Here is a 57,237-nt window from a genome sequence, read left to right on the forward strand (position 1 = left end):
CCCCGCCCGGGAGCACCGCGCCCGGATCGTCGCCGTCGACGGCATGGGCGGCAGCGGCAAGACCTGCCTCGCCGTCCACGCCGCGCACCGGCTCGCCGGCGACTACCCGGACGGCCAGCTCCACCTCGACCTGCGCGGCTTCACGCCGGGCGAGGAGGGGATGCGGCCCGAGACCGCGCTGGACGTCCTGCTGCGCATGCTCGGTACCCCGGGCGAGCGCATCCCGACGGACCTCCAGAGCCGCGCGGCACTGTGGCGGTCCTCCCTCGTCGGCCGGCGTGTGCTGCTCCTGCTGGACAACGCCGTCGACGCCGCCCAGCTGCGCCCGCTGCTGACCGCCGCCCCCGGCTGCCTGGTCCTGATCACCAGCCGGGCCCGGCTGGTCGACCTGGACGGCGCGTCCTGGCTCTCCCTCGGCCTGCTGCCGCCCGAGGACAGCGCCGCGCTGGTCGCCGAGACGCTGGGCGCCGACCGGGTCGCCGCCGAGCCGGACGCGGCCGCCGAACTCATCGAACGCTGCGGCCACCTCCCGCTGGCGCTGCGGATCGCCACGGCCCGGCTGCGCAACCGGCCCCGCTGGACGCTGGCCTACCTGGTCGACCGGCTGCGCGACGAGACCCGCAGGATGGTCGAACTCACCTCCGGCGAACGGGGGGTCGCGGCCACCCTGCGCCTGTCCTACCTGGCGATGACCGAGCGGCACCGCACCGCGTTCCGGGTGCTGGCGATGCACCCCGGCGCGCGCATCGACGCCCACGCGGCAGCCGCCCTGCTCGGCCTGGACCTGTTCGACGCGGAGGACCTGCTGGAGCACCTGCTGGACGTCCACCTGCTCCAGCAGCCCGACATCGGCCAGTACACCTTCCACGACCTGGTGCGCAGCTTCGCCCGCGAACTGCCCACCTCCGAGGAGGAGGCGGCGGCCGCCACGGAACGCCTCTTCGGCTACTACGTCTCGGCGACCGAGGCCGCTTGCCAGGTCCTCTTCCCGGGCCGCATGCGGCACCCGACGGAACTCCCCCTGTACGAGGGCGAACTGCCCCCGCTGGGCGACGCCGACGCCGCCCGGCGCTGGTTCGCCCTGGAGCACAAGGGCCTGATCGCGGCGACCGCGCTGGCCTCCGGCCGAGGCCTCGACCGGCACACCGCCGTCCTCGCCCGCAACCTGGTCTTCCACCTCAACGCCCGCGGCCACTTCACCGAGTACGCGGAGGTCGCCCGCACCGCCGCGGCCGCCGCGCGCCGCACCGGCGACCTGTGGCTGCTCAGCTGCAGCCTGTCGAACCTGGGCGTGGCCTGCTGGAAGCTCGGCCTGCTGAAGGAAGGCATCGAGACGGTCACGGAGGCCCGCGAGGCGGCCGTACAGGCCGGCAACCGCCTCACCGAGGCGCATGCCGACAGCGTCCTCGGAATCCTGCACGCCACCGGCGCCGGTTACGAACCCGCCCTCTTCCACCTGCGCCGCTCGCTGGCGCTGGCGCTGGAGCTGGGCGCCGAACGCAACCAGGCGGACGTCCTGTGCACGCTCAGCACGGTCTACGAGGAGCTCGGCCGTTATGCCGAGGCCGCGGAGGCCGCCCGGAAGGCCGCCGGGATCTCCCTGCGCCTCGGCTATCTCAACAACCAGGTGACCTCCCTGACCGACCTCGCCTTCGCCGAGGTCGGCCTGGGGGACGCGAGCGCCGCCGGGGAGAGCCTCGCCCGGGCCCGCGCGCTGTGCGACGAGCGGGTCCCGGTCGGCGACGCGGCCCTGATGCTCGCCCTGTCCGCCCGGGTCGCCCAGCTCCTCGGCGACACCGGGGCCGGCCACGGATTCGCCGCCCGCGCCCTGGCCCTGGCCGCCGAGACCGACGCCCCGCTGCGCCGGGCCAAGACCCAGAACGTCGTCGCACGCTTCCACTTCCACGCCGGCGCCCACGAGACGGCCCGAGCCCTGCACGAACAGGCCCACCGCAGTGCCACCCGGGCCCGGCTGTGCGCCGAGGAGTGGCACGCGCTGTCGGGTATGGCGAGCGCGGCACGCGAACTGGGCGACCCGGAGGCGAGCACCCACCAGGCAGCAGCCCACGCCCTGTTGACCCGCCTGGGCCTGGACCGTCCTCCCGCGGAACGCTGAACACCCGCCCGTGGACGGCTCCGCACCCCCGGCACGAAGGCGCCCCGCCCGATGAATCCGGGCGGGGCGCCTTCGTGAAGCCGTCCTCGGAGGGCTGCGCCACGGCCGCACACCAGCCGGTGGCCGACCGTTCCCGCCGGGCGGGCGACGCCCGGCACCGCACCTCGCCACCCCGCCGGCCGCCCTCCGGTCAGCCGCGTGGACAACGCCGCGGGTCGAGAGACCTAGTGCGGGCCGACGTCGCTGGCCACCACCCGGTGCTCGGCGGTCCCGGCCGGAAGATCCGTGGCCACCGCGGTGCCCAGTCCGAGCGCCAGGGCCAACGCCGCGTGCATCCCGATCAGTGCCGCTGCCTTCGTACGCATATGTCCCGTCCCCCAGGGGTAGTTGGCGGTGGCCGGCAGTGCTGCCCGCTCTCGACGTCGGCGATGTTTCCGGCGGCGGTTCCCGATCCGGTCCCTTGTCGTTCCCACCCGCGCGGGACCGTCACGGCTGCTCACAGCCCCCCGTCGGCGCAGCACGCGACCCGCGGCCCGTCCGCGGTCAGCACGGTGTCGGTGCGCAGCGCGCCCTCGGAGAACCCGGCGAGGTCGAGGAGTTCCCGCACACAGGACCGCACCCAGGACACCTCGTCCGGCGCACCGGGCGGGCCCGTGCCCTGCCGCGCCACGCTCACCACGTGATGCATTCCGCCCAGCGAGAGCGTCTCCACCCGGTAGCGGGGTCCGAGGAGCAGTTCCTCGACGAGTTGCGCGCCGTCGGCCGCGGTCTCGGCCCACAGGGCGAGCGCCGTCCCGTCCCGCACGAAGGCGGGACCTCTCCACCGGCCCCCGGCGTCGCGGGACTTGATGACGAGCGGCAGCCCGATCCGCTCCGCGGCGGCCCGGGCCCGGGCGACTCCGCCGGCCTCCTCCGCGCGCACCGGGGGCCAGGACGCCTCGAGCAGCAGCCGCCGCAGCGCCACGGGGTCCTTCAGCCGCTCGGCGGCCGGGTCCCGCCACAGCATCCCGTCCCGCTCCCGCCGCACCCGCCGTACGACGGCCCGGACGTCGTCCCCGGCTCCCGGCCCGCACATCAGCTGTCCTATGCCGTACCGCCGCAGGAGCCAGGTCAGCAGGCCGTGCAGGGTCCCGTCGGCGACCCCGCCCGGACCGGTGACGAGCAGCCGCTCCAGGGGGAGCGTGCCCGGCAGCGCCTCCCGGGGCCCCACCACCGCCCACAGGTCGAACCCGGCGGCCGCGGCCGACCGCACGAGCCCCTCCCCGGGCATCACCAACAGCATCCGTTCCGCAATGCTCGCCACGGCTTCTCTCCCGCCGATCCGCTCGAACGCCGCCAGGCTCCACCGCTGTCTTCCCGTTCGCCTCCCGCCCCGTTCCCCACGCCGCCGCCGCTTCCGTCCGACCGGCGCCTCACTTCCGGCGAGGTCCCCGCCTTCCCCGGGGCGGGCCGCCGAAGGGGCGGTGTGGTGCCGGTCGATCCCGGCGCCGCTGCGCCCCGCCGGTGAGGCCCTCACGGACGGACGCAGCTCACGGACGGACGCAGCCCTCACGGACGGACGCAGCCGTTGCGGGGGCCGATGCGTACCGGCGTCGCCGAGGCGAAGGTGCCGCACGGAAAGTGTGCGTACGCAGGCGTCGAGGAAAGGATCGGTTCCACGGGGGTGGGGAACACGGCTGGTCCGGCATGGCCGCGGGTGCTGGTCGCGGCGAGGGGCGACGGCCGGGTCTGCGCCTGGGAGAACAACGGCCACGGGCTGCTCGGCGCGGAGCCGCGCGGCGGCCGGACCGGGCGTCCGGTGCCGATGCCGGACCCGGGGAACACCGTGCAGGTGGAGGGCGGGGGCGGCGTCGCCTTCGCGCTCGACGAGGACGGTGCCGTCCGGACGTGGGGCCGCGGGGCGGGCGGTGTGCCGGGCGACGGCGACACCTTCGGCCACGTGGCGGTGAAGCCGGTCCGGGTGCGCAGGCTTCCCCCGATTCGCCGTATCGCGTCCTTCGATTTCAGCGGCCCGGCCATCGGTACCGACGGCGGACTCCGGGGCCGGGGGTCCGCGCTGGTGCCGGCCGGCCACGGGAAGGGCGGAGCGGTGCGGCGCCCGTGCGGATTCCGGTGCCGGGGCCGGTCCTCGACGTCTCCGGCCGGCAGGTGAGCGCCGAGGGCGGCCGGGGGTGATCTCCGGCCGGTTCCGGGCAGGTCCCAGGCAGGTCATGGTTCGGTCCCCTGCGGTGAGGGGAATCGCATGGCCGCGTAGCGTGTTGTGCAGCACAACGAGGGAAAGATCCTTCTCAAGCATTGGGGTCATTCCTTTGCCTACCTATTACTCTTGAGCCCAAGGCCGCGCTGTGTGGCCATGGAGGAGTGAAATGAGGAGCAGAAACCCGGTCTTCTCGCGACGGGGGTTCAGCCGCGACAACGGCTACGCGGGCTTCAACACCGCGCCGCAGGCCGGGGGTCCCGCTGTCGCCACGCAGGGCAACCCGTACGCGCAGCCCACCGGCAACCCGTACGCGCAGAACCCCTACGCGCAGAACCCGTACGGCCAGCAGGACGTGGAGCACGGTGCGCCGCCGCAGGCGCCCGCCGCCACCGGCCGGATGACCATCGACGACGTCGTCATGCGCACGGGCACCACGCTCGGCGTGCTCATCGTCTTCGCCGCGCTCGCCTGGGCCCTGCTGCCCGTGGACGACGCCAACCTCGGCCGGTCCATCGGCATCGGCATCGGCGCCGCGCTGATCGCCATGGTCCTCGGGCTCGTGCAGTCCTTCAAGCGCAAGGCCGTGCCCGCGCTGATCCTGACGTACGCCGCGTTCGAGGGTGTGTTCCTCGGCGTCATCTCCAGCGTCGTCGACAACCGCATCGCCGACGGTGCGGCCATGCAGGCCGTGCTCGGCACCATGGCGGTCTTCGTCGGTGTGCTGGTGGCGTACAAGGCGGGCTGGATCCGCGTCAACCGCCGTTTCTACGGCTTCGTGATGGCGGCCGCGCTCGGCTTCATCCTGCTGATGGGCGTGAACCTGCTGTTCGCGGTGTTCGGCGGCGGTGACGGCCTCGGCTTCCGCAGCGGCCCGCTCGGCATCATCTTCGGTGTCGTCGGCATCATCCTCGGTGCCTGCTTCCTCGCCCTGGACTTCAAGCAGGTCGAGGACGGCCTCGCCTACGGTGCCCCGCGCGAGGAGGCCTGGCTCGCCGCCTTCGGCCTCACGCTGACGCTGGTCTGGCTCTACCTGGAGTTCCTGAGGCTCATCGCGATCCTCAACAGCAGCGATTAGCGACCGGTCGGCGCGTCGGTGACCGACGCGTCCGCACCACGCGGACATACGCGAAGGGCCCCGGGTTCACCCGGGGCCCTTCGCCGTGGTGCGGGCAGGGTGGGTGGTGGGCGGTGGGCGGTGGGTGGTGGGCCGACGTGGGCAGGGCGTGGGCTCAGCGCAGATTGCGCGCGGCCCTTCTCATGTCGTACTCGTGGACGATCGCCTTGGCATGGCCGTACGCCAGGTCGTACTCGTGGCGGAGCCAGCTGACCTTCTCCTCGAAGCGGAAGAGGGAGGGGCCTTCTTCCTCGACGGTGCGCAGCCAGTCGGAGACCTCACGACCGGTGCAGTGCGGGATGCGGGCGAGCATGTTGCGGTGGGTCTCCTCGGAGAGGACTTGGGACATCGGCGCCTCCAGCGCAGGGTGTGAGCCGGTCCTTCAGGTCACCGTGCCTGAGCGTTCGTCCGTTGGCAACAGCCCCGTCGTGCCGCGTACGCTCACCGCGTGGTTGATACGACGCCCCTCACCCGTGCCGTGGATCATTTCGCCGACCGCCTGCGGGCCGCGCCGCAGAGCCGGCTGCAACGGGGGGCCGCCGCCGAGGCACTCGCCCTGGCCAGGGAACTGGCGTGGTGGACCCAGCGCCTGGAGGAGCCGGGCGCCGAGCCCCGCGAGATGCCCGACGCGGGCATGTTCGCCGCCGCCGACCAGGTCACCGTCGCCGGCCACGACCTGGCGCTCGTACTGGAGAGCGAGGAAGAGGTCGCGGAGGCGCTACGGCTCGTGGAGGAGGCGCAGAAACGCGCCGGGGTGTAGGGACACGCCCGGCGCGCGGAAAGAGTGAGCGGAAAGATCGCGCGGAAGGATTCAGGCGGAAGGGTCAGAGGGACGCGATGACGCGGTCCGCCAGGATGTAGACGTTCTCCTCGCCGCAGGCGAAGGTCAGCGTGTACGCGCCCGAGATGCCGGAACCGCCCAGCAGGAACGGGGTCTGGCCCGCACGCAGGGCCGCGGCCAGCCGCTCCGCGGTCTCCCGGTGCCCCGGCGTCATGCACAGCGTCGTGCCGTCGGCGAAGACGTAGACGTCCAGGGTGCCCAGCGGGCCGGGACGGACGTCGGTCAGTTCCACCTCGGAGGAGGCCAGCTCCTCCAGTGTGGAGACGGTGCGCTCGTGGTCGTTCGCGACCGGTGACGGGTTCGGGACGAAGTCCGGGTGCGAGGGGTGCCGGCGACGGGCCGCGGCCAGCTCCGGGGACTCCGTGGGCGTACCGCCCTGGACGAAGTCCTTCGGGGCGTACTCGTCGGGGTCGGCGCCCGGGTCGGCCACCGGCTCCAGACCCACGAAATCGGTCTGCCGCGGCATGAACAGCTCACTGTCGGCCAGGCCCAGCAGGGACGGCGCGTCGGAGATGTCACGCGTCTCCTGAGCGGCCCAGAACGCCCGCGCCTCGGCGAGCTCCCGTTCCCGTTCCTCCGCCAGAGCCTCGGCCACGGCCGCGCGTATCTCGTCGGTGTGGGCGGAGCGGGCGGCGGGCAGGAGCGCACGCAGGGTGGCGGCGCGCTCCTCGACCAGCTCGGTGTGCAGGGCCGCGACCTGTCGGCGCAGCACCAGAATGCTGCGCAGGACGGCGACGCCCACGGCGCCGGTTGCGGCCGTGGTGACCAACAGGGCGATCGGCATGGCGCTCACTGACGTACTCCCGGTTCAAAGTCGACCCCCGACTTCCTACATCAGCTTGAAGGGTGGACTAACCATCTGTCAGTGCGTAACGTCACGAAACGGACAGAGTGTGGTTTCCGGGCTGGGTGGAGGCAGGGTTCTGACCTGCGCGGATCTCCGTGGCGAGGGAGATAGGTCACATCCTGGGGGAGATTGGATCACGGAACGGCCCGGAACCCCGACGAGGCAGGGGTCCCGGGCCGCGGGCTCACCAGTCGTGCCGCTCCGGCTACTTTGAGCCATCGCGCAGTGCGCATCGCGCGCCGCGACAGCGGTCGGCCCGGAGGGTCAGCTGAGGCGCTCGATGACCATGGCCATGCCCTGGCCGCCGCCGACGCACATCGTCTCCAGGCCGAACTGCTTGTCGTGGAACTGGAGGGAGTTGATGAGCGTGGCGGTGATGCGGGCGCCGGTCATGCCGAACGGGTGGCCGACGGCGATCGCGCCGCCGTTGACGTTCAGCTTCTCCAGGGGGATGCCGAGCTCGCGGTAGGAGGGGATGACCTGCGCGGCGAACGCCTCGTTGATCTCGGCCAGGTCGATGTCGTCGATGGTGAGACCGGCGCGGCGCAGCGCCTGCCGGGACGCCTCGACCGGGCCGAGGCCCATGATCTCCGGGGAGAGGCCGGAGACGCCGGTGGAGACGATCCGGGCGAGCGGGGTCAGACCCAGCTCGCGGGCCTTGGTGTCACTCATGACGACGAGTGCGGCGGCGCCGTCGTTGAGCGGGCAGCAGTTGCCGGCGGTGACCAGGCCGTCGGGGCGGAAGACGGGCTTGAGGCCGGAGACGCCCTCCAGGGTGACGCCGGCGCGCGGACCGTCGTCCTTGCTGACGACGGTGCCGTCGGGCAGCGTCACCGGAGTGATCTCGCGCTCCCAGAAGCCGTTCTTGATGGCTTCCTCGGCCAGGTTCTGCGAGCGGACGCCGAACTCGTCCATGTCCTGGCGGGTGACGCCCTTCAGCCGTGCCAGGTTCTCGGCGGTCTGGCCCATCGCGATGTAGGCGTCCGGCGCGAGGCCGTCCTCGCGCGGGTCGTGCCAGGTGGTGCCCTCCTGCTCCGCGACGGCGGCGGTACGGGCCTCGGCCTCGGCGAAGAACGGGTTGCGGGTGTCGGGCAGGCTGTCGGAGTTGCCCTTCGTGAACCGCGAGACCGTCTCGACGCCGGCCGAGATGAAGACGTCGCCCTCGCCGGCCTTGATGGCGTGCAGTGCCATGCGGGAGGTCTGCAGGGACGAGGAGCAGTAGCGCGTGATGGTGCAGCCGGGGAGGTGGTCCATCCCCATCTGCACGGCGACGACGCGGCCGAGGTTGTTGCCCTGCTCGCCGCCGGGGAGGCCGCAGCCGAGCATCAGGTCGTCGATGTCCTTGGGGTCCAGCTCGGGGACCTTGGCGAGGGCGGCCTGGATGATCGAGGCGGTCAGGTCGTCCGGGCGCACATCCTTCAGGGAGCCCTTGAAGGCGCGGCCGATGGGGGAACGGGCGGCAGAGACGATCACGGCTTCGGGCATTACGGCTCCTGAGGGAAGGGGCGGCGCGCAGCGCCTCGTCGAGGGGTGAAGGTCGGGCGGCGGGAGGGCGCGCCGGGTGGTCGGGCAGGGCTGCTTGGGAAGTTACCCGGACGTAGTGGCGGGGTCACGGGGCGCGCAGTGTGACACTGGCCGCATCTTACTAAGCGCTTGCTTGGGTCTGGGACTTCCCGGACTCCACGGCCTGCGGCTCCGGCTCCCGCACCCGGCGGCGCTTCCGGCGCTTGAGGAGGGCCCAGGGGCCCCTCGGGCCCGTGGGCATGGCCGCGGTGACCTCGGTGCCCGCCTCCGAGGCGGCCTCGGCCGCGGCCCGGGCGACGGGGAGGAAGCCCTCGCGGCGCGCGGCGTCGGGCCGCTCGTCCTGGGCCGGCCACAGGCCGAGGGCGGCGCAGACCGTCGGCAGGATGGCCATGGCCGCCGTGGCGTACCCCTCGACGGAGGGGTGGTAGCTGTCGGGGCCGAAGAGCTCACGGGGATTCGCGGCGAACTCGGGGCCGAGCAGGTCGCCCAGCGACACCGTGCGCCCGCCCTGCTCGACCGCGCCGATCGTCTGGGCCGCCGCCAGTTGCCGGGAGGCCCGCCGGGCCAGCCAGCGCAGGGGCTGTTGGACCGGTTCGAGCGTGCCCAGGTCGGGGCAGGTGCCCACGACGACCTCCGCACCCGCCGTACGCAGCCGGCGCACCGCCGCGGACAGGTGGCGCACGGAGAGCGCGGGCGACATGCGGTGCGTGACGTCGTTCGCGCCGACCATGATCACGCAGATGTCGGGCACCCGGGACGGGTCCGCGAGCGCCCGCGTCACCTGCCGGTCCAGATCGTCGGAGCAGGCCCCGGGCACCGCCACCGTGCTCAGCCCCACCGGCCGCTCCGCGATCGCCGCGACCCCCGAGGCCAGCAGCGCGCCCGGGGTCTGGCCGGCCCGGTGCACGCCCTGGCCGACGGCCGTGGAGTCACCCAGCATCGTCAGCCGCAGCGCCGGTTCACCGGGCACCGTGTAGGCGGCGCCGTACAGGCCGTCCGCGGCCGGTACGTGCGAACTCCTGCCGTTGCCCACGCGGCGTCGCGCCAGCCGGGCCTCGGCCAGCAGCAGCCCGACGCCGGCCGCACCGGCCAGTCCGATGCCGCCCCCGCCGTACGCGGCGCCGGCCGCGATCCGCCGGGCCACCCTCGCCCTCGACATCCTCGTCATGCCTCGCCGCCACCTCCTCCGAGCCGTACAGCGGTACCGCCTCACAGCCGCACAGCAGTACAACCTCACAGCCGTACGCACGGCCGCACAGCCGCACACCAAGTGCTTGCCCCGTACGGACCGTGATCCAATCTTCGCGGTGAGTGAACGGCCCGGGGCGGGCGGGGCCGGGAGCCGGGGTCAGGGACAGTGGCTGGAACAGGCTCTACGCTGGCATCACTACGTCAACCACACCTTTTGCAGCATCCGGAGACAACGGTGCAATTCCACGACTCGATGATCAGCCTCGTCGGCAACACCCCGCTCGTGAGGCTCAACAACGTCACCCACGGCATCGGGGCGACCGTCCTGGCCAAGGTGGAGTACTTCAACCCCGGTGGCTCGGTGAAGGACCGCATCGCCCTGCGCATGATCGAGGCGGCGGAGAAGAGCGGAGAGCTGCAGCCGGGCGGCACCATCGTCGAGCCGACCAGCGGCAACACCGGCGTCGGCCTGGCCATCGTGGCCCAGCAGAAGGGGTACAAGTGCATCTTCGTGTGCCCCGACAAGGTCTCCCTGGACAAGATCAACGTACTGCGGGCGTACGGGGCCGAAGTGGTCGTCTGCCCGACCGCGGTGGACCCCGAGCACCCCGACTCGTACTACAACGTCTCCGACCGGCTGGTCCGTGAGACGCCGGGAGCCTGGAAGCCGGACCAGTACTCCAACCCCAACAACCCGCTCAGCCACTACGAGTCCACCGGACCGGAGCTGTGGGAGCAGACCGAGGGGAAGATCACCCACTTCGTGACCGGGGTCGGGACCGGCGGCACCATTTCCGGGACCGGGCGCTACCTCAAGGACGTCAGCGACGGCCGCGTCCAGGTCGTCGGCGCCGACCCCGAGGGCTCCGTCTACTCCGGCGGCTCCGGGCGGCCCTACCTGGTGGAGGGCGTCGGCGAGGACTTCTGGCCGACCGCTTACGACCGGACCGTCGCGGACGAGATCGTCCCCGTGTCCGACAAGGACTCCTTCCAGATGACCCGGCGCCTCGCCAAGGAGGAGGGCCTGCTCGTCGGCGGATCGTGCGGCATGGCCGTGGTCGCGGCGCTGCGGGTGGCCGAGCGGCTCAGTGAGGACGACGTCGTCGTGGTGCTGCTCCCGGACAGCGGACGCGGCTACCTCAGCAAGATCTTCAACGACGAGTGGATGGCCGACTACGGCTTCCTCGAGGACGCCGGCCCCAGCGCGCGCGTCAGCGCCGTCCTCGACCACAAGGAGGGCGGTCACATGCCGTCCCTCGTGCACATGCACCCCGACGAGACGGTCGGGGAGGCCATCGAGGTGCTGCGCGAGTACGGCGTGTCGCAGATGCCGGTCGTCAAGCCGGGCGCCGGCCACCCGGACGTGATGGCCGCCGAGGTCGTCGGCTCGGTGGTGGAACGGGAACTGCTGGACGCGCTGTTCAGCAAGAAGGCCTCGCTCGACGACCCGCTGGAGAAGCACATGTCCGCCCCGCTGCCGCAGGTCGGCTCCGGCGAGCCGGTCGCGGACCTGATGGCCGTGCTCGGCAAGGCCGACGCGGCGATCGTCCTGGTCGAGGGCAAGCCGACCGGCGTCGTCAGCCGCCAGGACCTGCTCTCCTTCCTCGCCAAGGACGGGAAGTGACCGGAGGCAACTGACCGGCGGGAGGCGGCGGGCGGGAAGGGACGGCCGGCGTCTGCCGACGGCGGGTGAACCGGCCGTGAGGGCCGGGAGCCGGGCCGTGACGTGATCCTCGTGGACTTCGCGGAAGTGGTACGCGGGCGTCACGTGCGCGCAGCACTCGCTTAACACCGGTCCGGCAGATTGGTCGTTGTCGGCGGGCAGGGAGCGGCTCCCCTTCCCGGCCGGCAGGGAACGGCGTCACAGGACCTCCGGAGCGGCTCCCGGACCCCCATGGACGCCAGGCGCGCAGCCCGGCCCGGCCGGCCCGCGTCGCTACGCGGGGACCACCGTCGTCCCGCCCCCCGGTAACGGGGGTGCGGTGGTCCCCGCGTCGATCCCGTCCGGTCTCCCGCGTCCGGTCTCCCGCGTCCGGCCTCCCGCCCCCGGTCCTCCGCGTGCGGCCCCCGCGCTCAGTCCTCCCAGGCGTCGTCCTGCCGCTGCTGCCCGCGGCGGCCGAACAGGCCCGGGTTGATGCGGGCCGCCTGGACGACGTTCACGCCGACGATGCCCAGCCAGGCGACCAGCAGGCCGGGCAGATGGGCCACGCCGCCGCCGATGGCGGACAGCGGCACCGCCAGGACCAGGGAGACGATCCCGAAGCCGAAACGCTCGCCCCAGGTGTCCGTGGCCTTCGGCGACCGGGAGTCCCGGGCCACCGTCATCTGCTGCTCGGCGAGCTGCCGGCGCACCCGGCGCTCCACCGCCCCGTCGATACGCTGGTCGACCTTCTCCAGGAACGAGTCGACCAGCGCGGACTCGTACTCGTCGCCCAGTTCCCCGCGGGCCTGCAGGGTGGCGTTGAGTTCCTTCTTCAGATCGGCGTCCCGTGCGTCCATTCCGCTCATACGGACCACGGTAGGCAGCCCGGCCGCCCACGGCACTGGGGATAGCCCCCCTTGTCGGCCGGGGGTCTGCCCGGTCCCGGTCGTGCGCGCCCGGGGTTCGCCTGTATAACGGCATGCAGGAAGCACGGCGGGTGAATGGGCCGGGTCGGCAGCCGTGTGGTCAGGTCGAGGGGGAGCCGTGTCATGAGTGTCACCGAGGGGCCTGCCGCGCGCCTGCAGGCGCTGTTCGAGGGGCACCGGCTGACGCCGACGCAGCGCCGCATCGCACACAGCATGGTGCGGCGCGCGGCCGACGTGCCGTTCCTGTCCAGCGTGGAACTGGCCGAGCTGGCCGGGGTCAGCCAGCCCTCCGTGACCCGGTTCGCGGTCGCCCTCGGTTTCGACGGCTATCCCGCCCTGCGTCGGCACCTGCGCGAGGTCGTGCCCTCCGGGCCGCCGGCGCCGGACGCCGGGTCGTACAACGAGTACCAGCAGGCCGTCGAGGCCGAGATCGAGAACCTGCGGCACCTGGCCGAGGTGCTCGCCGATCCGGAGCCCGTGCGGCGGGCGGGGCGGATCCTCGCGGGCAGCCGGCCGCTGCCCGTGCTCGGCCTGCGCGCGGCGGCGGCGCAGGCCCACGGCTTCGCCTACTTCGCTGCCAAGGTCCACCCCGACGTACGGCTGCTCAACGAGGGCGGCACCATGCTCCACGACCGCGTCGACGCCGCCGCGGCGGCCGGCGCCCGGGCCCTGCTCTGCTTCGCGCTGCCCCGGCACCCCCGGGAGGTCGTCGACGCCCTCACCCATGCCAGGGAGACGGGGCTGACCGTGGTCACCGTCGCCGACTCCGCCTTCGCGCCGGTCGCCAAGGTCTCCGACCTGCTGCTGCCCGCCGCCGTCGGCACCGGGCTGGCCTTCGACACGGCGTGCGCGCCGATGCTGCTGGGCCGGGTACTGCTGGAGGCGATGTGCGACGACCTGCCGGACGCCCAGGCCCGTCTGGAGGAGTTCGACACGAAGGCGGCGACGCGCGGCCTGTTCGTGGAGTGAGGTCAGGGCCCGGGGCGGCGGGGGAGGTCACGCTCCTCGCGGGTATCTCAGATTTCTCTCACCTCGAGTCACTAATCTGCGCCCCGGACCCTACGGACGCTCCACTGAAGTGGACGGGAGGCTGGACGTGATGCGCGCAGGACGCGGAGGACAGGGGCTGGCTCGGGTGGCCGTGGTCGTACGGGCCGGGGCCGCGCCGCTGTGGTGGCTGGGGGTGTTCGCGGCGGGCATCGGCGTGCTGGTGCCGGGACTGACCGGCCGCCGGATCGGTGTGACGGCCGGTGCCGCGCTGTTCCTCGTGGCCCTCGCCCTGGTGGCGTACGTACGGCGTGGGCGGTACCGCGAGCTGGCCCGGCCGGCGGTGCGGGCGGGCAAGCAGGACGTGCTCCAGGACCGGGCGGTCAGCGTGCGCAACTGGCGCCGCCGGCACCGCTGGTGGCTGCTGCTCGCCTTCCTGGCCGCCCTGGGCAGCGCGTTCGCGGTCCCCGCGGCGGGCGGTCTGCTGCTCGCCGGGTGCGGTGTGGGCCTGTGGCTGAAGGCGTCCTGGATCGGCCGCCTGGAGGAGGCCGGCGAGGCCCTGCTGTGGGTCCGCGTCGACTGGCTGAGCGGCGGTGCGGGCAGCCCGGCCGGCAAGGCGGTCAAGGGCTACCGCACCACCGGCATCGCGGCAGGCGACGCGGCCCCGGGCGGCGCCCGCCGGGCCTCGGCCCTGACCTGACCTGACCTGACCGGGCCTCGGCCCTGACCTGACCGGGCCCGGCCCTGACCGGGCCTTGACCCGACTCGACCCTGACCCGACTCGACCCTGACCCGGCTCGACCCGGCCGCCTCGGCCCCACCCGCAGGGGGCCGAGGCGGGACCGGTCAGGGCCGGGCGGTCACGGAACCAGGGCGTCGAGGTGGGCGCCGCCCGATTCGGCCACGAGCTCCTCGGCCGTCTGAGCCGGACGCACCAGCGCGAAGGCGACCCCGTCGCCCGGGCCGTCCGGGCCGCCCGTGCGGTCCGGGCCGCTCATGGGGTCCGTGCCGTCCGCCCGGTCCACCTGGTGCGCGGTGAAGCCGTGGACGGCCGGGCGGGGGAGCGAGTTGTACCCGTAGTGGTGGGCGAAGGCGTACGCACCGGTGTCCAGCGCCGCCACGTGGTCGTCCTGCTCCAGCAGCGGCAGCGGGATCTCGCGGGCGAGCAGGTCGCCCGCGAAACAGGCCGGCCCCGCCACGTCCTGCATCACCGCCGGCCCCGTCTTGGGCCGCCCCGCGGCGTCGTACGCGGCGATCCTCAGCGGCCACGCGGCCGGCGTGTACACCGTGCGCGTCGCCACCTGCACGCCCGCGTGCGTCACCGCGACCGCCCGCCCGCCGGCGCTCTTGGCGTACTCCACCCGGGCGACGACCGTGCCGTGCTTCGCCAGCAGCGACCGTCCGAACTCGGTGACCAGCCCGTACCGCCCGTCGAACAGTCCGGGCACCGTCTCCTTCAGCAGCCGCGCGTACCGCGTGTACGTCGGGCCGGCCGTGTCGGAGGTGAAGTCGACCGGCAGCCCGCCGCCGATGTCGACGGTGTCGACCTGCTGCCGCCCCGCGCGCCGGTTGATCTCCTCGGCCAGCGCGTACGTCTCCGCCACACCCTTGGCCATCAGGGGCAGGGCGATGCCCTGGGAGCCGGTGTGCGTGTGCAGCCGGGTCAGCCACGGCCGGTCGAGGTACGCCCGCACGACCCACTCCCGCGCCCCCTCGTCGCGCAGTGCCACACCGAACTTCGAGGTCGCCGTGGCGGTGGACAGGGCCTCGATGGTGCCCCCGCCGACCTGCGGGTTCACCCGAATACCGAGGGGTGAGCGGGGGGAGCGGAGACCTGCCGGCCGTGCCGGGGAGCCGGCCATCAGGGCGTCGATGCGCGCCAGCTCCTGCGGGTTGTCCGCGTTGACGGCGATGCCCAGCGCCAGCGCCTCCCGCAGCTCGGCCGGTGTCTTGGCGGGCGAGTCCAGCACCGTCCGTTCCGGCGGCACCCCCGCCGCCCGCGCCAGCGCCAGCTCGCCGGGGCTGGCGACCTCGGCCCCGATGCCCTCCGTGTGCAGCAGCCGCAGCACCGGTACCAGCGGGGTCGCCTTCACCGCGAAGGCGTGCAGCACGGGGGTGCCGGACGGTGTCACCGCCGCGAAGGCCTCCCGCAGCTCGGCCGCCGACTCCCGGATGCCCGTGACGTCGAGCAGCGCCACCAGGGGATGACCGGGACCGAGCAGTCCCTGCGCCACGGCGGCCCGCACCGCCGCGTCCCGCCGGGCCGCCCGCCGTGCTCCCGCTGCCTGCCCGTCGTCCTCGCCGTGACCCGTCTCCCGCGTCCCGCCGTCGTCTCCCGTTTCGATTCCCATGCTCATGCTCATGCCCGTGCCTGTACCCATGTCGGCGCCCATGCCTTCAGCCAAGCACCGTCCGGCTCTGCGCGCCGCCACGGCCGCGTGCATTGACTGGCCCTATTCAGACTGCGAAGGTGTGAATATCTGTAGTAAGTGCGGGAGCTCGCCACCAGGAGGCAGACCATGTCAGGACCCCGCCCGCCCGTCTCCCCCCACCGCGCCCCCGCCGGGCACGCCGCGTCGTCCCGCGGCCTCGTCCGCGCCCCGCGCGGCACGGACCTGAGCACCCTGGGCTGGCCCCAGGAGGCCGCCCTGCGCATGCTGCAGAACAACCTCGACCCGGAGGTCGCCGAGCACCCCGACCAGCTCGTCGTCTACGGAGGCACCGGCAAGGCGGCCCGCGACTGGCGCTCCTTCGACGCCATGGTCCGCACCCTGAGGACCCTCAAGCAGGACGAGACGATGCTCGTCCAGTCCGGCCGCCCCGTCGGCGTCATGCAGACCCACGAATGGGCCCCGCGGGTCCTCATCGCCAACTCCAACCTCGTCGGCGACTGGGCCAACTGGGAGGAGTTCCGCCGCCTGGAGGCCCTCGGCCTGACCATGTACGGGCAGATGACCGCCGGCTCCTGGATCTACATCGGCACCCAGGGCATCCTCCAGGGCACCTACGAGACGTTCGCCGCCGTCGCCGCGAAGAAGTTCGGCGGCACCCTCGCCGGGACCGTCACCCTGACCGCCGGCCTCGGCGGCATGGGCGGCGCCCAGCCGCTCGCCGTCACCATGAACGACGGCGTCGCGCTCTGCGTCGACTGCGACCCGCGCGCCATCGACCGCCGCATCGAGCACCGCTACCTGGACGTCCGGGCCGACTCCCTCGACCACGCCCTCCGCCTGGCCACCGAGGCCCGTGACGCCCGCCGCCCGCTGTCCATCGGCGTCCTCGGCAACGCCGCCGACGTGGTCCCGCGGCTGCTGGCCATGGGCGCCCCCGTCGACATCGTCACCGACCAGACCTCCGCCCACGACCCGCTGGCCTACCTGCCCACCGGAATCGCCTTCGAGGACATGGCCGACGCCGCCGGCAAGGACCCGGCCGGTTTCACCGCCCGCGCCCGCCAGTCCATGGCCCGGCACGTCGAGGCGATGGTCGGCTTCATGGACGCCGGGGCCGAGGTCTTCGACTACGGCAACTCCATCCGGGGCGAGGCCCGACTCGCCGGATACGACCGGGCCTTCGCCTTCCCCGGCTTCGTCCCCGCCTACATCCGCCCGCTGTTCTGCGAGGGCAGGGGCCCCTTCCGCTGGGCCGCCCTGTCCGGCGACCCCGCCGACATCGCGAAGACCGACCGGGCCGTCCTCGACCTCTTCCCCGAGGCCGAGTCCCCGCAGAACGCGTCCCTCGCCCGCTGGATGCGCCTGGCCGGGGAACGGGTCCGCTTCCAGGGCCTGCCCGCGCGCATCTGCTGGCTCGGATACGGCGAGCGGGACAGGGCCGGCGAGCGGTTCAACGACATGGTCGCCTCCGGGGAACTCTCGGCCCCCGTCGTCATCGGCCGCGACCACCTCGACTGCGGCTCCGTGGCCTCCCCGTACCGGGAGACCGAGGGCATGCTCGACGGGTCCGACGCGATCGCCGACTGGCCGCTGCTCAACGCCATGGTGAACGTGGCGTCCGGGGCCTCCTGGGTGTCCGTCCACCACGGTGGAGGCGTCGGCATGGGCCGCTCCCTGCACGCGGGCCAGGTGACGGTCGCCGACGGCACCGGGCTCGCCGGCGAGAAGATCCGGCGGGTCCTGACCAACGACCCCGGGATGGGCGTCATCCGCCATGTGGACGCCGGCTACGACCTCGCGGACTCGGTCGCGTCGGAGCGGGGCGTACGGGTACCGATGCACGAGGGGACCGAGGAGCACGAGGGGGCCGAGAGGCACGAAGGACGCGGAGGACGCGAGGGTGAGGGCGCGTGACCGGGCCCTCCACGCCCCCCACTTTCCAGGCGATGTGGCGTGACCTGCTCCCTCTCGGCCGCCACCCCGACTCCGGCGGCTACCGGCGTTACGCCTGGACCGGCGCCGACGCCGAATGCCGGGCCTGGTTCGCCGCGCAGGCCGGACTGCGGGGACTGCGGCTCGACGTGGACCGGAACGGGAACCAGTGGGCCTGGCTCGGGGACCCCGCCGCCGGGGACGCCGTCGTCACCGGGTCCCATCTGGACTCCGTGCCGGACGGCGGAGCGTTCGACGGCCCCCTCGGAGTGGTCTCCGCCTTCGCCGCCCTCGACGAACTGCGCCGTAGGGGAACACCGCTCGGCCGCCCCCTCGGCATCGTCAACTTCGGCGACGAGGAGGGCGCCCGCTTCGGGCTCGCCTGCGTCGGATCGCGGCTCACCGCCGGACAGCTCACCCGTGACCGGGCGCACCGCCTCACCGACGGCGACGGGATCACCCTGCCCCGGGCGATGGAGGCCGCCGGACACGACCCCGACGCCATCGGCGCCGACCCCGAACGGCTCGCCCGCATCGGCGCCTTCGTCGAACTGCACGTCGAACAGGGCCGTGCCCTCGACCTGTCCGGCGACCGGGTCGGCCTCGCCAGTGCCATCTGGCCGCACGGCCGCTGGCGGTTCGACTTCCGCGGCGAGGCCAACCACGCCGGCACCACCCGTCTCGCCGACCGCCGCGACCCCATGCTGCCGTACGCCGAGACGGTCCTCGCCGCCCGCCGCGAGGCCGAACTCGCCGGTGCCCTCGCCACCTTCGGCAAGATCACCGTCGAGCCGAACGGCGTCAACGCCGTCCCCTCCCTGGTGCGCGGCTGGCTCGACTCCCGCGCCGCCGACCAGACGAGCCTGGACACCGTGGTCGCCGGGGTGGAGAAGGCGGCCCGCGCGCACGCCGCCGCCCACGGCGTGGACCTGGACGTGGTCCGCGAGTCCCGCACACCCGTCGTCGACTTCGACCACGCCCTGCGCGACGAACTCGCCCGCATCCTGCGCCGGGACAGGGGCCACGGCCCGGCCCCGGACCGGATCCCCGTCCTCGGCACGGGGGCGGGACACGACGCCGGGATCCTCTCCGCGAGCATTCCGACCGCCATGCTGTTCGTGCGCAACCCCACGGGCGTCTCGCACTCCCCGGCCGAGTACGCGGCCGAGGACGACTGCCTGGCCGGGGTGGCCGCACTCGCCGACGTACTGGAGGGACTGGTGGACAGGTGACACAGGACAGCGGCACCACGGCGAGCGCAACGGCCCCCCGGGCCGGCGACGCCACCACGGCCACCACGGCTCCCGAGCCCCCGGCGGCCCCCGGACGGACGTTCTGGCTGGAGCACGCCTGGCTCGGCGACCGGGTCGAACCGGGCGTGACCGTGGCCGTCGGTGCCCGTGGTGACGGCGGTGGTGACGGCCGCATCACCGCCGTCACCACGGACGTCCCCGTCCCGCCCCCCGGGGCGGAGATCCTGCGCGGGCTGACCCTCCCCGGGCTGGCCAACGCCCACTCGCACGCTTTTCACCGCGCCCTGCGCGGCACCGTCCAGGTCGGTGCCGGCACCTTCTGGACCTGGCGCGAGGTGATGTACTCGGTCGCCGACCGGCTGACCCCCGAGACCTACCACCGGCTCGCCCGCGCCGTGTACGCGGAGATGGCCCTCGCCGGCATCACCGCCGTCGGCGAGTTCCACTACCTGCACCATGCCCCCGGCGGCACCCCGTACGCCGACCCCAACGCCATGGGGGAGGCCCTCATCGCGGCCGCCGCCGAGGCCGGTGTCCGCATCACCCTCCTCGACACCGCCTACCTGTCCGCCGGCTTCGGCGAGCCGCCCACCGCCCACCAGCGCCGCTTCTCCGACGGCACCGCCGAGGCCTGGGCCGAACGCTGTTCGGTTCTCAGGGAACGGGAGCACGTGCGGATCGGTGCCGCCATCCACTCCGTACGGGCCGTGCCCGCCCGGGAGCTGGAGACCGTGGCACGCTGGGCGGAGGAGCGGCGGGCCCCGCTGCACGTGCACCTGTCGGAGCAGACCGCCGAGAACGAGGCCTGCCAGGAGGCGCACGGCCGCACCCCGACCCGGCTCCTCGCCGACCACGGCGTGCTCGGACCGCGCACCACCGGCATCCACAACACGCACCTCACCGGCCAGGACATCGCGCTCATCGGCGCCAGCGGCACCGGCACCTGCATGTGCCCCACCACGGAACGCGACCTGGCCGACGGCATCGGCCCCGCGGCCGCCCTCCAGCGCCGGGGCTCCCGGCTCTCCCTCGGCTCGGACAGCCACGCCGTCGTCGACCTGCTGGAGGAGGCGCGCGCCCTGGAGCTGAACGAGCGCCTGCGCACCCGCACCCGCGGCCACTGGACGGCGAACGCACTGCTGCGGGCGGCCACCGCCGACGGCCACGCCGCCCTCGGCTGGGACCGGGCGGGCACCATCGAACCCGGCGCCCTCGCCGACCTGACCACCCTCACCCTGGAGTCGGTCAGAACAGCGGGGCCACCGCCCCGGCTCGGCGCCGAGACCGCCGTATTCGCCGCGACGGCGGCCGACGTACGGCACACGGTCGTGGCGGGGCGGCACGTCGTACGCGACGGGGCGCACACCCTCGTGCCCGATGTGCCGCACGCCCTGGCGCGCGCCGTCGAGGCACTGAGGACCTGAACGCCGGCCGCCGGAACATCGCCCGCCGGAACGCCGGCCGCAGGAATCCCGCGCCCGCCCCGCCACCCACGAGGACGCCATGAGCAGCACCGCCATCGTCAACATCGCCACGCTGGTCACCAACGATCCCTCCCTCGGAGGGGGAGGTTCACCCCTCGGTCCGATCCGGGACGCGGCCGTCGTCATCGACGGCGACCGCGTCGTGTGGACCGGTGCATCGAGCAGAGCACCCGCCACCGACGACCGGGTCGACGCCGCAGGCCGGACGGTGATCCCGGGCTTCGTCGACTCGCACTCCCACCTGGTCTTCGCGGGCGACCGCACCGACGAGTTCAACGCCCGGATGTCCGGCCGCCCCTACAGTGCGGGCGGCATCCGCACCACCGTCGCCGCCACCCGGGCCGCGAGCGACGCGGAACTCGAGGCGAACCTGACCCGTTTCCTCACCGAGGCGCTGCGCCAGGGCACCACGACCGTCGAAACCAAGTCCGGCTACGGCCTGACCCCCGAGGACGAGGCCCGCGCCCTGCGGCTGGCCGCCCGCCACACCGACGAGGTCACCTACCTCGGCGCCCACATCGTCGCCCCCGAGTACGCCGACGACCCGGCCGGCTACGTCGCCCTGGTCACCGGCGCGATGCTGGACGCGTGCGCGCCGCACGCCCGCTGGATCGACGTTTTCTGCGAGAAGGGCGCCTTCGACGGCGACCAGGCGCGCGCCGTCCTCACCGCGGGCCGGGCGAAGGGCCTGCACCCGCGCGTCCACGCCAACCAGCTCACCCACGGCCCCGGCGTGCAGCTCGCCGTCGAACTCGACGCGGCCAGCGCGGACCACTGCACCCACCTCACCGACACGGACGTCGACGCCCTGGCCGGCAGCCGTACGGTCGCGACCCTGCTGCCGGGCGCCGAGTTCTCCACCCGGGCCGCCTGGCCGGACGCCCGCAGGCTGCTCGACGCGGGCGTCACCGTCGCGCTGTCCACGGACTGCAACCCGGGGTCGTCCTTCACGTCCTCGGTGCCGTTCTGCGTCGCGCTCGCCGTGCGGGACATGGGCATGACGCCCGACGAGGCCCTCTGGTCGGCCACCGCGGGCGGTGCGGCGGCCCTGCGCCGCACCGACGTCGGCCGGCTCGTCCCCGGGGCCCGCGCCGACCTCGTCCTCCTCGATGCCCCGAGCCACGTCCACCTGGCCTACCGCCCCGGCGTCCCCCTGGTCACGGGCGTGTGGCGGCGCGGCGTCCGCGTGCTCTGACCAGCGGGATCAGGCCCCGGCACGCCATCGCTGATCCGCCCGCCCCGCCTCCCCGCCCAGGGACACCGAGCCGCTCCCGGCCGCCGTCACCGCGTGGTCCGGCGCGACGGCCGGGCGGATCACCCCCCGGGCGTCGACGGCGAAGCGCAGGTTCTGTCCGTTGCGCCCGTCCACCGAGTCGCACTCCCAGATGCCGACGCCCCGGCCCACCGCGCCACGGCTGTCCAGGCAGTAGTCGGAGTCGGCGTAGGACTGCAGCACACCGCGCTCCGCGTCGACCCGCCACCGCTGGGAACGGGAGGAGTCGCAGGCCGCCGTGACCACGTCCGTGCGGTTCTCCAGGTCGCCGTCGATGTCCAGGCACAGGCCCGACGCCAGATTCACCACCTGCGCGTACGCGCCGCCCGGCGGCGGATACGTGGGCGTGGGGGGCGGCGTGGGGGACGGTGTGGGGTGCGGAGGGGTGGAGGGGCCGGGCCTCCCGGTGCTCGAAGTCTTCGAAGGGGACGGTGCGGGGGACCGCGTCGCGGACGCGGTGGGGGGCGGTGAGGGCGTGGCCGTCACGGTCACCGGCGGCGGGACCGCCACGGTGGGGACCGGGCCCGAGGCGTGCTCGGCCGGCGTGTCGTCCGGTGACCACAGCAGGAGCAGCAGCGGCACCACGGCCACGCCGAGTGCCGTCGAGGCCAGCACCAGGCGCCGGGAGGCCGGCCACGTCCCGACTGCGGTACCGGCGCCGGCGGACGGCCCGCCCGGTGCCGGTGCGGGGGCGGTGTACGCCGTGCCCGCCCACGGCAGCAGTCCCTCGGCCAGGGTGGCGCGCGGTTCGTCCCGCAGGGCGCACAGTTCCTCGTACGCGGCGGTGCAGTGCCCGCAGTGGGCCATGTGGGTGTGCAGGTCGGCGCTGTCGCGGGTGCCGCCGGGCCGTACCGACTCCTCGATGAGCCGGCGGAAGTCGGCGCACCGGGGGTCGTCCGAGGCGGCCAGCCGGGCCCGCAGACAGGCCTGGCCCAGCGACTGCAGTGCGGGCCGGGTGTCGTAGGCCACGTCCTGGCGGGTGAGACCGAGAAGCGTCGCCGTACGGTCCGCGGGCTCCTGTTCCACGATCCCGTACCAGAGGAGGCCCTGCGCCCGGTACGGCAGTGTCCGGAACGCGGCGAGCATGGACGGGGCCGGGCCGTCGGGGCCGGACGAACTCAGGACGAGGTGCAGTCCTGCGTCCAGCCCGCCGGCCCGTCCGTCGGCGGCCCAGGTCGCCGCCACCCGGATGGTCAGCAGCAGGAGTTGGTGGCGCAGGGGGCCGCCGGGATCGGTGCCGCGGGCGGTCTCGCGGGCGGCGTGGGTGAAGGCCTGCGCGGCGAGTTGACGCGCGCCGGGATCGCCCGTGGTGCACCGGCGGGCGTAGGCGAGCACGGACGGGCCGTGCCGGGCGCGGAGTTCCTGAAGTGCCGCGTACGCGGCCGAGGTGTCGGCGCGCAGCATCTCGGTCAGCCGGATGTCGGACGCATCCGTGTGCGCACCTGGGTGTCCGCCGCCGATCCCGTCGTCGTCGACGGTTCCGTCGCCCCGAGCCATGCACCGCCTCCTAGCTCCTGGCCGCCGGACCCGTGGTCCTGACATACCAGTCGGTCTGGGCGTGCCCATAGTGGAGGAAGAAGGCCCGCGGGGAAAGGGGTGACCGTGGGTAACGCGGTGCGCCCCGCGTCCGGCCGGCACCCGGGGCCCGGGAAGGGCGTCCGGCGTCGGCGGAGTGCGGGGCGCGGAGCGTGAAGCGCTGAGTGCGGGTCGTCGGGGGGAGCGAAGTGAAGGGCGCGGAACGCGGCGTCCCCTCATTCCTCGATGGTCAGCCCCTTGCGCAGCCGTACCAGCGTGCGTGACAGCAGCCGTGACACGTGCATCTGGGAAATACCCAGTTCCTCACCGATCTCGGACTGGGTCATGCAGGCCACGAAGCGCAGCGAGAGGATCTTCCGGTCGCGCGGCGGCAGTTCGGCGATCAGCGGCTTCAATGACTCGACGTACTCGATGCCTTCGAGGCCGTGGTCCTCGTAACCGATCCGGTCCGACAGCGCGCCCTCGGAGTCGTCCTCCTCCGGCTGGGCGTCGAGCGAGGAGGCGGTGTAGGCGTTCGACGCCGCCATGCCCTCGACGACCTCGTCCCTGGAGATGCCCAGGCGCTCGGCCAGTTCGCCCACCGTCGGGGAGCGGTCGAGCTGCTGCGCCAGCTCGTCACCGGCCTTGGCCAGGTCGAGCCGCAACTCCTGCAGCCGGCGCGGTACGCGCACGGACCACGAGGTGTCCCGGAAGAAGCGCTTGACCTCACCGATGATGGTCGGCATCGCGAAAGTGGGGAACTCCACACCGCGCGAAAGCTCGAAGCGGTCGATCGCCTTGATCAGACCGATGGTGCCGACCTGGATGATGTCCTCCATCGGCTCGCTGCGCGAGCGGAAGCGGGAGGCGGCGAACTTGACCAGGGCCAGGTTCAGTTCGACGAGCGTGTTGCGTACGTACGCGTGTTCGTGGGTGCCTTCCTCCAGCGACTCCAGCCGCTCGAAGAGGGTCCTGGACAGCGCCCGGGCGTCGACCGGGCCCACCTCGTCAAAAGGGGGGATCTCCGGGAGCCCGACGAGTAGATCGTCGTCCGCGACGACACCCGCATCGTCCTGCTCGATGGGAGCCAGATGTTCCGGAGGGAGTGTCGACGTCGCTTTCTGGGTACGCGATGCGTCGAGCCGGGGTGACATGATGTCCTCCATCGTTCTCGGCGTATGGCTGCCGATGCCGTTTCGTGCACTGCGGTGTGCGGCGCCTCCAAAGCCGGCCGTGTCGAGTACGTGTCCCTACTAGCCCTACCCGTTTTCGCAAGCCCACCGCAAGTGAGGTCTGTAGCCATATGTCCGTTTGCGGCTGATTGTTCGGCTGTCGGAGTGCGCTCGGAAGGCGTAATGTTCGACAACGTCAGCAGTAGCCACGACTGGTGGGAGAGAGAGACGGCATGGACCGCGGGACGGTCGGCAGCGCACAGTCGGGCCGGCTTCTGGTCGAGGTGCGAGAAGAGGGCCCCAGTGCCGTCGTGACTCCGGCGGGTGAGTTGGATCACCACACCGCCGATCTGTTGCGCGAGCCACTGGAAAGCTGCCTTGCCAAGGGATTCAAGCGGCTTGTCATCGACTGCTCCGGCCTGGAGTTCTGCGACTCCACCGGACTCAATGTGCTGCTCGGCGCCAGGCTGAAGGCCGACGCCGCCGGGGGCGGGGTGCATCTCGCGGGAATGCAGCCCGTGGTCGCGCGCGTCTTCGAGATCACCGGGGCGGAAGCGGTATTCACCCTCCATGACAGCCTCGAGGCGGCTCTGGCCGACGATTCCGGATGACCGTGTGGGCAGGCCGGCGCCACCCCGCGGCGGGTCCGGGGGCGGGCGGTCTTCTTCCGGTGCGCCGGGCGAGGTGTCGCCCCGCGGTTCTTTCCGCGGGCCCCTTTCCGAGCCGCTCCCGAATCGTTGCGCCTTTCTTGTGCGAACGCGGGGGTGTTGCCTCGGCCACCTCGGGCAGGAGACAAGCGGAACGTGTCCGCTGCCATGGCCGGGGGGATACCGAGAACCGGATGGTCCCCCACGGCGTGACTGAATGAGTACGGATTTTTTTGAAATGGTGAACTGGTGAATCGGTGAGGTGAAGCGCTGATGAGCACCACCCGGCCTTGTCCGCCGGGCGACCGCGGTCCGGAGCCCAGCGGCGTTTCCGGGGTGCCCGGGGGCGGCGCGTCGACGGCGAGCGCGACCCAGAGGGACGTGGCCGTGCCGCCGTCCGGGGCGCAGTCCGCGGCGGCGTCCACGCCGCCGGGACCGCCGGAGGCGTCGGGGTCCTCGGGGCCGCCGGGAGGGCGTCAGGTCCGCCGGCTGAGCTTCGAGGACCAGAGCGGCGTCGTCCCCCTCGCCCGTGACTTCACTCGCCAGGCGCTGCAGGCGTGGGGCTGGCTGCCCGCCGCCACCGCCGACCGGAGAGCCGCCGCCGAGGACGTCCTGCTCGTCGTGTCCGAGCTGGTCACCAACGCCTGCCTGCATGCCGAGGGGCCGGACCAGCTGGGCATCGTCTGCGACAACAAGGTGATCCGGCTCGAGGTCACCGACCGGGGCGCCGGCCAGCCGACACCGCGTACCCCGCACCAGGCGGGCCGGCCCGGCGGGCACGGCATGTTCATCGTCCAGCGGCTCTGCCTGGACTGGGGCGTCGTACGTGCCCCGGGCGTCCCGGGCAAGACCGTGTGGGCGGAACTCGGGGCGCCCGCCTGACCGGCGGAGCCCCGCCTTCCACGACTCCACCCGGCGCGCCCCCACCGGGCGCCTCCACCGCGCACCTGTCGCGCACTCACCGCACGTGCACCGGATCGTCATGGATCCGGTGCACATCGTGTGTCTTCCTTCCTCATTCCCCCGGAGCGGCTTGACGGGCCGTCGGATCCGGTCCGACGCCGGGGAACGTACCTCCGGCAGCACCGGTACGTCCTTCGTGGGGAATCCCGTCCCCGGGGAATGACCCTCTTCCGGGCCATGGTCCTCTCCTGGTCGTACCGGTTGCCGTCCTCCGCGCGGGGCCGGCCGTGGGGGACCTCGTACGCCCCCAGGGGGCGGCGCCGAGGGCCTCGGCCCCGCGAGTCGGACCCGGCGCCGACGCAGGCTCCGTACCCCGCCCCGTGAACACGGCGAGGGAGCCCGCCCGTGTCCGCCGTGAAAACGCCCGGAGGGCCCCGCATCCGCGTACGTGCTGCTTGTACGTACGGATGCGGGGCCCTCCGGCTCGTGAGCGCGACCGCGGCGGCGAGGAGCCGACCGGGTCACGGCCTCACGGCGTCATGTCGCACGGCTCACGCGCACGAGGTCAGCGGACGTCGCCCATCAGCGCCTTGACCTTGCTGCGGTACATCCACACCGCGACACCGGCGACCACCGCGAGGGTGGCCTCCAGGGTGACGACGCCCGACCCGTTCAGGTCGACGCCGGCGATGGAGAGCAGGCCGGTCGTGGCGTCACCGGCGGTGACGGCCAGGAACCAGACGCCCATCATCTGCGAGGCGTACTTCGCGGGCGCCATCTTCGTGGTGACCGACAGGCCGACCGGGGAGAGCAGCAGCTCACCGACGGTCTGCGTGAAGTAGATCGCCACCAGCCACGCCGCCGCCGCCTTGTGACCGCCCTCGGCGATGGACAGCGGGGCGAGGAACAGGAAGAAGGACGCGCCGACCAGCACCAGACCGGAGCCGAACTTCACGATCGTGCTGGGCTCCTTGCCGCGCCGGTTCAGCGCCAGCCAGAACCAGGCGAAGACCGGGGCCAGCGCCATGATCAGGACCGGGTTGACCGACTGGTACCAGGAGACCGGGAACTCCCAGCCGAAGACGCTGTTGTCGGCCGACGCTGCGGCGAAGATCGACAGGGTCGAGCCGCCCTGGTCGTAGATCATCCAGAACACGGCCGCGGCCACGAAGAACCAGATGTACGCGGACATCTTCGACTGCTCGTCCCGGTCCAGGTCCCGGTCGCGCTTGATCCGCACCAGCACCAGCACCGGAATGATCACGCCGAGCAGCGTCAGCGGGACCAGGATCCAGTTCAGCGTGTAGTGGCCGGAGAAGCCGACGACGGCGTACGCGACGACGGCGATGCCGGCCCAGAAGGCGGACTTGCGCAGCGTGGCGGACTTCTCGGCGGCGGACAGCGGCTTGGGCACGACGCTGGACTGCGGGGCGAGGTGACGGCTGCCCAGCAGGAACTGGATCAGACCGAGCCCCATGCCGACCGCGGCGAGCGCGAAGCCGAAGTGCCAGCCGACGTTCTCACCGATGGTGCCGATGATCAGCGGCGCGGCGAAGGCACCGAGGTTGATGCCCATGTAGAAGACGGTGAAGCCGCCGTCACGACGCGGGTCGTCCGGGCCGTCGTACAACTGGCCGACCATCGTGGAGATGTTGGCCTTGAGGAGACCGGAGCCGATCGCGACCAGGCCGAGACCGGCGTAGAAGGTGCCGGCGGACGGCAGGGCCAGCGTCAGATGGCCGAGCATGATGACCACGCCGGCGACGGCGACGGTCTTGCGCGGTCCCAGGACCCGGTCGGCGAACCAGCCGCCCGGCATCGTGAGCAGGTACACCAGCGACAGGTACACCGAGTAGATGGCCGTCGCGGTACCGGCGCTCATCGCCATGCCGCCCGGGGCGACGAGGTACAGCGGGAGCAGGGCCCTCATGCCGTAGTAGGAGAACCGCTCCCACATCTCGGTCATGAAGAGAGTGGCCAGTCCGCGGGGGTGGCCGAAGAAGGTCTTCTCGGAACCGGGGATGCCCGGTGAGGCCGAGTCCTTCGTCAGGCTGGACGCCATGGTTGTTCCTTGTGGGTCGGGACGCGTCGCACGAGTGCGTACGCGCCCGGTGGGGGGCTGGCCGGCACCGGCAGGCCCTGCCGTCCACCCCCACGCCCCTGGGGAGTCCGCTCCGGATCACGGAGCGGCGGACGGTGACCACCGGGATCCACGCCTCTACGCGCGTCCATGCGCTTCGAGGCCCGGCCACAGGTCATTCCTTCCGGAGCCGGCGGGGGCTAGCCGGGACAGGCTGGCGGAAAGCCGGCCCGCACACGAAAGAGACCTTCGGCATCAACTGCGCCAAAGGTCCCCGTGGTGCAACAGGCGTTGGTTCACCATACGGCAGGACAGTGCCCGATATGGAAGGACTTGAGACAGGGATCACAGGCTCGGGGGGAACCGCGATCACCCAATCGAAGGTTCTTTCCAGGGTCGCACCCCCCACCTCCAGGCGCGGTCCCCGGGCCCCGGACGTGAGAATCCGGTGTGCGCCGGGTAAGAACCGGCGCCGGTGATCACACCCCGGACCGTGTCCGCGCGGGACTACCATCAGTCCATGACCCGTGTACTGCTCGCCGAGGACGACGCGTCCATCTCGGAGCCGCTGGCCCGCGCCCTGCGCCGGGAGGGCTACGAGGTGGAGGTGCGTGAGGACGGACCCAGCGCGCTCGACGCAGGCCTGCAGGGCGGCGTCGACCTGGTGGTGCTGGACCTCGGACTGCCGGGCATGGACGGCCTGGAGGTCGCCCGCCGGCTGCGTTCCGACGGCCACACGGTCCCGATCCTGATTCTTACCGCGCGTGCCGACGAGGTCGACACCGTGGTCGGTCTGGACGCCGGCGCCGACGACTACGTCACCAAGCCGTTCCGCCTCGCCGAACTGCTCGCCCGGGTACGGGCCCTGCTGCGGCGCGGTGCCACCGAACCGCAGCAGCCGCCCGCGACGCACGGGGTGCGCATCGACGTCGAGTCGCACCGGGCGTGGATGGGCGAGGAGGAACTCCAGCTCACCGCCAAGGAGTTCGACCTGCTGAGGGTCCTGGTGCGGGACGCGGGCCGGGTCGTCACCCGCGACCAGCTGATGCGCGAGGTCTGGGACACCACCTGGTGGTCGTCCACCAAGACCCTCGACATGCACATTTCCTGGCTGCGCAAGAAGCTCGGCGACGACGCGGCCAACCCCCGCTACATCGCGACCGTACGAGGCGTGGGGTTCCGCTTCGAGAAGAGCTGACCCCCCGTACGTCGTGATTCCGGTTCGGATATGAGGACATGCGCCGCCGACTGATCCAGTCCACGCTCGCCGTGGTGCTCGTCGTGATCGCCGTATTCGGCGTGTCCCTGGTGATCGTGGAGACCCGCACGATCACCGAAAGCGCCAGGGAGCGGGTCGAGTCCGAGGCGGTACGGCTCGCCAGCATCGTCGACAGCAGACTGCTCGTCGAGGAGAAGGTCACCGCGGAGGTCCTCAGGGACCAGGTCACCGAGGACCGCTACGTCGTCGTACGCCTGCCCGGCAGGGCGCCCATCGAGATCGGCGACAAGCCGGAGGGCGACGTCATCAGCGCCTCGGCGCCGGGCGAGGAGGGCGAGACGGTCACCGTCCAGGAGCCGCGCTCCTCGGTGACCCGTGAGGTCGGCCGCACCCTGCTGATCATCGGACTGGTGGCGCTGCTGGCGGTGATCGCGGCGGTACTGCTGGCGGTCCGCCAGGCCAACCGGCTCGCCTCGCCGCTGACCGACCTCGCGGAGACCGCCGAGCGCCTCGGCTCGGGCGACCCGCGCCCCCGCCACCGGCGGTACGGCGTTCCCGAGCTGGACCGGGTCGCGGACGTGCTGGACTCCTCCGCCGAGCGCATCGGCCGCATGCTGACCGCCGAACGGCGGCTGGCCGCCGACGCCTCCCACCAGCTGCGCACCCCCCTCACCGCGCTGTCCATGCGGCTGGAGGAGATCACCCTCACCGACGACCCCGAGACGGTGAAGGAGGAGGCGACGATCGCGCTGGCGCAGGTGGAGCGCCTGACGGACGTGGTGCAACGGCTGCTGACCAACTCCCGAGACCCCCGGACCGGCTCGGCCGTCACCTTCGAGCTCGACGAGGTGATCCAGCAGCAGCTCGCGGAGTGGCGTCCCGCCTACCGCAGCGCCGGCCGTGCGATCGTCACCTCCGGCAAGAGACATCTGCGCGCCGTCGGCACGCCGGGCGCGGTCGCCCAGGTACTGGCCGCGCTGATCGAGAACTCGCTCATGCACGGAGACGGCACGGTCGCCCTGCGCACCCGGGTCACCGGGAACCAGGCCGTCATCGAGGTCACGGACGAGGGCCCGGGAGTCCCCGCCGACCTGGGCGCCCGCATCTTCGAGCGCGCGATCAGCGGCCACAACTCCACCGGCATCGGCCTCGCGGTCGCCCGCGACCTCGCCGAGGCGGACGGCGGCCGCCTGGAGATGCTCCAGGCCAAGCCCGCGGTCTTCGGCCTGTTCCTGTCCCGCACCCCGCCGCAGAAACCCCGGGACGACAACCGCCAAACGGTGCGGTGAACGGGACCGTGGAGGGCGTGGTGAACAGGGAGTACGAGGGGGTACGCACCGGTGCCGGACCGGGTCCGGGGCCCGGTGCCTACGGCACGTGCTGCCGGGAGGGCGGCGGCCCCGCGGGCCCGTGCCCGCCCTGTGCGACGGGACCCGCCGCCGGTGCCGCGACCCCCGGCAGCGCGCGGAACACCCACGTGCGGTAGGACCAGAACCGGAACAGGGTGGCGACCCCGATGCCGAGGAACTTGAAGACGTTGCTCTGCAGCGGGCTGTCCCAGCCGAAGCCGTAGGTCGCCGTGTACAGCAGGCCGTTCTCGATCACCAGGCCGACCGCGCTGAACAGCAGGAACAGCGACATCTCCTTGGTGCGTCCGGACTTGTCGCGGTCCCGGTACGTGAAGTAGCGGAAGCCCACGTAGTTGAAGACGATCGCGACGACGGTCGCGATGACGCTCGCCCGCACCACCTGGAGATCGGTCACCTGCCGGACCAGGTTGAACACGAGAAGATTGACCAGCAGCCCCGCCCCGCCGACCGCGCCGAACTTCACGGCTTCACGGACGAGCCGGTCGAGGCGCTGCCGCATGGAGCCGCGCGGGGCCGGGGCGCCCGTCGAAGGCCCCGAGGAACCGCGTCCCATGGTCGTGCCGGCCCCCGTCCGTGGAGTGGCGTCGATGCAACGCCGAGGTGGCGTCAATCAGACCATGCTAACCACCCGTCCGCGCGATCTTCCTGCGGATGGCCCCAGGGGCCGCACACCCGTCCGGGAACGGTCGCAGACAGGCCGGGAACAGCCGTGGAACCGGCCACCGTGGCTCGACCGATACCCTGGGGGAGTGACGTTCCCGGTAGTCGGCATGGTCGGCGGGGGCCAGCTCGCTCGTATGACACACGAGGCGGGCATCCCGCTCGGCATCAGGTTCAAGCTCCTCAGTGACACTCCGCAGGATTCCGCGGCGCAGGTCGTCGGTGATGTCGTCGTCGGCGACTACCGCGACCTGGACACGCTGCGCGCGTTCGCCCGCGGCTGCGACGTGATCACCTTCGATCACGAGCACGTGCCCACCGAGCACCTCAGGGCCCTGGAGGCGGACGGCATCCCCGTCCGCCCCGGCCCCGAGGCGCTGGTGCACGCCCAGGACAAGGGCGTGATGCGTGCCCGGCTCGACGCGATCGGCGTGCCCTGCCCGCGGCACCGCATCGTCGCGGATCCCGCGGACGTGGCCGCCTTCGCGGCCGAGCTCGAGAGGGGCGGGCACGACGTGCCCTCCGGCAAGGATGGTGGTGGTCGACGGGCGGGCGGTTTCCCGGTCGTTCTCAAGACCGTCCGCGGCGGCTACGACGGCAAGGGCGTGTGGGTCGTCGACTCCGCCGAGGAGGCCGCCGAGCCGTTCCGGGCCGGGGTCCCGGTGCTGGCCGAGGAGAAGGTCGACTTCGTGCGCGAGCTGGCCGCCAACGTGGTCCGCTCCCCGCACGGCCAGGCCGTCGCCTACCCGGTCGTCGAGTCGCGGCAGGTGAACGGCGTCTGCGACACGGTCATCGCACCCGCGCCCGGCCTCGACGAGGACCTCGCCCTGCGCGCGGAGGAGATGGCGCTCAACATCGCCAAGGAACTCGGCGTCGTCGGCCATCTCGCCGTGGAGCTGTTCCAGACCCGCGACGGCCGCATCCTCGTCAACGAGCTGGCCATGCGCCCGCACAACTCCGGCCACTGGACGATGGACGGCGCGATCACGTCGCAGTTCGCCAACCACGTCCGCGCCGTCCTCGACCTCCCGCTCGGCGACCCCCGCCCGCGCGCCAAGTGGACGGTGATGGTCAACGTCCTGGGCGGCGACTACCCCGACATGTACTCCGCGTACCTGCACTGCATGGCCCGCGACCCCCAGCTGAAGATCCACATGTACGGCAAGGACGTGAAGCCCGGCCGCAAGGTCGGCCACGTCAACACCTACGGCGACGACCTGGACGACGTGCTGGAACGCGCCCGTCACGCAGCCGGCTACCTGAGAGGCACGATCACCGAATGAGCCCCAGCCCCGTAGTCGGCATCGTCATGGGATCGGACTCCGACTGGCCCGTCATGGAGGCCGCGGCCCAGGCCCTCCACGAGTTCGAGATCGACCACGAGGTCGACGTCGTCTCCGCGCACCGCATGCCCCGCGAGATGATCGCGTACGGCGAGCAGGCCGCGGGCCGCGGGCTGAAGGTGATCATCGCGGGTGCGGGCGGCGCCGCCCATCTGCCCGGCATGCTCGCCTCGGTCACCCCGCTGCCCGTCATCGGCGTCCCCGTGCCGCTGAAGCACCTCGACGGCATGGACAGCCTGCTCTCCATCGTGCAGATGCCGGCCGGCGTCCCGGTCGCCACCGTCTCGGTGGCCGGCGCCCGCAACGCGGGCCTGCTCGCGGTCCGCATGCTCGCCGCCCACGACGAAGAACTCCTGGGCCGGATGCGGGAGTTCCAGCAGGAACTGAACGACCAGGCCACGGAGAAGGGCAAACGCCTGCGCGCCAAGGTCGAAGGCGCCGGCAACGGATTCGGCTTCGGGAAGTGAGCCCCATGACGTCTTCCGACTCCGAGTCCCGCGACTCCGCGTCACTCGAGGCCGCCCGCGCGCTGCTGGCCGAGTTCCCCGTCGTCGACGGGCACAACGACCTGCCCTGGGCGCTGCGCGAGAAGGTCCGCTACGACCTCGACGCCCTGGACGTCGCCGGTGACCAGAGCGCCCACCTGCACACCGACATCCCGCGCCTGCGCGCGGGCGGCGTCGGCGCGCAGTTCTGGTCGGTGTACGTCCGCGCGGACCTGCCCGACGCGGTGCCGGCCACCCTCGAACAGATCGACTGCGTACGGCAGTTGCTGGCCCGTCATCCTCAGGACCTGGCACCCGCGCTGACCGCCGCCGACATGGAGGCGGCGCGCGGACAGGGCCGTATCGCCTCCCTGATGGGGGCGGAGGGCGGCCACTCCATCGCCAACTCCCTCGGGACCCTGCGCGGGTTGTACGACCTCGGGGTGCGCTACCTGACCCTCACCCACAACTACAACGTGGCCTGGGCGGACTCGGCGACGGACGAGCCCGGCGTGGGCGGCCTGTCGGCGTTCGGCCGTGAGGTGGTCCGGGAGATGAACCGGCTCGGCATGCTGGTCGACCTCTCGCACGTCGCCGCCACGACGATGCGGGACGCGCTGGACACCACGTCCGCGCCGGTGGTCTTCTCCCACTCCTCGGCCCGCGCGGTCTGCGACCACCCGCGCAACATCCCGGACGACGTGCTGGAACGGCTGCCCGCCAACGGCGGCGTCGCGATGGTGACGTTCGTGCCGAAGTTCGTGCTCCAGGCGGCCGTCGACTGGACGAACGAGGCCGACGAGAACATGCGCGCCCACGGTTTCCACCACCTGGACACCACCGCGGAGGCGATGAAGGTGCACGCCGCCTTCGAGGAGGCCAACCCGCGCCCCGTCGCCACCGTGTCCACGGTGGCCGACCACCTGGACCACATGCGCGAGGTCGCCGGCATCGACCACCTCGGCATCGGCGGCGACTACGACGGCACCGCCTTCACCCCCGACGGCCTGCGCGACGTCTCCGGCTACCCGAACCTCATCGCCGAGCTGCACGACCGCGGCTGGTCCAGGACCGATCTGGCCAAGCTGACCTGGCAGAACGCGGTACGGGTGCTGGGCGCCGCCGAGGACACCGCCCGCGAGCTCCGGGCGACCACCGCCCCGTCGAACGCGACCCTGGAGTCCCTCGACGGCTGAGGCCGCCCGGCGTCACCGGCGCGAGAGCCGCGGCGGCCCGGCCAGGGCCTGTCCGGCATGATCCGCCGGACAGACCCCGCGGCTGGGACGGATCCCTACGGCTGCTCGATCCGGCAGAGGCAGAACGGATGCCCTGCCGGATCGGCGTACACCCGGAAGTCCTTCTTCTCGTAGTCCTCCCGGTCCAGCACCCGCGCCCCCAGCGCCAGCACCTTCTGCTCGGCCTCGTCGACCTCCTCCCAGGTGCCGCCCGCGTCGAAGTCGAAGTGGAACTGCTGCGAGTCGTGGTCGGCCCGCGGCCAGTCCGGCGGGCTGTAGCCGGGCGCCCGCTGGAAGGCCAGCCGGGGCCCGGCGGGAATCTGGAGCACCACCCAGTCCGGGTCCTCCTCCTCGGGCATGCCGCCCCCGACGGCCGCGTAGAAGCGGGCCAGTTCGCGCGGCTCGGGGCAGTCGACGACGACGGAACGCAGACGGGCCACGGCGGCCATGGGTCCTCCCGGTGTCAGCATGCGCACAGACAGAAGGGGTGCCCCGCCGGGTCCGCGTAAACCCGGAAGGTCCGCGAGCGGTCCTCCGCGTCCAGCGGCTTCGCGCCGAGTGCCAGTACCTCCTTCTCGGCGGCGTCCAGGTCCTCGACGGTCAGGTCCAGGTGGAACTGCTGCGAGTGGTCCGGCGCCGGCCAGCGCGGCGGTACGTGTCCGGGGGCCCCCTGGAACGCGAGCACCGGCCCGCCGGGCACCTGGAGGTCCACCCAGTCGCCCTCGTCCTTGATCGTGCCGCCCACCAGCCCGGCGTAGAAACCGGCCAGCGCGTGCGGATCGACGCAGTCCAGGACGACGGCGCCCACCTTGGCAACAGGCATGACTTCCTCCTCGAATCCCTGATCCCTCATTCTTCTGGTTACCGTAAGAAGCGGGTAACCAGTAACCGTTACTGCATGCTGCCGCATGGGGGGTAACGTCGCAAGGGAAAACGCAGGGGACGCGGGAGGTACCGTCCGGACATGAGTGAGAGATCAGCCGCGCCCGGTGGACTGGTCCTGGTCCAGGACCTGGTCAACACGCTCGACCTCGAGTCGGGCGCCGACACGCTGGACACGGCGGACGGCCGCGCCCGCTTCGGGCTCTTGGAGGGCGACGCGGCCGGCGTCGAGTCGGCACGCACCCTGCGCGAGGCGCTGCGCGCGGCCCTGCTCGCCCACGCCGGCCATCCGCCGCACCGCGCGGTCGTCCCGCTCGGCACGCTGCTCGCGAAGGCTCCCCTGGTGGTCACCGTCGATCCGGCGGACGGCTCCGCCGCCCTCGCACCCGTCGACCGGGAACCCCTGCTCTCCCGGGTCGCGGCGGCCGTGGCGGAAGCGGCCGCCGCGGGTACGTGGACCAGGCTGAAGGCCTGCGAGGCCGCCGACTGCCACTGGGCGTACTACGACCGCAGCCCCGCGGGACGCGGCCGCTGGTGCTCCATGCAGGTGTGCGGAGCCCGCGCCAAGATGCGCCGCTACCGCTCGAAGCAGCCGCAGCCGCAGTCGCGGCCGCAGCAGGCCGGGACGCGGCAGGAACCGAAGCGGGCGCCGCAGCCGGAGCCGAAGCCGGAGCGGAGAGGGGCGTAGGCGTCACAGCGGCCCCACCAGGCTCGCCCCGTGGTGCAGAATGCAAGCAGACGCCGGTTCGGCCGACTGAGCCTCGGCCGAACCGGCGTCACCCGTTCCGGGCAGGCGCGTCACCCGTTCCGTCAGGCGGTGGGGCGTCCCATCGCGCGGTAGCGCCAGCCGGCCCGGCGCCACACCTCGGCGTCGAGCGCGTTGCGCCCGTCCAGGACCAGCCGCTGGGCCACGACTTCGCCCAGCGCCGCCGGGTCCAGCTCGCGGAACTCCCGCCACTCCGTCAGGTGCAGCACCACGTCCGCGCCCCGCACCGCGTCGAGTGCCGAGTCCGCGTACCCGAGGGTCGGGAAGAGGCGCCGGGCGTTGTCCATGCCCTTCGGGTCGTACACGGTGACCTGGCCGCCCTGGAGGTGTATCTGGCCCGCGACGTTCAGCGCCGGCGAGTCCCGTACGTCGTCCGAGTCCGGCTTGAAGGTGGCGCCGAGGACCGCGACCCGCTTGCCCAGGAAGGCCCCATCGCCGAGCGCCTGCCGGGTCAGCTCCACCATCCGGCCGCGCTGGCGCATGTTGATCGAGTCGATCTCCCGCAGGAACGTCAGCGCCTGGTCCGCGCCCAGCTCGCCGGCGCGCGCCATGAACGCCCGGATGTCCTTCGGCAGGCACCCGCCGCCGAAGCCGATCCCGGCGCGCAGGAACTTCGGGCCGATCCGGTCGTCGTACCCGATGGCCTCGGCCAGCCTGGCCACGTCACCGCCCGTGGCCTCGCACAGCTCGGCCATGGCGTTGATGAAGGAGATCTTGGTGGCGAGGAAGGAGTTCGCGGAGGTCTTCACCAGCTCCGCGGTCGGGAAGTCGGTCACCACGAACGGGGTGCCCTCGGCGACCGGCGTCGCGTACACCTCCCGCAGCAGCTTCTCCGCCCGCTCGCTCCGGACCCCCACCACGACCCGGTCCGGGTGCAGCGTGTCCTGGACGGCGAAGCCCTCGCGCAGGAACTCCGGGTTCCAGGCCAGTTCGGCGTCCTCGCCGGCCGGCGCGTGCTCGGCCAGGTAGGCGGCCAGCCGGTCGGCCGAGCCCACGGGCACGGTCGACTTGCCGACGACCAGCGCGGGGCCGGCGAGGTGCGGGGCGAGCGAGGCGATCGCGGAGTCGACGTACGACATGTCGCAGGCGTACTCGCCGTGCCGCTGCGGAGTGTTCACGCAGACGAAGTGGATGTCGCCGAACTCGCCGACCTCGGCCCAGTCCATGGTGAACCGGAGCCGTCCGGTGGACCCCTCGATGCCCGCCACGTGCCGGCGCAGCAGCTCCTCGAGCCCCGGTTCGTACATCGGTACCTCGCCCCGCCGGAGCAGGTCGATCTTCTCCGGTACGACGTCGAGGCCCAGCACCTCGAACCCGAGCTCCGCCATGGCCGCCGCGTGGGTCGCACCGAGATAACCGGTGCCGATCACGGTGATCTTGAGGGCCATGCGTGCTCCAGGGGTATACGGAAGCCAGTGCGGGCTGAGCATATCCGGGGCTCCCGGGCACGCCGCACGGGGCGATCCCGCTCGTTCCCGCTCATTGCGGCCCGTGGCCGTCCCGTTGTCACCAAACTCACGTACTGCCGGAGGGGGCGGGAGTTCTAAAATGGGAGTTACTTAACAGTAGTTAGCATCATCAGAGCGTTGCCTCTCGTCGCACCTCGTCGTCTTTGGAGTGAGAGACCGTGGCCGGATCGGCTGATTTCGACCTGTACCGCCCGTCCGAGGAGCACGACATGCTCCGTGACGCCGTCCGCTCGCTGGCCGAGGCGAAGATCGCGCCGCATGCCGCAGCGGTGGACGAGGACGCCCGCTTCCCGCAGGAGGCGCTCGACGCGCTCCTCGCGAACGACCTGCACGCCGTCCACGTGCCCGAGGAGTACGGCGGCGCGGGCGCCGACGCGCTCGCCACCGTCATCGTGATCGAGGAAGTGGCCCGCGTCTGCGCGTCCTCCTCCCTCATCCCCGCCGTGAACAAGCTCGGCTCCCTCCCGGTGATCCTCTCCGGCTCCGAGGCGCTGAAGAAGAAGTACATGACCCCGCTCGCCCAGGGCGACGGGATGTTCTCGTACTGCCTCTCCGAGCCGGACGCCGGCTCCGACGCGGCCGGCATGAGGACCAGGGCGGTCCGCGACGGCGACCACTACGTCCTCAACGGCGTGAAGCGCTGGATCACCAACGCCGGCGTCTCCGAGTACTACACGGTCATGGCGGTCACCGACCCCACCAAGCGCTCCAAGGGCATCTCGGCCTTCGTCGTCGAGAAGTCCGACGAGGGCGTCTCCTTCGGCGCCCCGGAGAAGAAGCTCGGCATCAAGGGCTCCCCGACCCGCGAGGTCTACCTGGACAACGTCCGCATCCCGGCGGACCGCATGATCGGCGAGGAGGGCACCGGCTTCGCCACCGCGATGCAGACCCTCGACCACACCCGCATCACCATCGCCGCCCAGGCCCTCGGCATCGCCCAGGGCGCCCTCGACTACGCCAAGGGCTACGTCAAGGAGCGCAAGCAGTTCGGCAAGCCGATCGCCGACTTCCAGGGCATCCAGTTCATGCTCGCCGACATGGCCATGAAGATCGAGGCCGCCCGCCAGCTCACCTATGCCGCCGCCGCCAAGTCCGAGCGCGGCGATGCCGACCTCACCTTCCAGGGCGCCGCCGCCAAGTGCTTCGCCTCCGACGTCGCCATGGAGGTCACCACCGACGCCGTCCAGCTCCTCGGCGGCTACGGCTACACCCGCGACTACCCGGTGGAGCGCATGATGCGCGACGCGAAGATCACCCAGATCTACGAGGGCACGAACCAGGTCCAGCGCATTGTGATGGCCAGGAACCTGCCGTAACCCTGGCCACTACCGGCCGCTGGACCACGGACAGCCGAAGGGCGCCCGAGTCTCGTACTCGGGCGCCCTTCGGTCTTTCCGCGTCCGGGAGGGCCCTGCCGTCCTGCTGAGCGAGAGTCAGGAAGCCGGGGTGCCGGCGTCCGTGTCCGCGTGGACCGCGGGCCGGCGGGAGGCGATGACCTTCTTCGCGAGCGAGCGCGGGCTGGTCAGGAAGCCCCAGCCCCAGGACATGTGCATGGTGGCCAGCGCCACCGGGATCTGCAGCCGCGCCTTCAGCGGCAGACCCTTGCCGGCGGGTATCGAGCCGAGCACGATCGCCGCGAGGTAGCCGCCGGGCACGACGAGACCCCACGGGGTGAGCAGAGCGCCGACCAGGGTCCCGGCCGCGATCGCGCACACCGCGGCCGGCGGGGCCAGGTAGCGCAGGTTGATGGAACCCGCGTGGTAGCGGGCGACGACGTGCCGCCAACGGCCGTAGTCCTTGTACTGCTTGGCCAGCGCCCGCAGGCTCGGCCGGGGCCGGTAGGACACCCTCAGCTCCGGCGAGAACCAGATCAGCCCGCCGGCCTCGCGGATGCGGAAGTTCAGCTCCCAGTCCTGGGCGCGGATGAACTCCACGTTGTAGCCGCCCTGCCGCTCCAGCGCCTCGCGCCGGAACACCCCGAGGTAGACGGTCTCGGCGGGGGCCGCCGCGCCGCCGGTGTGGAAGGCGGCGTTGCCGACGCCTATCCGGGAGGTCATCGCGGCGGCGACCGCGTGCTCCCAGTCGTTCTCGCCCTCGGCGTGCATGATGCCGCCGACGTTCTGCGCGCCGGTCTCCTCCAGGAGCCGTACCGCGGTGGCGATGTAGCCCGGAGAGAGGATCCCGTGCCCGTCGACGCGGACCACGACCGGATGGCGCGAGGCCCCGATCGCCGCGTTGAGGGCGGCCGGGGTGCGGCCGGTCGGGTTGGGCACGGTGTGCACCCGCGGGTCCTCGGCCACGAGTTCGGCGGCGATCTCGTCCGTGCGGTCCGTGGACGGACCGAGGGCGATCACGACCTCCATCTCGCCGGCGTACTCCTGGGCGAGGATCGCTTGGACGGCGCCACGCAGATGCCGCTCCTCGTTGAGCACGGGCATGATCACGGAAACGGCGGGGAGCCGCACGTCGGGATTGGCGTTCATAGGAGCCTCACGTTACCGCGAACGGGGGACAGCGGTGCGCGTGCCGGGTGCGGCTGCGCCGGGCCGCAGATCGTATCGGCCTACGGTGCTCAGGATTCCGCGTACGACCCCGTACGCCCCTGTACGACCCCATTTGTCCCCGCACTCCTCCCGCCCGCTTCCCTCTTGCGCCCCCCTCGTACGGCCCTCGCCCGGAGGTGTCCCTCTTGCCCGCGTCGTCACGGCCCCCCCGGCCCCGCACCACGCCGCAACGCCGACCGCAGCCACCACGCGAGGGCGGCCCGCGACCACCGGGACGCCGGAGACCACGCTGGGGCCCGCGGGCGGTGACCACGCTGTCGGTCCTGGTGCTCGCCGCGGCCGGGATCGGGCACGCGGTGGTCAGCAGCCTCGACGCGGGAATCGACCGGGTCGACCCGTTCCGGGACATGAAGAACCGTCCCGAGGCGGGGCACGGCATGAACGTCCTGCTCGTCGGCACGGACGGCCGCGAGAAGCTCGGCGCGGAGACGCGGCGGAAGTACCGGCTCGGCGGGGCGCCCTGCAACTGCACCGACACGATCATGATCGTGCACATCTCCGAGGACCGGGAGCGCGCCAGCGTCGTCAGCCTGCCGCGCGACTCGTACGCCATGACGCCCCCGCACACCGACCAGGTGAGCGGCGAGGAGCACGAGGGGCATCCCGTCAAGCTCAACGCGGCGTACGCGGAGGGCGGCCCGCAACTGACCGTGCGCACGGTGGAGAAGATGACCCGGGTGAAGATCGACCACTACCTGGAGCTCGATTTCACCAGCTTCATGAAGACCGTGGACGTGGTCGGCGGCGTCGAACTGTGCACCACCGAACCCCTGAAGGACAGTCACACCGGCCTCGACCTGCCGGCCGGCCGGCACACCCTGAAGGGCGGCGAGGCCCTGCAGTACGTGCGCGCCCGGTACGTCGACGGCGCCGCCGACCTCGGCAGGATGAAACGACAGCAGCACTTCACGGCCGCCCTGCTGGACCGGGCCACGTCCTCGGGGATCCTGCTGAACCCGATGAAGTTCCGGGACGTGACCCGTGCCGTGCTCGGCTCGGTCCGCGCCGACAAGGGCTTCGGCACCGGCGAACTGCTGGACCTGGGGCGGGCGCTGCGGAACTTCTCGCCCGCCTCGTCCGAGTTCACCACCGTGCCGCTCAGCAAGGAGGGGCACACGGTCAAGGGCATCGGGTCGATGCTGAAGTGGGACCCCGAGAAGTCCGAGAACATCTTCGCGGCGCTGCGCGAGGACAAACCGCTCTCCACCCACCCGGCGCCCGACGCGGCCCGGCGCGTGCCGGTGGACCCCCGGCAGATCCGCGTCCAGGTCGAGAACGGCACGGGGACGGAGGGCCTCGGCCGCCGCGTGGACGCGGCCCTCGCGGCCACCGGGTTCAACACCACCCGCGTTCCGGTCAACGCGGCGGACCGCTCCGTGCGGCGGACCGTCGTCGCCTACGACCCCCGCTGGGACCGCTCCGCGAAGTCCCTCGCCGCCGCCCTGCCGGGCAGCGAGCTGCGTGCGGTCAAGGGCCAGGGCGCCACGCTGAGGGTGATCGCCGGCACCGACTTCGAGAAGGTCCGCAAGGTGCGGGCCGAGGACCCCGGGAAGGACGAGTTCGGGGTGGTGCGGGGCGACGAGGTGAGCTGCTCGTAAGGCCCGGGGCCCGAACCCCGTGAACCCGGGGCCTGGGGCCCGGGGCCTTGCGTTCGGATCGTGCCGGGCTCACGGGGTCCGGCCCGGTCCGGGGGAGAGAGCCCGGCCCGCGGGGCCGCGGACCGCGAGGGGTGCCGGGGCCGCGGGGGGTGCCGGGTGGTCAGTCCTCGATTCCGTCCGCCGCCCGCTTCTCGCGCAGCTCCACGATCGCCCGGCGGCGGGCCAGGCGGTGGGTGCGGCGGATCTGGGCCTCCTGGTTGCGGCGCCGGTCCCGCTCGGTCTCCGATATCACCGGCGGCACGCGGCGTGGCTTGCCGTCCGCGTCGACGGCCGCGAAGACGAGGTACGCCGAGCCGACCTGGGTGGCCGGGGCGGACTCGTTCCACCGCTCGGCCAGGACCCGCACACCGACCTCCATGGACGTCCGGCCGGTCCAGTTGACCTGCGCCTTGACGTGGACCAGGTCGCCGACACGGACCGGTTCGAGGAAGGCCATCTCGTCCATCGACGCGGTGACGGCGGGGCCCCCGGAATGCCGGCCGGCGACCGCGCCCGCCGCGTCGTCGACGAGTTTCATGATCACGCCGCCGTGCACCGTACCCAGGAGGTTGGTGTCGTTGTGGGTCATGATGTGGCTGAGGGTCGTCCGCGATGCCGAGACGGGCTTGCCCGGAATGTCGGGACTCTCCGTAAGTGGGGCCGGAGCCTGATCTGTCATGGCCTCCACCTTATGCCGAGGCGGCGGCCGGGGATTTTGTGTCAGCTTCGCAACAGCGCTGCTCCTATTTCCCGAGGACTGGTACGGCGCACGCCCCGGACCTGCACACTATGGCGCATGACTGAATGGCCCGAGGCACGGCCCCACGACAACCGCGGCCCCCGCTACGGACGCGGGAGCGCGAGCGCACAGCCCGAGAGCGCCCGCGTCATGCGTCAGGTCCGCCGCGGCCCGGCGGTCCCTCCCGGCCAGGGAGCCTACGACGGCTCGGTGCCGCAGCAGCCGTCGTACGTGGACGGCAGCGGGCACGGCGGCGGCTACAGCGACTACAACACGGGCCAGGTCTACGGCTCCCCGGGCGGCGGGGGCCCCGGCGGTCCGGGTGGCGACGGCCGTTACGCGCAGCGTCCCGCGCCGGACTGGCGCCGCCGGATCAAGGTGACGTCGATCACCGTCGCGGCCGTGCTGATCGTGACGACCGTGGGCACCTACTTCTGGGCCGACTCGAAGCTCAACCGCGAGGTCGACCTGTCCATCGTGCTCGACCGGCCGGAGGCGGGCGAGGGGACGAACTACCTGATCGTCGGCTCCGACAGCCGGGCCGGGCTGACCGACGAGCAGAAGAAGAAGCTGCGCACCGGGTCGGCCGAGGGCAAGCGCACGGACTCCATGATGATCCTGCACACCGGCAGCAACGGCCCCACCCTGATCTCGCTGCCCCGCGACTCGAACGTGGAGATACCCACCTTCAAGGGCTCCGAGTCCGGCAAGACGTTCCAGGGCACGGGCCGGCAGGTGAAGCTGAACGCCGCCTACGCCGAGGACGGGCCCGAACTCCTGGTCCGCACGGTCGAGTTCAACACCGGCCTGCACATCGACCACTACGTGGAGATCGGCTTCGCCGGCTTCGCGAACATCGTGGACGCGGTCGGCGGCGTGGAGATGGACATCCCGCAGGACATCAAGGACACCAAGTCCGGCGCCGACTTCGAGAAGGGCAAGCAGACGCTGAACGGCGAGGAGGCCCTCGCCTTCGTCCGCACCCGGTACGCGCTGGCCAATTCCGACCTGGACCGTACGAAGAACCAGCAGAAGTTCCTCTCCGCCCTGGCGAACCAGGTGGCGACGCCGAGCACGGTCCTGAACCCGTTCAAGCTGTACCCGACGATGGGCGCGGGGCTGGACTCGCTGATCGTCGACAAGGACATGGGACTGTTCGGCCTGGCCGACATGTTCTGGTCGATGAAGGGCGTCAGCGGCGGCGACGGCACCTCCCTGAACATGCCCCTCGCGGGATCCTCGGGCGGCAACCTGCTCTGGGACAAGGCGAAGGTCAAGCAGCTGGTGAACCAGCTGAACAACGACGAGAAGGTCACCGTCAAGGGCAACTGAGCCCCACGGCGCCGACCCCACGGGCGGGCGGGCGGAGCGGGACGGGAGAGCGACCGAGGGCACCCCGCGGGGTGCCCTCGACCGTGTCCGGCGTCCGGTGCCGGCGTCCGGAGTCGGCCGTCCGGCGTCGGCGTCCGGCGCGTCACATCGTGGCGCCCGCCATGGCACGGCAGGACTCGGCACAGCGGCGACAGGTCTCCGCGCAGCGCATCATCTGTGCGTCGTCCGGCATGGACATGCACGCCTCGGCGCACAGGTCGCAGGCCTGGGCGCACATCGCGCACATCTCGGCGGCCAGCGGCGAGCGGCGCATCATCATGTCGGCGCACATGCGGGTCATGTCGGCGCAGTCCATGAGGGCTCCCATGACCTGCGCGGGGGCCTGGCCGCCCATCCGCAGGCAGGAGCTCATGGTCTCCTCGCAGGTGCTGTGGCAGGCCATGCAGGCCTGGACGCAGTCCTGCATCTCCTTGCTCATGGGGGTCGCGGCGGCAGACTGCTGGGTCATGATTCCTCCCAGGGGAACAACGGGGACCGCGGACCGGCCTCCGTCCTTCAGTCCTACGCCCCTTGTTCCATGACCACCACAGGGCGAACGATCTCTGCCCCGACCTGCACGTTCCATGGGAAACGGAGCCTCGTCACCGGCGGGTTCAGCCGCAGTGGAAGTAGCCCGAGGAGGGAACGTGGTCCTGGATGATGTTGTTGCCGTTCAGGTTCCACACGTCGGTCTCGACGGCGATGCAGCGGTTCTTCCCGTTGAACTTGTAGTTCGCGTAGTACAGGTAGGAGCCGTCGTCCTCGCCGACGTAGCCGTCGGTGTTCGTCCAGGCCTGCACCGCGATGCGGGACTTGACCCCGTAGTACGAGCCGCGCTTCACCGCCGCGACACAGTTGTAGGTGCCGTCCCAGAACAGGTACGTCGTGGCGTACGTGGTTCCGTTGTAGGTGTTGTTCCAGCTGTCGATCTGAGAACCGTTGCAGCCGTACGTGGCGGCGCTCGCGGCGGGGGCGGTGGCCAGGGAGAAACCGGCCGTGCCCGCCAGGATGGCCGCTATCGACGTGATGTTCCTGACGGTCCTGTTCCTGAACTTCACTGTGCCTCTTCTCGGTGGGGGGACTACTGCGCGCAGCGATCCCATCACCGGATTTCCGCAAGATCATTGGCCTGATGTGTTCATGTCCGATAATGGATCACGAATGGCCGGTACCTTGCGGTACCGGCCCGCCACCCGTGCCGGAACTCCGGTCAGGACCAGGTGTAGTTCGGGTTGACCTCCATGCAGGCGGAGTCGTCCGCCCCGTTGAGGGCCTCGGCCGACTCGGGGGTCGTGTCGTCCTGTTCGGGCGCCTCGTACGCCGTCCCCTCGCGCCAGTCGGCGCCGACGACGAGCGTGACCCCGGACACGTCGGTGGACTGCCGTACCGAACTCTCCGGAACGCCCAGCGACTCGGCGACCCGCAGGGCGTCACCCTTCAGGTCGGCGCTCGGGTAGCGCACCAGTGTCAGCTGCTCGCTCAGGGAGCCGGCGGTGTCGGCGGTCGCGCCGGTGAACCCCTTCTCCTGAAGCAGCCCGGCCACGGCGCTCGCGCGGCCGGACGTCGCGCCGAGGGTGTCGGTGCGGGTGCCGTTGACGACCTGGACCGCGATCCTGTCGTCGGGGGCGGCCGGTTCGGCCGACACGGCCGGCCTCTCCTCCTTCGCGGCTTCCGCGGCCTGGGCCGGCTTCTCGCCCTTCTCGTCCTTGCCGTCCAGGGCGATGTCCTCGCGGACCAGCCGGAACAGCTGCTCGGCGTCCTCGGTCGGTTCCACGCGGGCCCCCACGTACCGGTTGGGCATCGTGGTCATGGTGATGCGCTCCGGATCCACCCCGCGCAGCTCGTTGCTGAGGTCGTACAGCTTCTTGACGGTGTCGAGGCCGGGGTCGACGGTGAGCGCCCGGGTGGCCTCCTCGGCCAGCCTGCGCAGCTTGTTGGGGTTGCTCAGGTCGGCGTTCTCGCGCAGCTCGCGGGCCAGCGAATTCATGTACATGTGCTGGGCCTTGGCGCGGGCGAGGTCGCTGCCGTCCTCGAAGCCGTAGCGCGTCCGCAGCCACTGCAGGGCCTGCTCGCCCTTGATCGGGTGGGTGCCCTCGGGCAGCTTCAGTCCGGAGCCGTGGCCCTGGCTGTCGCGCGAGAGGATGTTGGCGTCCACGCACACGGGGACGCCGCCGACGGCGTCGGCCATGGCGACCACACCGGCGAAGTCGACCATGATGAAGTGGTCGATGTGGATGCCGGTGAGCTCCTGCCAGGTGGCCACGGTGCAGCCCGGACCGCCGTGCCCGAGGCTCTGGTTGGTCATCGTCCGCCCGTTGCCCGCCTCGTACACCGTCCCGTCCTCGGGGTCGGTGCACTTCGGGATCCGGACGAGGGTGTCGCGGGGCATGCTGATCACGGACATGTTGGTCCGGTCGGCGGACAGGTGCAGCAGCATCTGCACATCGGCCAGCGGTGTCGAGCCGAACGTCTCGCGGGCGCCGCCGAGGTCCTGGTTCTCCTTGCTGTCCCGGGCGTCGGAGCCGATCAGCAGGATGTTCAGCGGGGTCTGCCCGGCGGCGTTCGGTGTGGGCTTGGCGACCTTGCCGTCACCCAGGTTCAGGGGATTCTGCTTGATGTTGCCGTTCAGGTGCCGGTAGTAGACGTAACCGGCCCCGGCCGCGCCGAGGAGGAACAGCGCGAGGACCGCGGCGACCCACTTGAGCATCCGGCGCCGCGGGCGGCGGCCGCCGCCTCCACCGGGGGTGGGCGCGTCACCGCCGGACGCGGGTATATCGCCGTCGTCACCGGCCGCCGCGTTCCCGCCGTCGTCGTCCGGGACGCCGGAGGGGCCGTCGTCCGGGCCCGGGTCACGCCGGTCGTCGCGTAGTGTCTTCCGCGCGGCGCGCTGCGTCACTTCCGTCGCCCTCCCCACCCCTGGTACTCCTCGCCTCATGGAACTGGCCTGTCCTGCTCTTGTTAGACGCACGACAGGCCTGTCAGTTGCCCCAGGAACGCAATTCCACGGCAACAACTTTCGAGGAGCCCCCGGACGCGGCTCGGCCGAGCCTCAGGTCGCGCATTCGACCTTGTCCGCCGTGGACTTCTCCACGTCCAAAGGCCCCGCCGCGGAGCCGTCGAGCGGTGAGCCGGCGCCCGTGAAGTCCTTGCCGAGGGTCAGCGTCATCGCGGGCAGCCCCTGCGAGTTGGTGACGCTCTCGCCGGGCTTCAGTGCCGAACCGGACAGGCCCAGGATGGTGGCGAGGCGGCGGGCCTGGTCGGCCTGGTCGGGCGCGTACTCGAGGGTGGTCCTCTTCAGCGTCCTGGGGGCGTTGCCGGCGTTCTCCGACTTGCTGACGCCCTCCTCCACCTGGAGCCGGCTGAGCATCTGCTGCGCACTGCCCGCCGGGGCGCCGCCGTTGAGGACCTGCACCCGGACCTCGGAGGCCGGTGCCTTGGCGCCCTGCAGGCGGGCGGCGACGGCGGCCTTCTCCTTCTTCTCCCGCTTCTTCTCGACCTCGGTCAGCGACACGTCGCCGGCGATCGCGTCGAACAGCTGCGGCGCCTTGGACTCGTCCACGACGACCGTCGCCTTCACCGTTTCCGCGGGGTTGTCCTTCACCGGCACCGTGGTGAACGAGATGTTCTTCGGCGGCACCTTCTTCAGCTCCAGGGCGACGTCCTTGAGCGTGCTCACGTTGCCGATGCCGGTGTCCACGGTCAGCGCGTTGGTGGCGGCCTCGGCCAGTTTCACCAGTTTGGCGGGGCTGGTGAGGGTGTCGCCGGAGGACATCTTGCGCATCAGCGAGGCCAGGAAGTGCTGCTGCACCTTGATCCGGTCGAGGTCGCCCTCGTTGCCGAAACTGTGCCGGGTCCGGACGAAGGCGAGGGCCTGTTCGCCCGCCACCTTCGACTTGCCCGCGGGCAGCTCCAGCTTCGACTGCTTGTCGTTCACCGCGTGTTCCACGCACACGTCGACGCCGTCGACGGCCGAGGTGAGGGTCTTGACCGCGTTGAAGTCGGCCATCATGAAGTGGTGGGGCCTGATGCCGGTGACCTCCTCCACCGTGCGCATCGTGCAGCCCGGGTCCCGGCCGCCCTCACCGAGGCTCCGGTTGAAGCGGGCGCCCTGCAGCCCCGGGATCACCTTCTCCGTCCCGTCCTCCAGCTTCGTCGGACAGTCGGGGATGTCGACTATCAGGTCGCGCGGGATGCTGAGCGCGGTGGCGTTCGTGCGGTCCTTGGAGACGTGCAGCAGGATCGTGGTGTCGGCATGCCCCACGCTGCCCGCGTCCCCGTAGCCGTCGTTGCCCGAGCCGGTGCGCTTGTCGGTGCCGAGGACGAGGATGTTGAAGGCCTCGTCCTTGCTGAAGTCGCCCGAGCCCGCGTCGCCGATGTCGGTCGTGTTGACGTTGCCCTCGAGATGCTTCAGATAGACGTAGCCGGCCGTGCCGGTGGCGAGCACCACGAACGCCATCGTCCCGCCGGTCCACAGCAGGGCCTTCCTCGCCTTCGGCTTCCGCTGCCCCGACCGGCCCGAGCGCCGTCCGGGCGGCGGCTCGGGAGCGCCGCGCCGCGGCGCCGGGACCTCGCGGCCGGGCGCCCACGCGGGGCCGCCGGGCACGGCACCGTACGGGTGGCCCGTGCCGCCGGGACCGGCGGGGTGGTGCGCGGTGTGCGGGGAGCTCCTGCGGGGGCCGGGTACGGGTGACTGCGGTGCGGAAGGGCCCAGTCGCAGTTCGTATTCACCGGTGGCCGGATTGAGTACCCATTGGTCTGCGGGGTCGACATTGTCCGCCCGCCCACGGCTCTGCGCGTCCACGCTCGTCCGATCCTCCGTCGGGGCCACACGGCACCCTCCCCCCTCCGGAGGGTGTCCGCGCGTACTGGTCACCACCGTGCGCGCGACGCCAGAACGGTCCTCGCGGCCGGGGCACTGGAGCGTTCACACTAACTGCCGACCTGAGCGGGACGGGGCCTCAGTGACGAATTCCTCGTCCACGAAAAGGGGTAAACCGCCCCATTGGGTGGGGAAATGACGTTGTGGAGGCACCGCCTCCACGGGATTCGCGCCGTCCGGGCGCCCCGCACACGGGTTCGTCACGCGCCCCGCAAGGCACCCCGTAACACACCGCACGACGCACCGCACGGCGCGTCGTGCGTCGCGTCACTGCGCGCACTCGACCTTGTCCGCCGTGGACGTGGACTCCTTGATGTCGTCCGGCGCCTTGGACGGAGTGGTGAGGGAGACGCCCGCACCCTTGAAGTCCTCGCCGAGGGTCAGCGTCATCGTGGGCAGCCCCTGGGCGTTGGTGACGCTCTCGCCGGGCTTCATCCCCGAGCCGGACATGCCCAGGATGTCGGCGAGGCGGCGGGCCTGGTCGGCCTGGTCGGGCGCGTACTCGAGGGTGGTCTTCTTGAGCGTCTCGTCGGCGTTGCTGCCGTTCTCCGACTTGCCGACGCCCTCATTGAGCTGGAGCCAGGAGACGGTCTCCTGGGCGCTGCCCGCCGGGGCACCGCCGTTGAGGACCCGCACCCGGACGTCCGAGGCCGGCGCCTTGGCGCCCTTGAGGCGGGCGGCGACGGCGGCCTTCTCCTTCTTCTCCTGCTGCTTGACCTCGGTGAACGACACGTCGTTCTTGATCAGGTCGAATATCTCCGGCGCCTTGGACTCGTCCACGACGACGGTCGCCTTCACCGTTTCCGCGGGGTTGTCCTTCACCGGCAGCGTGATGAACGCCAGGTTCTTGATGTTGAGTTTGCCCAGCTCCAGACCGAGGTCCTTCAGCTTGTTGATGCTGTCCAGCCGGGAGTCGACGGTGAGTGCCTCGGTGCCCGCCTCCGCGAGCTTGACCATCTTCGTCGGGCTGGTGAGCGTGTCACTGGACTTCAACTGCCGCATCAGCGCGCCGAGGAACTGCTGCTGCACCTTGATGCGGTCGAGGTCGCCCTGGTTGCCCCACGCGTGCCGGGTGCGGACGAACGCCAGGGCCTTTTCGCCCTCGATCTTGTGCGTGCCGGCGGGCAGATTGAGCTTGGAGTCCGGATCGTCGACATCCTCGGCGAGACAGACCTTGACCCCGCCGACCGCCGTGGTCAGCGTCTTGACCGCGTTGAAGTCGGCCACCATGAAGTTGTCCGGCGTGATCCCGGTCAGTTCGGTGACCGTCCGCATGGTGCAGCTCGGCGTGCGCTCGCTCTGGCCGAGGCTGGTGTTGAAGCGGCCCCTGGAGCCCGGGATCGTCTTCTCCGTCCCGTCCTCCATCTGCGTGGGGCAGTCGGGGATGTCGACGATGAGGTCGCGCGGGATGCTGAGCGCGGTGGCGTTGGTGCGGTCCTTGGAGACGTGCAGCAGGAGCGTGGTGTCGGCGTGCCCGGCGCTGCCCGTGTCGCCATAACCCTCGTTGCCCGCGCCGGTGCGCTTGTCGGTGCCGATCAGCAGGATGTTGATGGCCTTGTCCTTCTGGAAGCCACCGGTGCTCGCGCCGTCGTCGGAGACCGAGTTGATGTTGTCGTTGAGGTGTTCCAGGTACAGATAGCCGCCCACGGTGGTGGCGAGCACCACGAACGCCATCGTCCCGCCGGTCCACAGCAGGGCCTTCTTCGCCTTCGACTTCTTCTTCACCGGCCGGCGTCCGCGCCGGCCCGCCGACGGCTCCTCGGGAGCGTCCCGGCGCCTGCGTGACGGCCCCTCGCGCTCGGGCGTTCCGCGCTCGGGTGTTCCGCGCTCGGACGCCCTGCGCCCGGCCGGCCGCTCCGCCGTGCGCCCGGGAGCACCGGTACGGCCGCGCGGTGCATCGGTGCCGGTACCGGCGCCGGAGCCTTTGCCCGGACCCGCGCCGCCACCCCGGCCTCCGCCGGAAGAACGCGGTCCACGAGGAGAGGGGACCGGCGACTGCGGTGCGGAATTGTTCAGTCGCAATTCGTAATCGCCGGTGTCCGGATTGAGTACCCACTGGTCTGCGGGGTCGATGTCGTTACCCCGTCCACGGCCTTGCGCGTCCACGGTCGTTTGAATCCTCCGTCGGTGCCACGCGGCGCCTTTCCCCTCCCAGGCGCTCGGTCGGTCACACAGTGCGCGACTGCAGGGTGAATCTCAGGAAAGCGCGCACCGGGAGCGCTCACACTAACGGCACGGAACGGCCTCCGGCGACGCCCGTGGCACATTCCACATCCATACAACTGGGCAATTCGCTCATATCTGTTGACATGACTTCGCAGTCTGGGAGTCACCTGAGAGTCGGCTTTACGCGCAGGCGTCCTCGGCAGCCGTGTTCCCGGAGAACGTCGGTGTGGGAGAAGCGGGTTCGGGCGCTCCCCCCGACTGTCCCCCGGATTCGTTCCGAGTGACGTTCTCGTCACTCTTCGTGTTTCCGCCGTCCGAATTCCCGGTCGGAGTGGCGGACTCGGATTCCGTGACGGAACCCTGTGCCGTGCTCTGTGCGACCGTGACCGGCGCGTCCCTGCGCAGCCGGTCGAACAGTTCCTCTGCCGCGGGCTGTGAAAGCTGGTCCCGATCGGCGTCGTTCCCGTACGGCTCCCGGGGCACGGTGAGGAATTGCACATGCTCCGCGGGGATGCCGCGGAGTCCGCGGACGAGCTCGTACAAACCCCGCAGATTCGCCAGTTTCGGGTCGGTCGTCAACGCCGAAGTGGCCGCGTTCAGAACGGGATACAGCTTGGCCGGATTCAACAGAACGTCATTGCCGCTCACCTTGCTGAGGAGCGCTCCGAGGAAGCGCTGCTGGCGTTCCATACGGTGCGTGTCGCTGCCGTCACCGAGAGACTTGCGGGCGCGGACATAGCCGAGGGCCTGTTCCCCGTTCAGTGCCACCCGGCCCGCGGGCAGCTTCAGTTCGGCCGCCTTGTCGTCAATGGGCTCGCGCAGACACACCTCGACGCCGTCGACCGCCTCGACCATCTCCTTGAAACCGTGGAAGTCCACGACGATGTGATGGTCCACGCGAATGCCGGTGAGTTTCTCCACGGTACGGATGGCGCAGGCAGAACCGCCCTGCTGGAATGCCTGGTTGAACACCGTGAACACGGGCTCGGCGCGGGTGCCGTCCCGGCGCAGGCAGCCCGGCACGTCCACCATCAGGTCCCGGGGCAGGGACACCGCGGTGGCACTGCCCCGGCCCGCCGGCAGATGCAGCAGGATCACGGTGTCGGACCGTTCCGTCCCCGGGTCCCGGCCGTAGCGGCCGTTCTCGTCCCCGGACCGAGAGTCCGAGCCGATCAGCAGGATGTTCCGGGCGTCCTCGGCCAGCGCCGTGGGCCGTTCCCTCCCGAACCGGGCGAGCTCGGCCGCGGCCGCCTCGTCCGCGGTGATGTTCCGGTCGAGCTTCGCGTACGCCGCCCACCCGGCCCCCGCGGCCACCACGAGCAGTGCCGCGGGGGGGGGGGGGGGCCCGCCCCCGCCCCCCCCCCCCCCCCCCCCCGCCCCCCCCCCCCCCCGCCCCCCCCCCCCCGCCCCCCCCGCGGGGGGCCGGGCCCCCCCCCCGGGGGGGGGGCGCCCCCCCCCGGGGCCCCCCCCCCCGCGGCAGCCCCGCCCCGCTCGCCGAGGCGCCCGCCCCCGGCCCGAGGGTGCCCCCGCCCGCGGGGGGCACGGGGGGTGCGCCTGCGGTGTCGCTCATGACCGGTCCGCCCCCTCATGGCGTACGTGACGGCTTGCGGCGGCACACGGAACCGCGGGACGGCGTACGGAAGTACGGGACGGCGTACGGGCATACAGACCGTACGGGCGCTGGGGTGTGCCGCTGATACGACGATGACCCGGATGCGCGGCGGCGGCGGGTGCTGCTGAGCCGAACGGGGGAGGGGATGTGCCGGACGGGGGACGGCCCGGCGGGTGCGGTTCGGGCGACCGGTCCGGGCCCGGTCCGGTTCCGGTCCCGCTTCCGCCGGGCGTGGGTGTGGGGGAGTGGTGGGACGGGCAGGCCGTCAGCGGGCGATGACGGTGACCCGTTCGCTCTCGACCCGCTGGTCCAGGGCGTCGTCCCCGAGCCGGTCCAGGTTCCGGCACAGCACCACCGAACCGCCGGTCGCCAGCGGCCCGTACAGGCCTGCGTGCAGCCCCTCCCAGGTGTCGTACGACAGCCCCGAAAGAATGCGCGAGGCCGGTCCGGTCAGCCCGAGCTCCGTCGCCTCCGCGCGGGCCCGCTGCACCACCTCGGCGCCGCTGAACTCCCGGCCCGCCACGATCAGGGCCGGCGCCTCGGGGTCCACCGGCACATACGGTGCGAACCGGTCGCCCTGCCCCGGGACCTCCACGGCGTAGTCGGCGAAGCCCTCCGGAGGCTGCGGGAACCGTCCGCCGAGCGGCCTGAGGGCCAGCGCGATCCGCGCGCCCGAGCAGGCCCGCGCGGTCTCCAGCGCGTCCGGCCCGCTCACCACGACATCGGCCGCCGCCGGGTCGCCGGACATGTCCGCGACCACGCCCACCGAGGCGCACGCCAGCAGCCACACGGCCGTCTGCCAGTGCGCGGGCAGCAGCAGCGCCACGCGGTCACCGGGCTCGACGGCCAGTTCGTCCTGCAGCAGGTTCGCGGTCTTGGCCACCCAATTGGCGAAGGTGGCCACGGACAATTCGACGCGTTCGCCCGTGGCGTCGTCGTAGAAGGTCACCAGGGGGCGTCCCGGGTCCGCGGCGAGCGTGGAACCCAGCAGGTCGGCGGGGGTGCGGTCGGTGGCGTTCACCCGCGCAAGCGTACGCGGACACGGCCGCGCGCACCGGGTGCCCGGGGCACCGGTTCGGGGGAACGGATCCCGACAGCCCGTCAATTCCCCGATGGACAGATTTGTATGACTATGTCCAAGCTCAGGGGCATGCGTAGAACTCTTGTTTCCTCCATCGGTGTCACCTGTGCGGCCGCACTCGCCCTCCCCTTCGCCCCGTCCGCCGTCGCGGCGGCCGCGGGCCCGGGTGGGACGGCGCCGGCGGTCACCCGCGCAGCGGTGACGACCGGGTCCAGTACCCCCGGCAGCACCCAGTCACTGCCCCTGCGGCCCCTCGAGCCCGACCGCGCCACCGGCGCCGCCGTGTTCGGCCTCGCCCCGCAGTCCGTACGGCCCTTCTCCCTCGTCGGCGTCGTCTGGGACGACCCCGCCGCCGAACTCCACGGACAGGTCCAGGTCCGCGCCCGCGCGGCGGACACCGGCGTCTGGTCCGGCTGGCAGGACGTCGAGACCCACAACGCCGACCACGCGGCCGACCCCGAGACCGCGGAACGCACCTCGGGCCGGGTCCGCGGCGCCACCGCACCGCTGTGGGTGGGCGCGTCGGACGGTGTGGAGATCCGGGTCCGGGCGGAAAGCGGACCCGGCCCGGAGCCGGAGCCGAAGGCCGGCTCCGAGTCCGCCGGTTCCACCGCCGGGAAAGGCGCAGAGGAGTCCACCCCGCTGCTGCCGTCCGGAATGCGCCTCGAACTCGTCGACCCTGGGGAGGACGTTCCGCCCCAGGACACCCCGCCCGAGGACGGCGCCGAGAGCCCCGACCAGAGCACCGGCGAAAGCCCTGATCAGAACTCCGGCCAGAACTCCGGCCAGAACCCCGCCGACGGCTCCGCGGGCACCCCGGTGGACGCCCCTCGTACCGGTGTGATGAGCGCCGAGGCGACCGCCGCCTCCGCCGCCAACGCCCCGCTCGTCCCCCTGGGCGCCGCCGAGATCCCGGCGCTGACCCGGGCGGAGACCGAGGAGGAGTACCACGTCCTGCGCGGCACCGAGGCGGCCGGGCAGGGGGCGAACACCGGCGGGCAGCCGCAGGCGAAGCCGTACATCGGCCCGCGCCCCGGCATCGTCACGCGCGGCGGGTGGGGTGCGGACGAGAGCCTGCGGGAGCAGAGCTTCGTGTACACCGACAAGGTGAGCGCGGCCTTCGTGCACCACACCGCCTCCGGCAACAACTACACGTGCGCGCAGGCTCCTTCGGTCATCCGCAGTATTTACCGCTACCACACGGGAAGCATGGGCTGGCGGGACATCGGCTACAACTTCCTCGTCGACAAGTGCGGCAAGATCTACGAGGGTCGTGCCGGGGGAGTGGCCAACCCGGTGATGGGCGCCCACACTCTGGGGTTCAACAGCAACACCATGGGCGTGGCGGTTCTCGGCACCTTCGACTCCACGAAACCGCCGGCCGCCGCGGTGACCGGCGTCGCCCAGCTCACCGCGTGGAAGCTCGGGCTGCACGGCATGGATCCGAGCGCGAAGACATACCTGACGTCCGGTGGTGGCAATCTCTACAAAAAAGGCACGAAGGTACGACTGAACGTGATCTCCGGTCACCGGGACGGGTTCAACACCGTGTGCCCAGGGGGGAAGCTCTACGAAAAGCTCGGCACCGCCCGTTCCGCAGCAGCCGGTTACCAGGGCCGCTGAGAGCGGCGGGCCGCCGGGCCCGCGTTCCTTCCTGCCGGAGACACCGCCGTCGAAACCGCTGTGCGACGGTCTGCATACACTGGCCGGCCGAAAGACAGTTCGGCCGGTCCCGGCAGGAAGCAGAGACGACAGGTGACAGAAGCGATTCTCCTGGTCGGCGGCAAGGGCACACGGTTGCGCCCGCTCACGGTGCACACCCCGAAGCCCATGGTCCGGGCGGCCGGGGTGCCCTTCCTCACGCACCAACTGGCGAGAGCCAGAGCGGCCGGCGTCGAGCACATCGTCCTGGCCACGTCCTACCTGGCCGAGGTCTTCGAACCGTACTTCGGCGACGGCTCGTCGCTGGGACTGCACATCGAGTACGTGACGGAGGAGGAGCCCCTCGGCACGGGCGGCGCCATCCGCAACGTCGCCTCCCGGCTGCACTCCGGCCCGGACGAACCGGTGCTGATCTTCAACGGCGACATCCTCACGGGCCTGGACATCCGGGCGCTGGTGCGCACCCATCGGACGACGGGCGCGGACGTCTCGCTGCACCTGACGAAGGTGACCGACCCCAGGGCGTACGGCCTGGTCCCCACCGACGACACGGGCCGCGTCCTGGCGTTCCTGGAGAAGCCCCAGACCCCCGAGGAGATCGTCACCGACCAGATCAACGCGGGGGCGTACGTCTTCCGCCGCTCGGTCATCGACACGATCCCGACGGGCCGGCCGGTGTCGGTGGAGCGGGAGACGTTCCCGGGCCTGCTGTCGGCCGGGGCCCACCTCCAGGGCCTGGTCGACTCCACGTACTGGCTGGACCTCGGCACCCCGGCGGCCTTCGTGCGGGGCTCCGCGGACCTGGTGCTGGGCCGTGCCCCGTCCCCGGCGGTCCCGGGGCGCTGCGGCGACCGGCTGGTCCTGCCGACGGCGAGAGTGGCACCGGACGCCAAGCTGGCGGGCGGGACCGTGGTGGGCGAGGGCGCGTTCGTGGCGGAGGGCGCGCGCGTCTTCGGCAGCACGATCCTGCCGGGTGCGGTCATCGAACCCGGCGCGGTCGTCACCGACTCGCTGATCGGCACGCGCGCGCGGGTGGGGGAGCGGTCGGTCCTCACCGGGACGGTGATAGGCGACGGCGCGGTCGTCGGCGCCCGCAACGAACTCCGGGACGGGGTCAGGGTCTGGTGCGACGCGCGGATCCCGGCGGGGTCGGTGCGGTTCTCCTCGGACGAGTGACCGAGCGGAACCGGGCCGCGTACAGGCCAGGCGCGGGCCCGGACGGCTGAGGGCCCGGGCGGCTGAGGGGCACGGGTGGCTGGAGGGCTCCGGTCTCACAGCCGCCCGACGTCCCAGCGCGGCATCTTCGGCGCCCGCCGGGCCGGCGTTCTGCCGCTCAGCAGGATCAGCCGGGCCGCCCGGTGCCGCTGACCGGCATACGGCTCCAGCAGGTCCAGCATCGCCGCGTCGTCCGCGTACCGGTCCCCGGCCAGCGCCCACCCCACGATGCCCGGCAGGTGCAGGTCTCCCGTGGTCACCTCGTCCGGCGCGCCGTGACTGCGCTGCACCGTCTCCGCCGATGTCCACGGCCCGATGCCCGGCACCAGCTCCAGCCGCGCCCGCGCCGCCGCCGGAGCCATCCCGGCCGCCTCCTCCAGCCGCGCCGCGACCCGCACCGCCCGCAGCACCGTGGACGCCCGCTTGTCGTCGACACCGGCCCGGTGCCACTCCCAGGAGGGGATCAGTGCCCAGGTCCGGGGCGACGGCATGACCGCCATCCGCTCGGGCGCGGGCCCGGGGGCCGGCTCCCCGTACTTCCGTACCAGCAGCCGCCACGCCCGGTACGCCTCACCGGTGGTGACCTTCTGCTCCAGGACCGACGGGATCAACGACTCCAGCACCAGCCCGGTCCGGGCCAGCCGCAGTCCCGGCCGTCGGTGCCGGGTGAGCGCCAGCAGTTTGTGCCGGGGGACGAACGCCGCCGGGTCGTCGGCGGCGCCGAGCAGGTCCGGCAGCCGGTCCAGGAACCATCCGGCCCCCGCTCCCCACGCCTCGCCCCGTACTTCGCCGCCGTGCCACGTCACCCGCAGCGTCCCCGGCCCGGCGGGCGTCAGGCTCGT

48 protein-coding genes and 1 pseudogene (2 of these 49 cut by a window edge) are annotated in these 57,237 nt (G+C 72.2%); 24 read left to right on the plus strand and 25 right to left on the minus strand.

The annotated features are described in order from the left end of the window. Positions 1-2,116, plus strand: the 3' portion of a protein-coding gene (locus tag ACIF80_RS11545; RefSeq protein WP_399802428.1) for a BTAD domain-containing putative transcriptional regulator. Its footprint begins 1,298 nt before the window's first position; 2,116 of the gene's 3,414 nt are visible here — the last part of the coding sequence; its start codon lies beyond the left edge, outside the window; it ends in the stop codon at positions 2,114-2,116. Positions 2,117-2,340: 224 nt separating this feature from the next. Here ACIF80_RS11545 and ACIF80_RS11550 read toward each other — a convergent pair whose 3' ends face one another. Together ACIF80_RS11550 and ACIF80_RS11555 are read right to left on the minus strand one after the other, a co-directional pair. Continuing rightward, on the minus strand, positions 2,341-2,481 hold the full coding sequence (locus ACIF80_RS11550; RefSeq protein WP_399802431.1) for a hypothetical protein: 141 nt from the start codon (positions 2,479-2,481) through the stop codon (positions 2,341-2,343). 131 nt (positions 2,482-2,612) lie between these two features. Beyond that, complete coding sequence (locus ACIF80_RS11555) at positions 2,613-3,419, minus strand: hypothetical protein (protein ID WP_399802433.1); 807 nt, start codon at positions 3,417-3,419, stop codon at positions 2,613-2,615. Positions 3,420-3,779: 360 nt separating this feature from the next. Between ACIF80_RS11555 and ACIF80_RS11560 the strand changes: the two genes are divergently transcribed. After that, on the plus strand, positions 3,780-4,268 hold the full coding sequence (locus ACIF80_RS11560; RefSeq protein WP_399802436.1) for a hypothetical protein: 489 nt from the start codon (positions 3,780-3,782) through the stop codon (positions 4,266-4,268). A 214-nt stretch (positions 4,269-4,482) separates the two neighbouring features. Then, a complete protein-coding gene (locus tag ACIF80_RS11565; RefSeq protein ID WP_399802438.1) occupies positions 4,483-5,391 on the plus strand; it encodes a Bax inhibitor-1/YccA family protein in 909 nt (302 codons plus the stop codon). Positions 5,392-5,545: 154 nt separating this feature from the next. On the opposite strand, the gene ACIF80_RS11570 is transcribed toward ACIF80_RS11565, so the two are convergent. After that, positions 5,546-5,779, minus strand: coding sequence for a DUF4287 domain-containing protein (locus ACIF80_RS11570; RefSeq protein ID WP_399802441.1), 234 nt, complete (start codon positions 5,777-5,779; stop codon positions 5,546-5,548). A gap of 99 nt (positions 5,780-5,878) precedes the next feature. On the opposite strand from ACIF80_RS11570, the gene ACIF80_RS11575 reads away from it, so the two are divergent. After that, positions 5,879-6,190 carry a hypothetical protein gene (locus ACIF80_RS11575; RefSeq protein ID WP_399802444.1) on the plus strand — a complete coding sequence of 104 codons (312 nt, stop codon included), beginning with the start codon at positions 5,879-5,881 and terminating at the stop codon, positions 6,188-6,190. A gap of 64 nt (positions 6,191-6,254) precedes the next feature. Here ACIF80_RS11575 and ACIF80_RS11580 read toward each other — a convergent pair whose 3' ends face one another. From ACIF80_RS11580 to ACIF80_RS11590, 3 genes are all read right to left on the minus strand, one after another. Beyond that, positions 6,255-7,064, minus strand: coding sequence for a hypothetical protein (locus ACIF80_RS11580; RefSeq protein WP_399802446.1), 810 nt, complete (start codon positions 7,062-7,064; stop codon positions 6,255-6,257). 318 nt (positions 7,065-7,382) lie between these two features. Next, positions 7,383-8,603 carry an acetyl-CoA C-acetyltransferase gene (locus tag ACIF80_RS11585; protein WP_399802449.1) on the minus strand — a complete coding sequence of 407 codons (1,221 nt, stop codon included), beginning with the start codon at positions 8,601-8,603 and terminating at the stop codon, positions 7,383-7,385. Between the two features lie 160 nt (positions 8,604-8,763). Further along, positions 8,764-9,810, minus strand: coding sequence for an SGNH/GDSL hydrolase family protein (locus ACIF80_RS11590; RefSeq protein ID WP_399802451.1), 1,047 nt, complete (start codon positions 9,808-9,810; stop codon positions 8,764-8,766). Positions 9,811-10,068: 258 nt separating this feature from the next. On the opposite strand from ACIF80_RS11590, the gene ACIF80_RS11595 reads away from it, so the two are divergent. Further along, positions 10,069-11,457 carry a cystathionine beta-synthase gene (locus ACIF80_RS11595; RefSeq protein WP_399802454.1) on the plus strand — a complete coding sequence of 463 codons (1,389 nt, stop codon included), beginning with the start codon at positions 10,069-10,071 and terminating at the stop codon, positions 11,455-11,457. Positions 11,458-11,906: 449 nt separating this feature from the next. Here the strand turns inward: ACIF80_RS11595 and ACIF80_RS11600 are convergent, their stop codons facing one another. After that, on the minus strand, positions 11,907-12,341 hold the full coding sequence (locus tag ACIF80_RS11600) for a hypothetical protein (protein ID WP_399802457.1): 435 nt from the start codon (positions 12,339-12,341) through the stop codon (positions 11,907-11,909). Between the two features lie 183 nt (positions 12,342-12,524). Between ACIF80_RS11600 and ACIF80_RS11605 the strand changes: the two genes are divergently transcribed. Then, a complete protein-coding gene (locus ACIF80_RS11605) occupies positions 12,525-13,370 on the plus strand; it encodes a MurR/RpiR family transcriptional regulator (RefSeq protein ID WP_399802459.1) in 846 nt (281 codons plus the stop codon). A 130-nt stretch (positions 13,371-13,500) separates the two neighbouring features. Then, positions 13,501-14,088 carry a hypothetical protein gene (locus tag ACIF80_RS11610; protein WP_399802462.1) on the plus strand — a complete coding sequence of 196 codons (588 nt, stop codon included), beginning with the start codon at positions 13,501-13,503 and terminating at the stop codon, positions 14,086-14,088. A gap of 160 nt (positions 14,089-14,248) precedes the next feature. On the opposite strand, the gene ACIF80_RS11615 is transcribed toward ACIF80_RS11610, so the two are convergent. Next, the gene (locus ACIF80_RS11615; RefSeq protein WP_399802465.1) at positions 14,249-15,739 is read right to left on the minus strand and encodes a diaminopimelate decarboxylase; all 1,491 of its coding nucleotides are present in this window, start codon (positions 15,737-15,739) and stop codon (positions 14,249-14,251) included. Positions 15,740-15,907: 168 nt separating this feature from the next. On the opposite strand from ACIF80_RS11615, the gene hutU reads away from it, so the two are divergent. The 4 genes from hutU to hutI all read left to right on the plus strand — a co-directional run bounded on the left by hutU (position 15,908) and on the right by hutI (position 21,645). Next, the gene (hutU, locus tag ACIF80_RS11620; protein ID WP_399802468.1) at positions 15,908-17,695 is read left to right on the plus strand and encodes a urocanate hydratase; all 1,788 of its coding nucleotides are present in this window, start codon (positions 15,908-15,910) and stop codon (positions 17,693-17,695) included. Between the two features lie 32 nt (positions 17,696-17,727). Further along, a complete protein-coding gene (locus ACIF80_RS11625; protein WP_399802658.1) occupies positions 17,728-18,945 on the plus strand; it encodes an allantoate amidohydrolase in 1,218 nt (405 codons plus the stop codon). Positions 18,946-19,052: 107 nt separating this feature from the next. Further along, positions 19,053-20,390, plus strand: coding sequence for a formimidoylglutamate deiminase (locus tag ACIF80_RS11630; protein WP_399802660.1), 1,338 nt, complete (start codon positions 19,053-19,055; stop codon positions 20,388-20,390). 79 nt (positions 20,391-20,469) lie between these two features. Further along, a complete protein-coding gene (gene hutI, locus ACIF80_RS11635; RefSeq protein WP_399802471.1) occupies positions 20,470-21,645 on the plus strand; it encodes an imidazolonepropionase in 1,176 nt (391 codons plus the stop codon). Positions 21,646-21,654: 9 nt separating this feature from the next. On the opposite strand, the gene ACIF80_RS11640 is transcribed toward hutI, so the two are convergent. Continuing rightward, positions 21,655-23,220 (minus strand): ricin-type beta-trefoil lectin domain protein, encoded by a 1,566-nt coding sequence (locus ACIF80_RS11640; protein WP_399802474.1) that lies wholly within the window; start codon positions 23,218-23,220, stop codon positions 21,655-21,657. A gap of 254 nt (positions 23,221-23,474) precedes the next feature. Further along, a complete protein-coding gene (locus ACIF80_RS11645) occupies positions 23,475-24,392 on the minus strand; it encodes an RNA polymerase sigma factor SigF (protein WP_399802477.1) in 918 nt (305 codons plus the stop codon). A 251-nt stretch (positions 24,393-24,643) separates the two neighbouring features. Between ACIF80_RS11645 and ACIF80_RS11650 the strand changes: the two genes are divergently transcribed. Next, entirely contained in the window at positions 24,644-25,021 is a 378-nt protein-coding gene (locus tag ACIF80_RS11650) for an STAS domain-containing protein (RefSeq protein WP_386400545.1), read from the plus strand. A 309-nt stretch (positions 25,022-25,330) separates the two neighbouring features. After that, entirely contained in the window at positions 25,331-25,939 is a 609-nt protein-coding gene (locus ACIF80_RS11655; protein WP_399802480.1) for an ATP-binding protein, read from the plus strand. 586 nt (positions 25,940-26,525) lie between these two features. On the opposite strand, the gene ACIF80_RS11660 is transcribed toward ACIF80_RS11655, so the two are convergent. Further along, a complete protein-coding gene (locus tag ACIF80_RS11660) occupies positions 26,526-28,022 on the minus strand; it encodes an oligopeptide:H+ symporter (RefSeq protein WP_399802482.1) in 1,497 nt (498 codons plus the stop codon). Positions 28,023-28,560: 538 nt separating this feature from the next. Here ACIF80_RS11660 and ACIF80_RS11665 point away from each other — a divergent pair. Together ACIF80_RS11665 and ACIF80_RS11670 are read left to right on the plus strand one after the other, a co-directional pair. Further along, complete coding sequence (locus tag ACIF80_RS11665; RefSeq protein WP_055592785.1) at positions 28,561-29,238, plus strand: response regulator transcription factor; 678 nt, start codon at positions 28,561-28,563, stop codon at positions 29,236-29,238. Positions 29,239-29,276: 38 nt separating this feature from the next. Beyond that, on the plus strand, positions 29,277-30,548 hold the full coding sequence (locus tag ACIF80_RS11670) for an ATP-binding protein (protein WP_399802485.1): 1,272 nt from the start codon (positions 29,277-29,279) through the stop codon (positions 30,546-30,548). Positions 30,549-30,627: 79 nt separating this feature from the next. Here ACIF80_RS11670 and ACIF80_RS11675 read toward each other — a convergent pair whose 3' ends face one another. Next, positions 30,628-31,182 carry a GtrA family protein gene (locus ACIF80_RS11675; RefSeq protein ID WP_399802488.1) on the minus strand — a complete coding sequence of 185 codons (555 nt, stop codon included), beginning with the start codon at positions 31,180-31,182 and terminating at the stop codon, positions 30,628-30,630. Positions 31,183-31,378: 196 nt separating this feature from the next. On the opposite strand from ACIF80_RS11675, the gene ACIF80_RS11680 reads away from it, so the two are divergent. Genes ACIF80_RS11680 through ACIF80_RS11690 form a run of 3 tightly spaced genes read left to right on the plus strand, consistent with a single transcriptional unit; the run spans position 31,379 to position 34,313 of the window. Then, the gene (locus ACIF80_RS11680) at positions 31,379-32,572 is read left to right on the plus strand and encodes a 5-(carboxyamino)imidazole ribonucleotide synthase (RefSeq protein ID WP_399802490.1); all 1,194 of its coding nucleotides are present in this window, start codon (positions 31,379-31,381) and stop codon (positions 32,570-32,572) included. Then, on the plus strand, positions 32,569-33,099 hold the full coding sequence (gene purE / locus ACIF80_RS11685; RefSeq protein WP_399802492.1) for a 5-(carboxyamino)imidazole ribonucleotide mutase: 531 nt from the start codon (positions 32,569-32,571) through the stop codon (positions 33,097-33,099). The genes ACIF80_RS11680 and purE overlap by 4 nt, the downstream gene beginning before the upstream one ends. A 5-nt stretch (positions 33,100-33,104) precedes the next feature. After that, entirely contained in the window at positions 33,105-34,313 is a 1,209-nt protein-coding gene (locus ACIF80_RS11690; RefSeq protein ID WP_399802495.1) for a dipeptidase, read from the plus strand. A gap of 95 nt (positions 34,314-34,408) precedes the next feature. Here the strand turns inward: ACIF80_RS11690 and ACIF80_RS11695 are convergent, their stop codons facing one another. Next, entirely contained in the window at positions 34,409-34,801 is a 393-nt protein-coding gene (locus ACIF80_RS11695) for a VOC family protein (RefSeq protein WP_399802498.1), read from the minus strand. Between the two features lie 14 nt (positions 34,802-34,815). Further along, positions 34,816-35,175, minus strand: a complete 360-nt coding sequence (locus ACIF80_RS11700; protein ID WP_399802500.1) for a VOC family protein — start codon at positions 35,173-35,175, stop codon at positions 34,816-34,818. A 141-nt stretch (positions 35,176-35,316) separates the two neighbouring features. Here ACIF80_RS11700 and ACIF80_RS11705 point away from each other — a divergent pair. After that, positions 35,317-35,823: pseudogene (locus ACIF80_RS11705) on the plus strand (CGNR zinc finger domain-containing protein); the annotation flags it as partial. A 221-nt stretch (positions 35,824-36,044) separates the two neighbouring features. On the opposite strand, the gene ACIF80_RS11710 reads toward ACIF80_RS11705, so the two are convergent. Next, the gene (locus tag ACIF80_RS11710; protein ID WP_399802503.1) at positions 36,045-37,388 is read right to left on the minus strand and encodes a UDP-glucose dehydrogenase family protein; all 1,344 of its coding nucleotides are present in this window, start codon (positions 37,386-37,388) and stop codon (positions 36,045-36,047) included. 239 nt (positions 37,389-37,627) lie between these two features. Between ACIF80_RS11710 and ACIF80_RS11715 the strand changes: the two genes are divergently transcribed. Continuing rightward, on the plus strand, positions 37,628-38,785 hold the full coding sequence (locus ACIF80_RS11715; RefSeq protein ID WP_399802505.1) for an acyl-CoA dehydrogenase: 1,158 nt from the start codon (positions 37,628-37,630) through the stop codon (positions 38,783-38,785). A gap of 117 nt (positions 38,786-38,902) precedes the next feature. On the opposite strand, the gene ACIF80_RS11720 is transcribed toward ACIF80_RS11715, so the two are convergent. After that, positions 38,903-39,952, minus strand: coding sequence for a glycosyltransferase family 2 protein (locus ACIF80_RS11720; RefSeq protein WP_399802508.1), 1,050 nt, complete (start codon positions 39,950-39,952; stop codon positions 38,903-38,905). A 197-nt stretch (positions 39,953-40,149) separates the two neighbouring features. Here ACIF80_RS11720 and ACIF80_RS11725 point away from each other — a divergent pair, with 197 nt between their 5' ends. Further along, on the plus strand, positions 40,150-41,631 hold the full coding sequence (locus ACIF80_RS11725) for an LCP family protein (RefSeq protein WP_399802510.1): 1,482 nt from the start codon (positions 40,150-40,152) through the stop codon (positions 41,629-41,631). Between the two features lie 160 nt (positions 41,632-41,791). Here the strand turns inward: ACIF80_RS11725 and ACIF80_RS11730 are convergent, their stop codons facing one another. Further along, the gene (locus tag ACIF80_RS11730) at positions 41,792-42,349 is read right to left on the minus strand and encodes an acyl-CoA thioesterase (protein WP_399802513.1); all 558 of its coding nucleotides are present in this window, start codon (positions 42,347-42,349) and stop codon (positions 41,792-41,794) included. A gap of 117 nt (positions 42,350-42,466) precedes the next feature. On the opposite strand from ACIF80_RS11730, the gene ACIF80_RS11735 reads away from it, so the two are divergent. Further along, on the plus strand, positions 42,467-43,741 hold the full coding sequence (locus ACIF80_RS11735; protein ID WP_399802516.1) for an LCP family protein: 1,275 nt from the start codon (positions 42,467-42,469) through the stop codon (positions 43,739-43,741). Between the two features lie 142 nt (positions 43,742-43,883). On the opposite strand, the gene ACIF80_RS11740 is transcribed toward ACIF80_RS11735, so the two are convergent. The 7 genes from ACIF80_RS11740 to ACIF80_RS11770 form a co-directional block, all read right to left on the minus strand. After that, positions 43,884-44,249, minus strand: coding sequence for a four-helix bundle copper-binding protein (locus ACIF80_RS11740; protein ID WP_399802518.1), 366 nt, complete (start codon positions 44,247-44,249; stop codon positions 43,884-43,886). A gap of 145 nt (positions 44,250-44,394) precedes the next feature. Continuing rightward, positions 44,395-44,838 (minus strand): hypothetical protein, encoded by a 444-nt coding sequence (locus ACIF80_RS11745; protein WP_399802521.1) that lies wholly within the window; start codon positions 44,836-44,838, stop codon positions 44,395-44,397. Positions 44,839-44,990: 152 nt separating this feature from the next. Further along, positions 44,991-46,676 carry an LCP family protein gene (locus ACIF80_RS11750; protein WP_399802524.1) on the minus strand — a complete coding sequence of 562 codons (1,686 nt, stop codon included), beginning with the start codon at positions 46,674-46,676 and terminating at the stop codon, positions 44,991-44,993. 153 nt (positions 46,677-46,829) lie between these two features. Beyond that, complete coding sequence (locus ACIF80_RS11755) at positions 46,830-48,581, minus strand: LCP family protein (protein ID WP_399802527.1); 1,752 nt, start codon at positions 48,579-48,581, stop codon at positions 46,830-46,832. Between the two features lie 345 nt (positions 48,582-48,926). Then, complete coding sequence (locus tag ACIF80_RS11760) at positions 48,927-50,765, minus strand: LCP family protein (protein ID WP_399802530.1); 1,839 nt, start codon at positions 50,763-50,765, stop codon at positions 48,927-48,929. A gap of 240 nt (positions 50,766-51,005) precedes the next feature. Then, complete coding sequence (locus ACIF80_RS11765; protein WP_399802663.1) at positions 51,006-52,148, minus strand: LCP family protein; 1,143 nt, start codon at positions 52,146-52,148, stop codon at positions 51,006-51,008. Positions 52,149-52,702: 554 nt separating this feature from the next. Further along, positions 52,703-53,458 (minus strand): TIGR03089 family protein, encoded by a 756-nt coding sequence (locus tag ACIF80_RS11770; protein ID WP_399802532.1) that lies wholly within the window; start codon positions 53,456-53,458, stop codon positions 52,703-52,705. A gap of 129 nt (positions 53,459-53,587) precedes the next feature. Between ACIF80_RS11770 and ACIF80_RS11775 the strand changes: the two genes are divergently transcribed. Both ACIF80_RS11775 and ACIF80_RS11780 read left to right on the plus strand, forming a co-directional pair. After that, positions 53,588-55,141 (plus strand): N-acetylmuramoyl-L-alanine amidase, encoded by a 1,554-nt coding sequence (locus ACIF80_RS11775; protein WP_399802535.1) that lies wholly within the window; start codon positions 53,588-53,590, stop codon positions 55,139-55,141. Between the two features lie 132 nt (positions 55,142-55,273). After that, positions 55,274-56,356: a sugar phosphate nucleotidyltransferase gene (locus tag ACIF80_RS11780; protein WP_399802538.1), complete on the plus strand. Its 1,083-nt coding sequence runs from the start codon at positions 55,274-55,276 to the stop codon at positions 56,354-56,356. A gap of 95 nt (positions 56,357-56,451) precedes the next feature. On the opposite strand, the gene ACIF80_RS11785 is transcribed toward ACIF80_RS11780, so the two are convergent. After that, positions 56,452-57,237: the 3' portion of a DNA-3-methyladenine glycosylase family protein gene (locus ACIF80_RS11785; protein WP_399802541.1), read on the minus strand. It continues 249 nt past the right edge of the window; only the last 786 of its 1,035 coding nucleotides appear in the window; its start codon lies off the right edge, out of view; it ends in the stop codon at positions 56,452-56,454.

Origin of the sequence: Streptomyces sp. NPDC085927 (genome assembly GCF_044540975.1) — a bacterium.
Classification (GTDB): domain Bacteria; phylum Actinomycetota; class Actinomycetes; order Streptomycetales; family Streptomycetaceae; genus Streptomyces; species Streptomyces hirsutus.

Coding starts and splice junctions, on each gene's coding strand:
- ACIF80_RS11550 (WP_399802431.1), bottom strand. CDS start 2,481: ATGCGTACGAAGGCAGCGGCACTGATCGGGATGCACGCGGCGTTGGCC.
- ACIF80_RS11565 (WP_399802438.1), top strand. CDS start 4,483: ATGAGGAGCAGAAACCCGGTCTTCTCGCGACGGGGGTTCAGCCGCGAC.
- ACIF80_RS11570 (WP_399802441.1), bottom strand. CDS start 5,779: ATGTCCCAAGTCCTCTCCGAGGAGACCCACCGCAACATGCTCGCCCGC.
- ACIF80_RS11585 (WP_399802449.1), bottom strand. CDS start 8,603: ATGCCCGAAGCCGTGATCGTCTCTGCCGCCCGTTCCCCCATCGGCCGC.
- ACIF80_RS11590 (WP_399802451.1), bottom strand. CDS start 9,810: ATGACGAGGATGTCGAGGGCGAGGGTGGCCCGGCGGATCGCGGCCGGC.
- ACIF80_RS11600 (WP_399802457.1), bottom strand. CDS start 12,341: ATGAGCGGAATGGACGCACGGGACGCCGATCTGAAGAAGGAACTCAAC.
- ACIF80_RS11605 (WP_399802459.1), top strand. CDS start 12,525: ATGAGTGTCACCGAGGGGCCTGCCGCGCGCCTGCAGGCGCTGTTCGAG.
- ACIF80_RS11610 (WP_399802462.1), top strand. CDS start 13,501: ATGCGCGCAGGACGCGGAGGACAGGGGCTGGCTCGGGTGGCCGTGGTC.
- ACIF80_RS11615 (WP_399802465.1), bottom strand. CDS start 15,739: ATGGGAATCGAAACGGGAGACGACGGCGGGACGCGGGAGACGGGTCAC.
- hutU (WP_399802468.1), top strand. CDS start 15,908: ATGTCAGGACCCCGCCCGCCCGTCTCCCCCCACCGCGCCCCCGCCGGG.
- ACIF80_RS11625 (WP_399802658.1), top strand. CDS start 17,728: ATGTGGCGTGACCTGCTCCCTCTCGGCCGCCACCCCGACTCCGGCGGC.
- hutI (WP_399802471.1), top strand. CDS start 20,470: ATGAGCAGCACCGCCATCGTCAACATCGCCACGCTGGTCACCAACGAT.
- ACIF80_RS11640 (WP_399802474.1), bottom strand. CDS start 23,220: ATGGCTCGGGGCGACGGAACCGTCGACGACGACGGGATCGGCGGCGGA.
- ACIF80_RS11645 (WP_399802477.1), bottom strand. CDS start 24,392: ATGTCACCCCGGCTCGACGCATCGCGTACCCAGAAAGCGACGTCGACA.
- ACIF80_RS11650 (WP_386400545.1), top strand. CDS start 24,644: ATGGACCGCGGGACGGTCGGCAGCGCACAGTCGGGCCGGCTTCTGGTC.
- ACIF80_RS11655 (WP_399802480.1), top strand. CDS start 25,331: ATGAGCACCACCCGGCCTTGTCCGCCGGGCGACCGCGGTCCGGAGCCC.
- ACIF80_RS11660 (WP_399802482.1), bottom strand. CDS start 28,022: ATGGCGTCCAGCCTGACGAAGGACTCGGCCTCACCGGGCATCCCCGGT.
- ACIF80_RS11665 (WP_055592785.1), top strand. CDS start 28,561: ATGACCCGTGTACTGCTCGCCGAGGACGACGCGTCCATCTCGGAGCCG.
- ACIF80_RS11670 (WP_399802485.1), top strand. CDS start 29,277: ATGCGCCGCCGACTGATCCAGTCCACGCTCGCCGTGGTGCTCGTCGTG.
- ACIF80_RS11675 (WP_399802488.1), bottom strand. CDS start 31,182: ATGGGACGCGGTTCCTCGGGGCCTTCGACGGGCGCCCCGGCCCCGCGC.
- purE (WP_399802492.1), top strand. CDS start 32,569: ATGAGCCCCAGCCCCGTAGTCGGCATCGTCATGGGATCGGACTCCGAC.
- ACIF80_RS11690 (WP_399802495.1), top strand. CDS start 33,105: ATGACGTCTTCCGACTCCGAGTCCCGCGACTCCGCGTCACTCGAGGCC.
- ACIF80_RS11695 (WP_399802498.1), bottom strand. CDS start 34,801: ATGGCCGCCGTGGCCCGTCTGCGTTCCGTCGTCGTCGACTGCCCCGAG.
- ACIF80_RS11700 (WP_399802500.1), bottom strand. CDS start 35,175: ATGCCTGTTGCCAAGGTGGGCGCCGTCGTCCTGGACTGCGTCGATCCG.
- ACIF80_RS11710 (WP_399802503.1), bottom strand. CDS start 37,388: ATGGCCCTCAAGATCACCGTGATCGGCACCGGTTATCTCGGTGCGACC.
- ACIF80_RS11720 (WP_399802508.1), bottom strand. CDS start 39,952: ATGAACGCCAATCCCGACGTGCGGCTCCCCGCCGTTTCCGTGATCATG.
- ACIF80_RS11730 (WP_399802513.1), bottom strand. CDS start 42,349: ATGACAGATCAGGCTCCGGCCCCACTTACGGAGAGTCCCGACATTCCG.
- ACIF80_RS11735 (WP_399802516.1), top strand. CDS start 42,467: ATGACTGAATGGCCCGAGGCACGGCCCCACGACAACCGCGGCCCCCGC.
- ACIF80_RS11740 (WP_399802518.1), bottom strand. CDS start 44,249: ATGACCCAGCAGTCTGCCGCCGCGACCCCCATGAGCAAGGAGATGCAG.
- ACIF80_RS11775 (WP_399802535.1), top strand. CDS start 53,588: ATGCGTAGAACTCTTGTTTCCTCCATCGGTGTCACCTGTGCGGCCGCA.